Genomic DNA, 56,796 nt, shown 5'->3' on the forward strand with positions numbered 1-56,796 from the left:
AGGCCGAGGGCCTCGGTGCGCAGGGACCGGTGGCGCGGGGCCAGTGCCGCCGCCACGAAGGTGCGCAGGACGGGGATGCGTGCGGTCCCGCGGATCCAGCGGAAGGCCAGGTGGTGGGCCCGCTCGGGGTCCATCCGCTTGAAGACCAGTTGGAAGAAGAGCTTGTACATCGGCATATCCCTCAAAAGAGTCCCGGTTCGGCGCATGACGAGGGGGACACCGTGATGCCCGCGGTGTCCCCCTCGTCGCGGACTGCTAGTCGCGAGCCGCGATCAGGTGCTCGGCGTGCTCCTGGAGCGAGCGGACGCCGATGTCTCCGCGTCCGAGCGCCTCGATGCCCTGCACCGCGGCGGCCAGTGCCTGGACCGTGGTCAGGCAGGGCACGCTGCGGGCCACGGCGGCCGTACGGATCTCATAGCCGTCGAGGCGCCCTCCGGTGCCGTAGGGAGTGTTGACGATCAGGTCGACCTGACCGTCGTGGATCAGCTGGACGATGGTCTTCTCGCCCCCGGGACCCTCACCCTCGGACTGCTTGCGCACCACGGTGGCGTTGATGCCGTTGCGCTTGAGCACCTCGGCCGTGCCGGAGGTGGCGAGCAGTTCGAAGCCATGGGCGACCAGTTCGCGGGCCGGGAAGATCATCGAACGCTTGTCCCGGTTGGCGACGGAGATGAAGGCCCGTCCCTTGGTGGGCAGCGGACCGTAGGCGCCCGCCTGGGACTTGGCGTAGGCCGTGCCGAAGACGCTGTCGATGCCCATGACCTCGCCGGTGGAGCGCATCTCCGGCCCGAGGACGGTGTCCACGCCGCGACCGTGGATGTCGCGGAAGCGCGACCACGGCATCACGGCCTCCTTGACGGAGATCGGCGCGTCCATCGGGAGGGTGCCGCCGTCACCGACGGCCGGCAACAGGCCCTCGGATCTCAGCTGCGCGATGGTGGCACCCAGCGAGATCCGGGCAGCCGCCTTGGCCAGCGGCACCGCAGTTGCCTTGGAGGTGAACGGAACGGTACGCGAGGCGCGCGGGTTGGCCTCCAGCACGTACAGGATGTCTCCTGCCATGGCGAACTGGATGTTGATCAGGCCGCGCACCCCGACACCCTTGGCGATGGCCTCGGTGGAAGCCCTCAGCCGTTTGATGTCGAAGCCGCCGAGAGTGATCGGGGGCAGCGCGCAGGCAGAGTCGCCGGAGTGGATACCGGCCTCCTCGATGTGCTCCATCACGCCGCCGAGGTAGAGCTCGCTACCGTCGTAGAGCGCGTCGACGTCGATCTCGATGGCGTCGTCCAGGAAGCGGTCGACGAGCACCGGGCGGGTCGGGGAGATCTCGGTGGATTCCGCGATGTACGCAGAGAGCCGGGCCTCGTCGTAGACGATCTCCATGCCGCGGCCACCGAGCACGTAGGACGGGCGGACCAGGACCGGGTAGCCGATCTCGTCCGCGATGGCCTTCGCCCCCGCGAAAGTGGTGGCGGTGCCGTGCTTGGGTGCCGGCAGGCCTGCCTCCGCCAGCACCCGACCGAAGGCGCCGCGGTCCTCGGCGGCGTGGATGGCCTCCGGGGAGGTACCCACGACCGGAACGCCGTTGTCCTTGAGCGCCTGGGCCAGACCCAGCGGGGTCTGGCCGCCGAGCTGGACGACGACACCGGCGATGGGGCCGGCCTTCGCCTCGGCGTGGACGATCTCCAGCACGTCTTCGAGGGTGAGGGGCTCGAAGTAGAGGCGGTCAGAGGTGTCGTAGTCGGTGGAGACGGTCTCCGGGTTGCAGTTGACCATCACCGTCTCGTAGCCGGCCTCGCTGAGCGCGAAGGAGGCGTGGACGCAGGAGTAGTCGAACTCGATGCCCTGGCCGATACGGTTCGGCCCGGAGCCGAGGATGATCACCGCCGGCTTGGTGCGCGGCGCGACCTCGCTCTCCTCGTCGTAGGAGGAGTAGAAGTACGGGGTCCTGGCGGCGAACTCGGCGGCGCAGGTGTCCACGGTCTTGTAGACGGGTCGGATACCCAGGGCGTGACGGACCTCGCGGACCACGTCCTCGCGCAGGCTGCGGACCTCGGCGATCTGGGCGTCCGAGAAGCCGTGCCGCTTGGCTTCGGCGAGCAGCTCGGGGTGGAGCTTGTCGGCCGCGGCCAGTTCGTCGGCGATCTCCTTGATCAGGAACAGCTGGTCGACGAACCAGGGGTCGATCTTCGTGGCGTCGAACACCTCCTCCTGAGTGGCGCCGGCGCGGATGGCCTGCATGACGGTGTTGATGCGGCCGTCGGTGGGGCGCACCGCGAGCGCCAGCAGCTCCTCCTTGTCACCGGGCTCCCCCACGAAGGTGAACTGCGAGCCCTTCTTCTCCAGGGAGCGCAGTGCCTTTTGGAGCGCCTCGGTGAAGTTCCGGCCGATGGCCATGGCCTCGCCCACCGACTTCATCGTGGTGGTGAGCGTGGCGTCGGCGGCCGGGAACTTCTCGAAGGCGAAGCGCGGGGCCTTGACGACCACGTAGTCGAGAGTGGGCTCGAACGAGGCCGGGGTCTTCTCGGTGATGTCGTTGGGGACCTCGTCCAGCGTGTAGCCGATGGCGAGCTTCGCCGCGATCTTGGCGATCGGGAAGCCGGTGGCCTTGGACGCGAGCGCCGAGGACCGGGAAACCCGCGGATTCATCTCGATGACGATGATCCGGCCGTCCTCGGGGTTGACGGCGAACTGGATGTTGCAGCCACCGGTGTCCACACCGACCTCGCGGATGATCGCGATGCCGATGTCCCGCAGCCGCTGGTACTCGCGGTCAGTCAGGGTCATGGCCGGGGCGACGGTGATCGAGTCCCCGGTGTGCACGCCCATCGGGTCGAAGTTCTCGATGGAGCACACCACGACGACGTTGTCGGCCTTGTCGCGCATCAGCTCCAGCTCGTACTCCTTCCAGCCCAGGATGGACTCCTCCAGGAGCACCTCGGTGGTCGGGGAGAGCGTGAGGCCCTGACCGGCGATACGGCGCAGTTCGCCCTCGTCGTGGGCGAAGCCGGAGCCGGCGCCGCCCATGGTGAAGGAGGGGCGGACCACGACGGGGTAGCCACCGAGGGCCTCCACGCCCGCGAGGACGTCGTCCATGGAGTGACAGATGACCGAGCGGGCCGACTCGCCATGGCCGATCTTGGCGCGCACGGCCTCGACCACGCCTTTGAACAGGTCGCGGTCCTCGCCCTTGTTGATGGCTTCGACGTTGGCGCCGATCAGCTCCACGCCGTACTTCTCCAACACGCCCTGCTCGTGCATGGAGATCGCGGTGTTAAGCGCGGTCTGGCCGCCGAGGGTCGGCAGTAGGGCGTCGGGACGCTCCTTGGCGATGATCTTCTCGACGAACTCGGGGGTGATCGGCTCGACGTACGTGGCGTCGGCGATCTCCGGGTCGGTCATGATCGTCGCAGGGTTGGAGTTGACCAGGATCACCCGCAGGCCCTCGGCCTTGAGGATGCGGCAGGCCTGGGTGCCGGAGTAGTCGAACTCGGCGGCCTGGCCGATGACGATCGGGCCGGAGCCGATGACCAGGACGGACTGGATATCGGAGCGCTTAGGCACGCGCGGCCTCCATCAGGGAAACGAAGCGGTCGAACAGGTATGCGGCATCGTGCGGGCCCGCCGCCGCCTCGGGGTGGTACTGGACGCTGAACGCCGGCCGGTCCAGCAGCCGAAGGCCTTCGACCACGTCGTCGTTGAGACAGACGTGGGAGACCTCGGCACGGCCGTAGGGGGTGTCGGAGACCCGGTCGAGCGGGGCGTCGACGGCGAACCCGTGGTTGTGCGCGGTGACCTCGACCTTGCCGGTCGTGCGGTCCTGCACCGGCTGGTTGATCCCCCGGTGGCCGTACTTCAGCTTGTAGGTGCCAAAGCCCAGGGCGCGCCCGAGGATCTGGTTGCCGAAGCAGATGCCGAACAGTGGGGTCCCACGGTCCAGGACGGAACGCATGACCGAGACCGGGTGGTCGGCGGTGGCCGGGTCGCCGGGGCCGTTGGAGAAGAACACGCCGTCGGGACCGACCGCGTAGACGTCCTCAGCGGTGGCGGTGGCCGGCAGGACGTGGACCTCGATGCCGCGTTCGGCCATCCGGTGCGGGGTCATGCCCTTGATGCCGAGGTCGACGGCGGCGACGGTGAACTTCTTCTCGCCGATCGCCGGAACCACGTACGGCTCCTTGGTGGCCACCTCGGCTGAGAGGTCCGCGCCCTTCATCTGCGGGGATTCCTGCACCTTGGCGAGCAGCTCGCCCTCGTCGCCCACGGCCGGCCCCGAGAAGATCCCCACCCGCATGGCGCCGCGCTCGCGCAGGTGGCGGGTGAGCGCCCGGGTGTCCACGCCCGAGATGCCGACCACGCCCTGGCGCTGGAGCTCCTCGTCCAGGGAGCGGGTGGCGCGCCAGTTGGAGGGGACCCGGGCCGGGTCGCGGACCACGTAGCCGGAAACCCAGATGCGGCCCGACTCGGGGTCCTCGTCGTTGACTCCGGTGTTTCCCACGTGCGGGGCGGTCATGACGACGACCTGGCGGTGGTACGACGGGTCGGTGAGGGTCTCCTGGTAACCGGTCATGCCGGTGGAGAACACGGCCTCACCGAAGGTCTCGCCCACCGCCCCGTAGGCACGGCCGCGGAAGATCCGGCCGTCCTCCAGGACGAGTACGGCGGGAGCCGCCCGGTGCCTCGGTGAGGCGGTCCCCTTGCTGGAGGTCGTCATCGTTCGGCGCCTTCCGTCGTGTTGGTCTGGTTCATGGAATTGAGGGCTTCGACCCAGGCGGCGTGTTCGGCCGCACGGTCGGAGCGGAATCCCGAGTCGATCAGCTTGTCGCCGTGTGCCCAGGTGACGACGAGCAGTCCGCCCTCGGTGAGCACCTTGCCCGCGATGCCCTTGTCGAGCCGCGCGCCACGCAACTGCCCGGCCGGTACGAAGAAGTCGTTGGCCCCGGGGCGAACGACGTCCAGGCCCACGTCGGTGAGGGTCAGCTCCACCCGGCTGCGGGCACCGAGGCCGTGCGCGACGATCCGGTCCAACCACTGGCCGGCCGTCGTCGAGCCGTGGTACCGGCCGGTCATGGCCAGTCTGTGAGCGGGCAGGCCATCGGGCGCGGTGGGCAGGTCCGGCAGGTCACCCTGAAGGGTGCCGCGCCACTTCCAGCCCTGGCGCATCAGCCAGTAGACGAGTGCGACGAAGAGGATCAGGCCGGCCACCCACCCGAGGCGGGCGGCCCAGTCCGTCACTTCCGCCGACTTGCGTCCGTCAGCCTCGGCAGCCAGTAGGAACAATGCAGGTGTCACGCGAGCTTCCCGTCCACGACCGTAGTACGGCCCCGCAGGAAGGTGTAGGTGACGCGTCCGGGCAGCTCGCGGCCCTCGTAGGGCGTGTTGCGGCTGCGGGAGGCGAAGGTCGCGGGGTCCACGGTCCCACGGTATGCGGTATCGACGAGCACCAGGTTGGCGGGTTCACCTGCCGAGACGGGACGTCCGTGTCCCGAGAGGCCGCCGATCCGGGCGGGGCGCAAGCTCATGCGGTCGGCCACACCCGCCCAGTCGAGCATTCCGGTCTCGACCATCGTCTGCTGGACCACAGACAGTGCGGTCTCCAGCCCCACCATGCCCATGGCGGCGGCGGCCCACTCGCAGTCCTTGTCCTCGTGCGGGTGCGGGGCGTGGTCGGTGGCGACGATGTCGATCGTGCCGTCGGCGAGGGCCTCGCGCAGCGCGAGCACGTCGCGTTCGGTGCGCAGCGGCGGGTTGACCTTGTAGACCGGGTTGTAGCTGCGCACCAGTTCGTCGGTGAGCAGCAGGTGGTGCGGGGTGACCTCCGCGGTGACGTCGATGCCCCGGGACTTGGCCCAGCGGACGATCTCCACGGACCCGGCCGTGGACAGGTGACAGACGTGCACGCGGGAGCCGACGTGCTCGGCGAGCAGCACGTCTCGGGCGATGATCGACTCCTCGGCCACGGCCGGCCACCCGCCGAGCCCGAGCTCCGCGGAGACCACGCCCTCGTTCATCTGGGCGCCTTCGGTCAGGCGGGGTTCCTGCGCGTGCTGGGCGACGACCCCGCCGAAGGCCTTCACGTACTCCAGGGCCCGGCGCATGATCACCGCGTCGTCCACGCACTTGCCGTCGTCGGAGAAGACGGTGACGCCGGCGGCCGAATCGTGCATGGCTCCGAGTTCGGCGAGCTTCTTGCCCTCCAGGCCGACGGTGACGGCGCCGATCGGCTGCACGTCGCAGTAGCCGGATTCCTTACCGAGCCGGTAGACCTGCTCGACCACGCCGGCGGTGTCGGCGACGGGGAAGGTGTTGGCCATGGCGAAGACGGCCGTGTAGCCGCCGCTGGCGGCGGCGCGGGTGCCGGTCAGGACCGTCTCGGAGTCCTCGCGGCCGGGCTCGCGCAGGTGGGTGTGCAGGTCGACGAGGCCGGGCAGGAGGGTCTGCCCCGCCGCCTCGATGACGAGGGCGTCACCGGCGTCGAGGTCGGTGCCGACCGCGGCGATGGTCTCACCGTCGATCAGGACGTCCTGCGCCTCGCCGCCGAGGACCTTCGCGCCACGGATCAGGGTCTTGCTCATGCTGGGTTGCTCTCCTCAGGACGGGCGGCGGGGCTGGACGGGATGGTGACGGCGGGCTCGGACCCGCCGAGCAGCAGGTACAGGACGGCCATCCGGGTGGAGACGCCGTTGGCGACCTGCTCCACCGCGGTGCAGCGCTCGGAGTCGGCGACCTCGGCGGTGATCTCCATGCCGCGGTTCATCGGGCCCGGGTGCATGACGATGGCGTGCTCGGGCATCCGAGCCATCCGGTCGCCGTCGAGCCCGTAGCGACGCGCGTACTCGCGCTCGGTCGGGAAGAAGGCTGCGTTCATCCGTTCGCGCTGCACACGCAGCATCATCACCGCGTCCGACTTCGGCAGCACCTCGTCGAGGTCGTAGGAGACCTCGCAGGGCCAGGCTTCCACGCCGACCGGGACCAGGGTGGGCGGGGCCACCAGGGTGACCTGGGCACCCAACGTGTGCAGCAGGTGGACGTTGGAACGGGCCACCCGGCTGTGCAGGACGTCGCCGACGACGGTGATGCGGCGGCCGTCGAGGTCCCGGCCGAGGCCGGCGTCGCGGCCGGTGAGGCGTCGGCGCATGGTGAAGGCGTCGAGAAGCGCCTGGGTGGGGTGCTCGTGGGTGCCATCGCCGGCGTTGACCACCGCTCCGTCGATCCAGCCGGAGTTCGCCAGGCGGTACGGGGCGCCCGAGGCGTGGTGGCGGATGACCACGGCGTCGGCGCCCATGGCCTCCAGGGTCAGAGCGGTGTCCTTGAGGGATTCCCCCTTGGAGACCGAGGAGCCCTTGGCCGAGAAGTTGATCACATCGGCGGACAGTCGCTTGGCGGCGGCTTCGAAGGAGATGCGGGTCCGGGTCGAGTCTTCGAAGAAGAGGTTGACCACGGTCCGGCCGCGCAGGGTGGGCAGTTTCTTGATCGGCCGGTCGGCGAGGCGGGCCATCTCCTCGGCGGTGTCGAGGATGAGGACGGCGTCATCGCGCGTGAGGTCGGCGGCCGAGATGAGGTGACGCTTCATCTGGGTGCTCCGTGGGTCGAGGAGGGTATGCGGGTTCGCGGGGAGACCGGGGGACTCCCGGGCGGACGGCGGCGGGCAGGCCTGCACACCCGTACCGCCCCGGGCGGGCCGGTGCGCGTACGGGGCGGTAGGCGCTATCGCCCGGCGACGGGGGCGGTCCGCTGCGAGCCGAGCAGCACGGCGTCGCGGCCGTCCTCCTCTTCGAGCTGGACCTTGACGGTCTCCCGCAACGAGGTGGGGAGGTTCTTGCCTACGTAGTCGGCCCGGATGGGCAGCTCGCGGTGGCCCCGGTCGACCAGGACGGCGAGTTGAACGGCGCGCGGGCGACCCAGGTCTCCCAGGGCGTCGAGGGCGGCGCGGATGGTGCGGCCGGAGAAGAGGACGTCGTCGACGAGGACGACCAGACGCCCGTCGAGGCCGTCGCCGGGGATCTCGGTGCGGGCCAGCGCGCGGGCCGGCCGCATCCGCAGGTCGTCGCGGTACATGGTGATGTCGAGGGACCCGACTGGGATCTTGGTTCCGGTGATCTCTTCGAGCTTGCCGGCGATCCGGCGGGCCAGGTACACACCGCGCGTCGGGATGCCGAGCAGCACCACGTCGTCGGCACCCTTGGCGCGTTCCACGATCTCGTGGGCGATGCGGGTCAGCACGCGAGCGATGTCGGGCGCCTCAAGAACGGGGCGGGCGGCATCGGCTGCCTGGGGATCAAGCTGGGCGTCCATGAAAAGGACCTCCTTCTCCGCCTCACGGGACGGACCTTAAAGGACGTCTGCTGTACGTCTCCCACCCTACCAGCAGGTTTCCGGCCGCCCGCCGCCAGGGCGGGCTCCCGGCCCCCGCAGGAACCCTTCCCGCCCCTCGTCCTCTCCCTCGTCAACGGGGAGGCGGGACCATTCGGCTTGACGCAGCCAAGTAACGCTGCGTAACCTCACAGTGAGTTACCAGCCGCGCGGCGGAGCCGCATGTTGTCACAGCGTCCGGGAGCGTTATGTCCAGCGAATACGCCAAACAGCTCGGGGCCAAGCTCCGCGCGATCCGCACCCAGCAGGGCCTCTCCCTCCATGGTGTCGAGGAGAAGTCCCAGGGCCGCTGGAAGGCGGTCGTCGTCGGTTCGTACGAGCGCGGGGACCGTGCCGTCACCGTGCAGCGCCTCGCGGAGCTCGCGGACTTCTACGGGGTTCCAGTGCAGGAGCTGCTGCCGGGTACCACGCCCGGAGGGGCCGCCGAGCCGCCGCCGAAGCTGCGCCTGGACCTGGAGCGCCTCGCGCACGTGCCCGCCGAGAAGGCCGGCCCGCTCCAGCGTTACGCCGCCACCATCCAGAGCCAGCGCGGGGACTACAACGGCAAGGTGCTCTCGATCCGCCAGGACGACCTGCGCACCCTCGCCGTGATCTACGACCAGTCGCCCTCGGTCCTGACCGAGCAGCTGATCAGCTGGGGCGTGCTGGACGCAGACGCACGCCGTGCGGTCGCCCACGAAGACGCCTGAGCCAGCGCTCCGCTGACGCGGGGAACACTCAGCAGAAACGTGCCGCCGGGGCCGGTGGAACCATCGAGGTTCCACCGGCCCCGGCGCCTTTCAAGGAACCCGGAGTAGGACATGGGCTCCACCCGGGCCCCGCCATCGAGCACATCGAGCACATACGGAAGGGCCCGCCGCACCGAGGTGCTGCGGGCCCTTCCGTATCGGTTCGCCCCGAAGGGCTACTGTGCCCGGCGAAGGCTCGGCTTGAGCTCCTTGAAGCGGCCCAGCAGACCGTTGACGAAGGTCGGGGACTCGTCGGTGGAGAACTCCTTGGCGAGCTGAACCGCCTCGTCGATCGCCACCGCATCCGGGGTCCCGTCCTCCCAGATGAGCTCGTACGCGCCCAGCCGCACGATGTTCCGGTCCGCCACGGGCATCCGGTCCAGGTCCCAGTCCAGCGCGTAGGTCGCGATCAGCTCGTCGATCCGGTCGACGTGCTCGGCGTACCCCTCCACCAACTGCATCGTGAACTCGGTGACCGGCGGCTGGCGTTCGTCCGAACGCGAGAGACGGATCCAGTCCGCGAGGACGTTCTGCACGGACGTGCCGCGCTGGTCGGCCTCGAAGAGGATCTGGAAGGCACGCTTGCGGGCGTTGCTCCGGGCAGCCACGGTTAGCTGTTCACCCGGCCGAGGTAGTCGCTGGTACGGGTGTCGACCTTGACCTTCTCACCAGTGGTGATGAAGAGCGGAACCTGGATCTCGTAGCCGGTCTCCAGGGTCGCCGGCTTGGTGCCGCCCGTGGAACGGTCGCCCTGGACGCCCGGGTCGGTGTGCTGGATCTGCAGCTCGACGGCGGCCGGGAGCTCCACGTAGAGCACCTCGCCCTCGTGCTGGGCGACGGAGGCGGTGAAGCCCTCGATCAGGAAGTTGGCGGCGTCGCCAACGGACTTGCGGTCGACCATCAGCTGGTCGTAGGTGTCCATGTCCATGAAGACGAAGTACTCGCCATCCATGTACGAGAACTGCATGTCGCGACGGTCGATGGTGGCCGTGTCGACCTTCACACCGGCGTTGAACGTCTTGTCGACGACCTTGCCGGAGAGCACGTTCTTGAGCTTGGTGCGCACGAAGGCCGGGCCCTTGCCAGGCTTGACGTGCTGGAACTCGACGACGGACCAGAGCTGGCCCCCGTCGAGCTTGAGCACCATGCCGTTCTTGAGGTCGTTCGTGGAAGCCACGGTTGCGGAATCTCCTGGACTGAAGACCGAGGCGCACACGGCACAGCTTCGACGAAGCTAGAGCGCGAGCAGTTCCTTGGTCGTAATGGTGAGTAGCTCGGGTCCGCCGTCCGCCTCGGGGCGTACGACGAGCGTGTCATCGATCCGGACTCCGCCCCGGCCCGGGAGGTGGACCCCCGGTTCGACGGTGACCGGCACGCAAGCGTCCAGTTTACCCATGGCGGCAGGTGCCAGCTGCGGGTCCTCGTCGATTTCCAGGCCGACCCCGTGTCCGGTCCATGGCGGAAGTGCCTCGCCGTGCCCCGCCGAGTCCAGAACCTGACGCGCCGCACGGTCCACGTCCCGGTAGGCCGCGCCGGGCAGCAGCGCCTGCCGACCGGCCCTCTGGGCGGCGAATACCAGGTCGTAGAGTTCGATCTGCCAGTCCGCCGGCGTGGTGCCGATGACGAAGGTCCGCCCGATCTCACAGCGGTAGCCGCGGTAGTTCGCGCCCAGGCAGACGGAGAGGAAGTCCCCCTCCTCCACTCGGCGGTCCGAGGGCCGGTGACCGGGGCGACCGGAGTGCGGGCCGGTGGCGACGGAGGTGGGGAAGGCCGGGCCGTCGGCCCCGTGGTCGACCAGTCGTCGCTCCAGCTCCAGAGCCAGGTGGCGCTCGGTCCGCCCGACGAGGATGGACTCCAGCAACTCTCCGAGGGCTTGATCGGCGATCTCCGCGGCGATCCGCAGACAGGCGATCTCCTCCTCGTCCTTGACCAGGCGCTGCGATTCCACCGCGTGGCCGAGGTCGGTCAGGCGCAACCGCGGCGCAGCCGAGCGCAGGGCGCTGTGACGGGCGACCGTGAGGTCGTGCTCCTCGACGGCGAGCGAATCGGAGCGCGCCGCTTGGGCGAGGTCCGCCGCGGCCACTGCGGCATCCGCACCCGAGGCGGGTAGCACCGACACCCGCAGCAGCTCGTCGAGCCGGCCCTCCCCGGGTTCCCCCGTGGGGGGCTGCGCGCAGAACAGCACGTCCTCGCCGGGGCCGAGCAGCAGGGCGGCGCCCAAGGGGGCAGCACCCGCGAGGTAGCGAACGTTGGCGGGGCGCGAGATCAGGGCGGCCGAGCTGCCCGCGGCGGCGCAGCAGTCGCGCAGCAGGGCGCGGCGCGCCGCGTACACCTGTGACATGTTTCGAGCGTACGAGCCTGGCCGCTTCCCGGCCCCTTGAGCGCGTCCGCTCGGGGACGACCCCGCCGTACCAGCCCGCTACCAGCGTGGCGGCGAGGCGAGGGCACGCGCCAGGGCCTCGTCAAGTGCCCGCGCGGTGGTCTCGACGTCGTAGGAGCTGTTGTCGATGATCGGCAGCCCCGATCCGTACCAGCCGGCCATGCGGCCGTGGATGCGGGCAACCTCCTCGTCGCACAACCGGCGGTTGCCCGACCGCGCCGCATTGCGCTCCAGCACCGCCTCCAGCCCGGGGAGGAGCACCACGGGCAGCAGGTGCGGGCCCACATGGCGCTTCCAGCCACCGAGCCCCACCACGGGCCGGTCCGGAAAGACCGCGTCGTCGAGGATGCAGGAGATGCCGTTGGCCAGGAAGTTACGGGCGGCGAAGCCGCAGGTGCGGCGGGCCAGACGGTACTGGGCCTCGGAGTGTTCGTTCCACCCTGACTGGGGGTCGGCGAAACCCGAGCGGACCCATTCGCGCACGTCGTCCAAGCTGATGTGGGCGGTGGCCACCGATCGGCGACTCGCCCAGTACCGGGCCACCGTCGTCTTGCCCGCGCCGGCCGGACCGATCAGCAGGACGGCGAGGGTGGTGGCGGTGCCCCGGTGCGCTGCCGCCGCGGGCAGTGGAACGTGCCCGGTGGGTTCCGTCGGCAGCGGGGGAACGGGAGGGATGGGCAAGGTCGGCGGGTCAGTGGCCAGGCCCCAGGCACCGCTGTCCGCAGGGCTGGGCTGGGCGCCCGAGTGGGGCGACTCCGTGGACCAGCCACCTTGTATCTGGCGTGGCGGCGGAGCCCCTGTTCCATGCTGCATCCGGTGCCACTCCGTCCCGTACGGCCTATCGGTGCTCGGCGAAACGGAACGCTACAGCCCCCGACCGCCGTTCTGTGAACGGCCGGGGGCCGTGGGGAGTTTCAGGCGCGGGCCCCGGATCAGCCGGTTTCCTCGGCGAGAGCCCGCAGGGCCAGCCGGTAGGAGCCGATCCCGAAGCCGGCGACCGTGCCACTGGCGACGGCCGCAATGACCGAGTTGTGCCGGAACTCCTCGCGCGCGTAGGGGTTGGAGATGTGGACCTCGATCAGCGGAGCGGTCCGCTGGGCCGCGGCGTCCCGCATGGCGTACGAGTAGTGGGTGAAGGCCCCGGGGTTGATGACCACCGGAACGGCGCCATCCGCCGCCTCGTGCAGCCAGCGGACCAGTTCGCCCTCGTCGTTGGTCTCGCGGACCTCCACGTCGAAACCGAGTTCAGCGCCAAGCTTCTGGCAGGCCGCCACCAGCCCGGCGTAGGAAGTCGCGCCGTACACGTCGGGCTCGCGGGAGCCGAGCCGGCCCAGGTTGGGGCCGTTGAGGACGAACACCTTGCGGCTCATCCGGACACCTCGCCGTAGGCCGCGAACAACAGGGCGGGGTCCGGGCCTTCGAGGACGGTGGGCTTGGCCAGGCCGTCGAGGACGATGAAGCGCAGCAGGTCCCCCCGGGACTTCTTGTCCACCTTCATGGTCTCCAGCAGCTTGGGCCACTGGTCGCCGCGGTAGGTCAGTGGCAGCCCGACCGAGGCGAGCACCTGACGGTGCCGATCGGCGGTGGCATCGTCCAACCGACCGGCCAGGCGGCCGAGTTCAGCGGCGAAGACCATGCCCACGGACACCGCGGCGCCGTGCCGCCACTTGTACCGCTCGTTCTTCTCGATGGCATGGGCCAGCGTGTGACCGTAGTTGAGGATCTCCCGCAGGCCGGATTCCTTGAGGTCGCTGGAGACCACGTCCGCCTTGACCTGGATGGAGCGCACGATCAGCTCCGCCGTGTGCGGGCCGGCGGGAGTCCGCGCCGCCTCGGGGTCCGCCTCCACCAAGTCCAAGATCACCGGGTCGGAGATGAATCCGGCCTTGATGACCTCGGCCAGCCCGGAGACATAGTCATGGACGGGCAACGAGTCCAGTGCGGCCAGGTCACAGAGCACCCCGGCGGGCGGGTGGAAGGCACCGACCAGATTCTTGCCCTCTGCGGTGTTGATGCCGGTCTTACCACCGACCGCGGCGTCCACCATGGCGAGGACGGTGGTGGGAACGGCGATCCAGCGCACGCCGCGCAGCCAGCTGGCGGCGACGAACCCGGCCAGGTCCGTGGTAGCACCGCCGCCCACGCCAACGATCACGTCGCTGCGGGTGAAGCCGGTCTGACCGAGCGCCTTCCAGCAGTACGCGGCGACCTCGACGGTCTTGGCCTCTTCCGCGTTGGGCACCTGGATGGCGACCGCCTCGTAACCCTGGGAAGCGAGGTCCGATCGGAGCGCCTCGCCGGTTTCGGCCAGCGCCTCCGGGTGGATCACGGCGACGCGCTTGGCCCGGTTGCCGATCAGGTTGCCGAGCTCACCCAGCAACTGCCTACCGACCAGCACCTCGTAGGGATCGGTTCCGGCGCTGCCAGCTACCTGGATCCGGGTGACTGCCTGCTCCGTCATGCCTTCTTCAGCTCCAATGCGTCGAGGACCGCCGCGGCGACCTCTTCGGGGGTGCGTTCGTCGGTGGCCACGACCACCCGGGCGACCTCGGTGTAGAGGTGGCGCCGGGCCTCCATCAGCTCGCGCCACTGGCGCCGTGGGTTGACCGCGAGGAGCGGCCGGGCCGCGCCCAGGCCTACCCGGCGGACCGCTTCCTCGACGTCCATCGACAGATAGGCCACCGGAAGGCCGCGCAGGAGGGCACGGGTGCCCTCGTCGAGGATGGCGCCACCGCCGAGCGAGAGGACGCCGGTGTGCTCGTCGAGAGCCGTGGCGACCGCCGCGCGCTCCAGGGCGCGGAAGTGCGCCTCACCCTCTTCTACGAAGAGGTCGGAGATCTCGCGTCCCTCAGCGGCGACGATGTCCGCGTCGGTGTCCCGGTAGGGCACACCGAGCAACTGGGCGAGCAGCTCGCCCACGGTCGACTTGCCCGAACCCATCGGCCCGACCAGGACCACCACCGGCCCACCGACCGCCGGGCGCTGTCCGCCCGGCGTCGGCTGTACGGGACGTGCCGTCACCGGATGTGCAGGTTGTCGAGGTACGACTGGACGTTGCGACGGGTCTCGGGGACCGAGTCACCGCCGAACTTCTCGACCACCGCATCGGCGAGGACCAGCGCGACCATGGCCTCGGCGACGATGCCGGCGGCCGGCACCGCACAGACATCCGAGCGCTGGTGGTGCGCGGCGGCGGTCTCCCCGGTGGCGACGTCGACGGTGGACAGGGCGCGGGGCACGGTCGCGATGGGCTTCATGGCGGCACGCACTCGCAGCAGTTCGCCCGTGGTCAGGCCGCCCTCGGTACCGCCGGAGCGTCCGGAGGTGCGCTTGATTCCCTCGGGGGTGGAGACGATCTCATCGTGAGCCTTGGAGCCGGGGACCCGGGCCAACTCGAAGCCGTCCCCGACCTCGACACCCTTGATCGCCTGAATTCCCATCAGGGCCGCTGCCAGGCGGGCATCGAGGCGTCGGTCCCAGTGGACGTGCGAGCCGAGGCCGACCGGCACGCCGTAGGCCAGGACCTCCACCACTCCGCCGAGGGTGTCGCCGTCCTTGTGGGCCTGGTCGATCTCCGCCACCATCGCCTTGCTGGCGTCGGCGTCCAGACAACGAACCGGGTCGGCGTCGAGGCGCTCCACGTCACCGGGGGTCGGGTAGACCCCGTAGGGCGCCTTGGCGGCGGCGAGTTCGATCACGTGGGAGACGATCTCGATGCCCGCGGCCTCCTTGAGGAAGGAGCGTGCGATCGCGCCGAGAGCGACGCGGGCGGCGGTCTCCCGGGCGCTGGCGCGCTCCAGGATCGGCCGGGCCTCGTCGAAACCGTACTTCTGCATACCCGCGAGGTCGGCATGACCGGGGCGGGGGCGGGTCAGTGGGGCGTTGCGCCCCGTCTCCTTCAGTTCCGCGGGGTCCACCGGGTCGGCGGACATGACCTTCTCCCATTTGGGCCACTCGGTGTTGCCGACCATCACGGCCACCGGAGAGCCGAGGGAGAGACCGTGGCGGACCCCGCCGAGGAAAGTGATCTCGTCCTGCTCGAACTTCATGCGGGCGCCGCGTCCGTACCCCAATCGCCGGCGCGCGAGATGGTCGGCCACCAGCTCAGTGGTGACCGGTACGCCGGCGGGAAGCCCCTCCAGCGTCGCGACCAGCGCGGGTCCGTGCGACTCCCCAGCGGTCAGCCAACGCAACCTGCTCAACGATGCTCCTCATGCTCGCGCCTGGACCTGCGGCGGTGCGGCCGGGTGCGCGGCCCTGGCCCGCCATCCCCGATCCTCCCATGCCCGGCTCCCTGACCTGGCCTCCGGTCCAACTATCGGACGTCGATCATCTCTGTGGACGATCTCGGCGGGGTCAGGGAGCGGTCAGGGACGGGCAACGTGACCCGCTGGCCGCTGAGGGAGCGACCAGGGGGGCCTTCAACCGGTCACACCGCGGCCACCGGCCAGGGCCCGCTCCCCCGCCGCCCGCATGGCGGCCAGCGGCGCCGGCACGCGGCCGGTCATCTGTTCGACCTGGAGCGCCGCCTGGTGGACCAGAAGGTCCAAGCCCCCGAGCAGGGGCGCCCCGGTCGCCAGCCACGCCGCCGCCAGGGGGGTCGGCCAGGGCTCGTAGAGCACGTCGAAGAGCGTTCCCGGACGCTCGGGAACCTCCGCGGCGAGCGGGTCGGTGGTCCCGGCAGGGGTGGTGGCGATGACCAACGGAGCACCGAAGGACTCGGCCGCGGTCGACCACGGGGCGGTGCGCAGGGGAACGCCCAGGCGCTCACCGAGCCGCTGCATCTCGGCCGCGCGGACGGGGCTCCGCACATAGGCGGTGACCTCCCCCGTGCAGATCCGTGCGAGCGCCGCCACCGCAGAGGCGGCGGTGGCTCCGGCACCGAGGACGGCAGCCGATTCCACCTGGCGCACCCCGCGTTCGGCGAGGGCGGCGAGGAGACCAGGAATATCCGTGTTGTCCCCGACTGCACGGCCGTCCTCGGTGAAGACGACCGTGTTCACCGCCTCCACGGCGCGCGCCGTCGGGCTCACCTGGTCGAGGAACGGGATCACGGCCCGCTTCAGGGGCATCGTGAGGGAGAGACCGGCCCAGCGTTCGTCCAGCCCGGCCAGGAATCCCGGGAGGTGGGCCTCGTCTATTTCGAACCGGTCGTAGGACCAGTCGTCGAGGCCCAACTCCTCGTAGGCGGCACGGTGCAGCACGGGCGAGAGCGAGTGCGCGATGGGAGACCCCAGGACCGCGGCCTTGTTTCTTGAGTTGCGCTGACTATCCACGCCCCCGACTATCCACCATTGCGCCTCCGGTTGAACTCGGCGACCAGTTCCTGGTGCTCGGCGAAGGTCTTGGTGAAGGTGGTCGTCTTGCCGTCGACCGACACGAAGAACATCCAGCCACCCTGGTCCGGCGAGAGCGCGGCGTTGAGGGCGTCGCTGCCCGGGTTGCCGATCGGGCCGGGGGTGAGGCCCTCATGGAAGTAGGTGTTGTAGGGGTCGTCGAGCGTCTTGGCCTCGGTGCGCGAGATGTCGATGTTGCTCTCGTTCTTGAGGTAGTTGATCGCGGAGTCGAATTCCAGCTTCCGGTTGGTGACGTCGTTCGTCGGCTTCAGACGGTTGTAGATGACGTCCGACATCTTCCGGAAGTCGTCGTGGTTCATGCCCTCGGCCTGGACCAGGCTGGCGACGGTCACAAGTTGCAGAGGGGTCTTGAGGCCCAGGGACTTCGCCTTGGACTCGATGCCAAGCTCGCCGTACTTCTCGTTGGCCCGGGCCACCATCTGCTTGAGGATCCGCTCGGGCGTGCTGGTCTTGCCCAGCTCGTAGCGAGAGGGGAAGAGGAAGCCTTCCAGCGGGTCCTTGATCTTGGGGTTGTCGTTCGCCCAGGCGGGCAGGCCCAACGTCTTGAACTGCTTCTTCGCGACCTCCGAGGTGGTGCCTTCCTCAAGGCCGAGCTTCTTGTCGATGGACTCGTAGACCTGGATGTTGCGCTGGCCCTCGCGAATGATCAGGGTGTTCAGGTTTGCGGGATTGGTCATCAGTTCGACGGCTGACGCGGCGGACATCTGCTTGCGCATGGGGTAGAGACCCGGCTGGATCGCCTTGCCCTTGGGGTGTTCCTGAGCCGCCGCGACGAAGGCGTCGGCACTCTTGACCACCCCGGCCTGTTTCAGGATCAACCCCATGGACCCCAGGGTCGTGCCCTTGGGGATCTCCACCTCGACCGCTCCGGTTCCGTCGCCGACGAAGTCCTCGGGGGCCCCGAACTTCTCCTGCAGGAAGCTGTAGCCGTAGTAGCCGACCCCCGTGACACCGCCGACGAGCACAAGGGAAACGATCAGGCACGCGGCGCCGTTACGTCGCCTCTCCTTGCCCTTGTTCCGCCCCTTGCCCTTCCCACCACGTCGCTCGCGGCCGCCCCGGCTGCGACGCGATCCGTCCGCCTCGTCCTCGGCGTCGTCCTCGCCTCCGGCGAAGAAGGGGTGGTCCTCGCGTTCCGCTTCGGCCTCGCCCTCGGTTCCGGCGTCGACGGGACCCTGCGACTGCGGTGGCCCGGACTCGGTGCGCTGCCCTGGCGGCTGCGGCGGCGGAAAGGCCTCCGCCGTGCCGTAGAGGTCCGGGGTGTCGCCCGGATATCCGGGCTGCTGCGGACCATACGGGTCCGCAGGGGCACCACCGAAGGGAATGGCCTGCCCCTGACCGGTATCCCAGCCTCCGACCTGGCCGGTTTCATACTGTTGCTGCTGGGTCTGCGTGCCGTATTGGTACGACTGCCCGTCGTACTGCGGCTGAGGCTGAACCTGTTGCTGCGGGTACGCAGGGGGATACTCTTGGTAGTGCTGCGGGTACTGTTGCTGCTGAGGCTGGGCATGCGCCTGTTGAGCATGCGACTGCTGGGGGTAAGTCTCCTGATGGAACTGCTGCGACTGCGGCACCTGCTGTTGCTGCGGGTACTGCTGCGGCGCACTTCCGTACGGCACCTGGACCTGTGGGTCCTGGTGGCCGTTCCACCCCTGGTCCCCGTACAGCGGGTCCTCTGGGTGCCACGGTTCAGGGCCTGAGCCCCGGCCATACTCAGTCATCGGTCCCCTAGAGTCGCGAGACGCCGGCCGAAGCTCTGTCCTGCAACGGCTTCCGGTCCGCCTCTTTGGTGGGTGCGTGGCGGCATGTGTTCGAAAATGCCGCCACATCGCGCGGAACGTTACCGTATCGCGATCAGATGACCACTTCGACGCACTCACCGGGCGGATTACCTGATACCCGTTCGGACTCCAGGGCGTTCTGCAGGATCACCACGGCAGCGGCCTGGTCGATGACGGACCGCCCCTTCTTCGCGTTGCGACCCGAGGCCCTCAGCCCCTGCGCCGCCGTCACCGTGGACATCCGCTCGTCGACCAGCCGCACCGGCACCGGTTGAATGCCCCGAGCGAGCTCACCGGCGAACCTGCGCACCTTGGCAGCGGCCGGCCCCTCCCCACCGTTCAGCGAGCGGGGCAGGCCGACGACCACCTCGATGGGCTCATACTCCTCCACGATCTGGCGCAGTCGCCGGTGAGCTGCTGGTACGTCACGCCCCGGCACCGTCTCCACCGGCGTGGCGAGGACCCCGGAGGGGTCGCAGGAAGCGACCCCTATCCGGGCGTCCCCGACGTCGATCGCGACCCGGCGACCGATTCGCATCTCCGACACCTCAGGCCGTCTCACCGATGAGGCGCTCGACTGCCGCGATGGCCTCATCCACGGCCGCGGGGTTCTGACCGCCGCCCTGGGCCACGTCGGGCTTTCCACCGCCACCGCCACCGAGCGTCTTGGCGGCCGTACGGACCAGGTCGCCGGCCTTCAGGCCGCGCTCACGGGCGGCCTCGTTGGTGGCGATCACCGTCAGCGGGCGGTCATTGGCCGTGCTGAACAGGGCCACCACCACCGCGCGGTCACCGGGAATGCGACCTCGGACGTCGAGGACCAGCTTGCGCAGGTCGTCGGCACCCGTCCCGTCCGGGACCTGGCCGGTGACCACGGCCACGCCATGGATGTCCCGGGCACCGGCAGCCAGCCCCGCGGCGGCCTGCAGCACCTTCTCCGCGCGGAACTTCTCGATCTCCTTCTCGGCGTCCTTCAGCTTGCCGAGCATCGAGGCGACCTTCTCCGGGAGCTCCTCCGGGCGGCCCTTGACCAACTCCTGGAGCTGGGCCACGACCGTGTGCTCCTTGGCCAGGAAGTTGTAGGCGTCCACGCCCACCAGAGCCTCGACCCTGCGCACACCGGATCCGATGGAGGACTCGCCCAGGAGCTTCACCAGGCCGAGCTGCGCGGTGTTGCCGACGTGAGTGCCGCCGCACAGCTCCTTGGAGAAGTCGCCGATGGTCACGACCCGGACCCGCTCACCGTACTTCTCGCCGAACTCGGCGATGGCGCCCTGCTTCTTGGCCTCGTCGATACTCATGATCTCGGCGTGCACGTCGAGTTCCCGTGAGAGCACCTCGTTGATCTTCTGCTCGACATCCGTCAGCACGGTGCCGGGTACGGCGTTCGGCGAACCGAAGTCGAAGCGGAAGCGGCCGGGCGAGTTCTCCGAACCCGCCTGCGCGGCCGTGGGGCCGAGCGCGTCCCGCAACGCCTGGTGCGTGAGGTGGGTGGCGGAGTGCGCGCGGGCGATGGCCCGGCGTCGCTTGACGTCGATGGCGGCGTACCCCGAGGCACCGACCGTCACCTCGCCGACCTGGACCGAGCCCTTGTGCACCGACACACCAGGGACCGGCTGCTGGACGTCGCGGACCTCGATCACCGCACCGGAGTCCAGCTTGATGCGGCCCTGGTCGGCGAGTTGGCCACCTCCCTCGGCGTAGAAGGGGGTGCGGTCGAGGACGACCTCCACCTCGTCCCCCTCGGACGCGGCCGGCGAGGACAACCCGTTGACCAGCAGACCGACCACCGTGGACTCGCCCGAGTTCACGGCGTAGCCGGTGAACTCGGTGGCACCGGCCGCGTCGGCGATCTCCCGGTAGGCGCTGAGGTCCGCGTGACCCGTCTTCTTGGCCTTCGCGTCGGCCTTGGCCCGGTCGCGCTGCTCCTTCATCAGACGGCGGAAACCGTCCTCATCCACCTTCAGCCCCTGCTCAGCGGCCATTTCCAGGGTGAGATCGATCGGGAAGCCCCAGGTGTCGTGGAGCAGGAAGGCCTTTTCACCCGCGAGGACGGCGCCACCAGCGGCCTTCGTCTCACTCACCGCGGTATCGAGGATGTTGGTACCGCCCTTGAGGGCCTTCAGGAAGGCGGCCTCTTCGGCGAGGGCGACGGTCTCGATACGACCGCGGTCGGTGATGAGCTCGGGGTACTGCTGCCCCATGGTGTCGATCACGACGTCGATGAGGTCCTTGACCACCGGGCCGGTGGCTCCCATCAGTCGCATGTTGCGGATCGCGCGACGCATGATGCGGCGCAGGACGTAGCCCCGGCCCTCGTTGCCCGGGGTGACGCCGTCACCGATGAGCATCACGGAGGTGCGCATGTGGTCGGCCACGACGCGCATGGACACGTCGGTGCCCTGGGCGGCGCCATAGCGCACCCCGGTCAGCTCGGTGGCCTTGTCCATGACGACACGCAGGGTGTCGGTCTCGTACATGTTCTGTACGCCCTGCAGGATCATGGCGAGGCGTTCGAGGCCGAGACCGGTGTCGATGTTCTTGGAGGGGAGATCTCCCAGGATCGGGAAGTCCTCCTTGCCGTCCCCGGCACCGCGCTCGTACTGCATGAAGACCAGGTTCCAGATCTCCACGTAGCGCTCGTCGTTGACGGCCGGGCCGCCCTCGACACCGAACTCGGGGCCACGGTCGTAGTTGATCTCCGAGCACGGTCCGCAGGGGCCGGGGACACCCATCGACCAGAAGTTGTCCTTCTTGCCCAGGCGTTGGATCCGCTCGGCCGGCACGCCGACGACGTCCCGCCAGATCCGCTCGGCCTCGTCGTCGTCCAGGTAGACCGTGATCCAGAGCTTCTCCGGCTCCAGGCCGTAGCCACCTTCCGCCACGGAGCTGGTCAGTAGCTCCCAGGCGTACTTGATGGCGCCTTCCTTGAAGTAGTCACCGAAGGAGAAGTTGCCGCACATCTGGAAGAACGTGCCGTGGCGGGTGGTCTTCCCGACCTCTTCGATGTCAGGGGTGCGGACGCACTTCTGCACACTGGTGGCCCGCGGGGCCGGCGGCTTGGTCTCGCCGAGGAAGTACGGCTTGAAGGGCACCATGCCTGCGTTGACCAACAGCAGAGTCGGGTCGTCGGCGATGAGCGACGCCGAAGGGACGACGGTGTGACCGCGCTCCTCGAAGAAGCTCAGCCAGCGGCGGCGGATCTCAGCCGACTCCATCAGTGGTCCTCATTCCGGTTGTGCGAATAGGTGGGGTTGGTACGGTCGCTGGCGCTGCGGCGCCCGGGCCGCTTCACATTGTCGGTCAGGGCCGGGCGGCGCGGCGCGGGCAGCCCCCGCCCGGCGGCGGGATCCTCGTGCAGACCCAGCGCATCGTTCAGCTCGTCCTCACGCTGGGCCATTCCCGCACGGACGTCGAGGGCGAAGTCCTTGAGCCGGTGCCCCGCCTCCACGGCCTTGTCGGCGGCCTGGGCGGCGAGGCTCTCCGGGGTCAGCTGCTTGAGCTTGCGGTTGACCTTGGTGGTGGCCCACACCCCGGCGGCGGCGCCGGCGGTGAACCAGAAAGTGCGGCGGAACATCGCCTGCATCAGCCCTTCTGCTTGCGGCGCCGCGCAGACGGTACGGTCCGGCCGACGATGACGGTGCGAGGAGAAGGCCGCTCCGGCCCGTCCGGGCGCCGAAGCGCGCGACGCACCCCGTATCCGAAGGCCGCGACCTTGACGAGCGGGCCCCCGAACGCCGAGGCCACGGTGGTGGAGAGCGCGGAGGCGTTCGAGGTGACTTCCTGGACGTCGGTGGCGATGGCATCGACGCGATCGAGCTGGGTCCGTGCCGAGCGCACGGTCGCCGAGGCGTCGGCCAGCAGGGGCACAGCCTGTTCGGTCACGTCCGCCACCATCTTGGTGGCCGCCTTGAGTGTGTGGGCCAGTCTCGCCAGCACCACGGCCAGGAACGAGACGAGGATGGCCCAGAAGACGGCCACGAGGATGCCGGCCACCTCTCCACCGGACACGATTCACCGCTCTCTGCGCATAGAAGTTCTCCCCCCGACCCTATCGCGCCGGGGATCAGCCTCCGTACCGGATTGCGCACGGCAGGCAGGGCTCCGGACGGGCCGCCCCGGCCCCCAAGGCCGTAAAGCCACAGACGCGGGACGGGCGAACACGGCGGAGGCCCGCCGGTCACCCACCGCGCGGGGCGGTGGGGGCCGACGGGCCTTTTCGAAGAAGCAGTCCGAGGAGGGCTGCGCCTGCGTCAGCGGGCGTAGTACTCGACGACGAGCTGCTCGTCGCAGATCACGGGGATCTCCTTGCGCTGCGGGTCACGGTCCAGGCGGAACGCCAGGGCCTTCAGGTTGACCTGCAGGTAGCGAGGGGTCTCGCCCTCACCCGCGTAGCCACCCTCGCGGGCGACCTGGAAGGGGTGCTTCTCACGGCTGCGCTCGCGGACCGTGATGACGTCGTCGGGACGCACGCGGAACGACGGCTTGTCGACCTTGCCACCGTTGACCTCGATGTGACCGTGGACGACCATCTGGCGAGCCTGGTAGATGGTCCGGGCGATGCCCGAACGCAGCACCAGGGCGTCAAGGCGACGCTCGAGCTCGACGACCAGCGCCTCGCCCGTCTTGCCCTCGGCCTTCTTCGCGCGGTCGTACGCGCGGGCCATCTGGCGCTCAGAGATGTCGTACTGGGCGCGCAGACGCTGCTTCTCCAGCAGACGGACCTTGTAGTCCGAGTTCTGCTTGCGGCCACGGCCGTGCTCACCCGGCGGGTAGGGGCGAGCCTCGAAGTACTTGACGGCCTTCGGCGTCAGGGCGATGCCGAGTGCACGCGACTTCTTGACCTTGGGTCGCGACTGGTTCACGGGGAACCTACCTCCATGTAATTTAGGTGGGCCTTACCTGTTTCGAGGAGTCGTAATGTTCTCGACCACATGGGATCCCCCTGCCCAGTGCGCATCGCAGTACGGACGAGTTTGAAGCCACGTCCGCTGACGACGACGGTAAGCAGGGTCAGCCGCGTCCCAGGGAAGGCGCTCGACAGCCCACCGGAGCCGAGCGCGTACGAACCCTCGTAGAGTCCAACGCCTCAGTATCCCTCACTCTCCCCGGTGCTCGTGACGCGCACGGACCGGAGGACTTCGGGACGAGGAGTGTCGGCCACCAGGACCGCCACCCCGGACGGGGACGTGATTCCCCTGGTACCAGGGGAGAGCGCCGCTGCCGGAGCAACGGACCACGCCCAGGACGGCATGCTCGGTTCCGTGATCGAGATCACCGAGGGGCATCCGTTTCCGCCCCCATCGTATCCGTGCCCGCCGGCGGCCCACCAAAGGGCTCCAAGAACCCAGGGGCAGCCGCCGAGATTCCCGCTGGATCGGCGCACGGGTGGCCGGTCCGCCGCAGGAAGACCGGGGCACACCACCGCCCGGGGAGGCCCTCAGCCCACCTGAGGACGGGTTGGGCCCTCCCGCCCGGGAGCGGCTCTATCCCGGCCGTCGGTGGACCGCAGTCGCTCCCGGACCTTCTCCACCACGTCCGCGTAGCGAGCCTCCGCCCCGTAGCGCGTCGGCTCGTAGTACCGCTTGCCCTGCACCGCGTCCGGAGCGTACTGCTGGGCCGCGATGGCGCCCGGCACATCGTGCGGGTAGACGTATCCACGGGCATGACCGAGCTTGGCGGCGCCCTGGTAGTGGCCGTCTCGCAAATGCGGCGGGACGGGGCCGGCCAGACCGGCCCGCACATCGGCGAGCGCGGCGCCGATGGCGGTGGTCGCGGTGTTGGACTTCGGGGCCAGGGCCAGCGCGATGGTGGCGTGGCTCAAGGTCAGCGCGGCCTCCGGAAAGCCGATCAGCGCCACCGCCTGGGCCGCGGCGACAGCGGTCGGCAGCGCAGTGGGATCGGCCAGACCGATGTCCTCGCTGGCGGAGATCATCAGCCGCCGGGCGATGAACCGTGGGTCCTCACCCGCCTCGATCATGCGGGCCAGGTAGTGCAGGGCGGCGTCCACGTCCGAGCCCCGGATGGACTTGATCAGAGCACTGGCCACGTCGTAGTGCTGATCCCCGTCCCGGTCGTACTTGACCGCGGCGCGGTCCACCGCCTCTTCGACGGTCTCCAGGGTGATCTCGCCTTCGCCCTTGGCGAGGGCCCCACCAGCACCCGCTTCCAGGGCGGTCAGAGCTCGCCGGGCATCGCCACCGGCGATCCGCAGCAGATGCGCCTCAGCTGCCTCGGACAAGGTGACGGCGCCGGCCAGTCCGCGTTCCTCCGTCAGGGCCCGACGCATCAGGGCACGCAGATCATCGTCGGTCAGCGGTTCGAGAGTGAGGAGCAGGGAGCGGGAGAGCAGCGGGGAGATCACCGAGAAGTACGGGTTCTCGGTGGTCGCGGCGATCAGCGTGACCCAGCGGTTCTCGACCGCTGGCAGCAGGGAGTCCTGTTGGGCCTTGCTGAAGCGGTGGATCTCGTCGAGGAAGAGGACGGTCTCCTTGCCGAACCCACCGGTGGCTCGCCGAGCACCATCGATGACGGCCCTGACCTCTTTGACCCCGGCGGTGATCGCGGAGAGTTCCACGAACCGCTTCCGCGTCGCCTGGCTCACGACGTAGGCCAAGGTGGTCTTGCCGATCCCGGGCGGCCCCCACAGGATCACCGAGGAGGGACCGGCGGGACCGCCGCCCCCCTCCCCCACCAGCCGCCGCAGCGGTGCACCGGGCTTGAGCAGGTGCTGCTGACCGACCACCTCGTCCAAGGTGCGCGGTCGCATCCGGACGGCGAGCGGGGAGCTCGCCGGGTCCTTCTCCTGGCGGGCCTCGGCGGCGGCGGTGAACAGATCGGGTTCCACGCGTGCAGCCTATGCGAGTCCACTGACAGGGCGGCTCGGGCCGTGTTCACCGAGGACGCTCAGGAGGTCCAGAAGTCCCACCAGCGGGTCAGGACGAGCATGCCGATGATGCCGATGTGCACGGCCGGCAGGACCCAGGTGAACTCGTCGAAGAATCCCTTGAGCCAAGTCGGCGCGGGCAGGAACCCGTTTCGCACGTTGTACGAGGTGACGTACCAGAACATGATGATGGTGGCGACCCAGGCAAGGCAGCACCACAGGCACAGCGCGTTGATGCTGTAGAGGGACTGGTACTGGAGCCAGGTGCAGAATCCGACACCGAAGAGCGTGCCCGCGTTGAAGGTGAGCCAGTACCAACGCCGGAAGGCTCCACCGGCGATCAGGCTCATGCCCACGCAGATCACGACGCCGTAGGCGACCAGACCGATCATCGGGTTGGGGAACCCGAAGGCGGAGGCCTGTTCGCTCTTCATGATGTTGCCGCAGGCCACCACCGGGTTCAGGCTGCACCCCGGAACGAAGGAGGGGTCTTCCAGCAGCTTGAACTTGTCGATCGTGATCACCCACGAAGCGAGCAGCCCGGCTGCTCCCGTGATCACCAGCAACCAGGCGAAGGCCCGGCTCGCGCCGGCGGTTCGCGCAGTGTCCGCACCCGTTGTCGTCATGGGCGGCATTCTGCCGCACGGGCCCGCGGGCTCCCGAGCCGGTACGGGCCGCAGGGCCGGGCACCGTCGGGCCCCCCGGGGGGCGGAACTCACCCCTCCCCCCGGGGAGACGATCAGGAAAGCCGGCTCGTCAGGGTTTCGACGACGCTGTCCAGGGCGATCGGCTCCTGCTCACCGCTCTCCATGTCCTTCAACTGCAAGAGGCCCTCGGCCAGGTCACGCTCCCCGGCGACCAGCGCGAAGCGCGCCTGCGAGCGGTTGGCCGCCTTCATCGCCGCCTTCAGCCCCTTGGAGCCGTAGCTCAGATCGGCGGCCACGCCCGAGCGGCGAAGCCGGGTGACCACGGCGAACAGCACCCGCTTGGCTTCCTCGCCGAGGGGCACCGCGAAGACCGCGGTGGTGGAGGGGATGTCGAGGGTGATGCCCTCGGCCTCCAGCGCCAGGACCGTACGGTCCACGCCCAGGGCCCACCCCACGGAGGGAAGCGCCGGGCCACCGATCATCTCCGAGAGGCCGTCGTACCGGCCGCCGCCACCCACGGCGGATTGGGATCCCAGACCGTCGTGGACGAACTCGAAGGTGGTACGGGTGTAGTAGTCGAGCCCGCGGACCAGCTTCTCGTCGTCCTCGTAGGCCACCGCGGCGGTGGTCAACAGCGCGCGGACCTCCTCGTGGTAGGCCTTGCAGGCATCGCACAGGTAGTCCCGCAGCAGCGGTGCGCCGACCAGTTGCTTCTGCACTTCGGCGCGCTTGTCGTCCAGGACCCGCAACGGGTTGATCTCGATCCGACGGGCGGTCTCCTCGTCGAGGTCGAGTCCGCGCAGAAAGGCCTGGAGGGCGTCCCGGTAGAGCGGGCGGCACTCCTTGTCGCCGAGCGAGTTCAGCAGGATCCGGAACTGGCGCAGGCCAAGGGCCCGGTAGGCCTGGTCGGCCAGAATGATCAGTTCGGCGTCCAGCGCCGGGTCCTCGGTGCCGATGGCTTCGGCACCCACCTGCGAGAAGTGCCGGTAGCGACCCTTCTGGGGGCGCTCGTAGCGGTAGTACGAGCCGGAGTACCAGAGCTTGACCGGCAGGTTGCCGGCCTTGTGGAGGTTGGCCTCCAGGGCCGCGCGGAGCACCGAGGCGGTGCCCTCGGGGCGCAGCGCGAGGTGGTCGCCGCCCTTGGTGGTGAGGGTGTACATCTCCTTGGTCACGATGTCGGTGGACTCGCCCACGCCGCGGGAGAAGAGTTCCACGTTCTCGAAGCCCGGGGTCTCGATGTAGCCGTAACCGGAGTTCTTCAGGGGTGCCGCGATGGCTTCCCGTACCGCCAGGTACTTGGCGGAGTCCGGGGGCGTCAGGTCGTAGGTGCCCTTGGGGGCCTTGAAGGTGCTCACTGGAAGTCTCTCGTCACATTCCTCGTCGCGGAGCGGCGGTGCCCTCGCCGGGCTGGAGGCGGCTTTCGGCCACCTCCCGCAGGTAGGGGTTGGTCGCGCGCTCCCGGCCGATGCTGGTCTGGGGGCCATGGCCGGACAGCACCACGGTCGAGTCGTCGAGCGGCAGGCACACGCGGGCCAGCGATTCGAGCATCTCGGTGTGATCGCCACCGGGCAGGTCAGTGCGGCCGATGGAGCCGGCGAAGAGCAGGTCGCCCGAGAAGAGGACCGGCGGGATGTCCGCCGCCTCCGGCATCCTGAACGTCACCGACCCCTTGGTATGGCCGGGGGCGTGCGCGACGTTGAGTTCCAGGCCCGCGAGGTGGAGCTTGCTGCCGTCGGTGAGCTCACGGAGGTCGTCCGGTTCACCCACGGTGAGCTCACCCATCAACGGCATGCCGATGGAGCGGCCGAGCGCCTTCTCGGGGTCGCTGAGCATGTACCGGTCACGGGGGTGGATCCAGGCGGGGACGTCGAGGGCTCCGCAGACCGGGACGACCGAGGCCACGTGGTCGATGTGGCCGTGGGTGAGGACGACCGCCACGGGCTTGAGCCGATGCTTCTTCAGCGTTTCCTCGACGCCCTGCGCGGCCTGGTGGCCCGGGTCGAAGATCACGCACTCCTCGCCGGCGGCGGGGGCGACCAAGTAACAGTTGGTCCCCCAGGCCCCGGCGGGGAACCCGGCAATCAGCACGTTCGTCCTTAATGTCGTGAATTGTCGTCCGGCTGGAGAATGCAGTGGATCAGAGCCTACCGGCGGTGCTCTTCACACAGCGAACCCGTATACGGTACGAGGATCCCTCAGCCGGACAGCGGTACGAGACACATACAAGGAGACGACCCGGTGGTCACCAGCGAGGAACGGCGGCGGGAGGTCGCCAGGAAGAAGTACCTGCGCCAACAGCAGCGCAGGGCTGAGGCCAAGAAGAAGGCGCGCATGCGGGCAGCCGTGATCGGCACCGTGATCGCTGTGGTCGGCGCGGCACTCGTGGGAGCACTGGCAGCCGGCGTCTTCGACAGCAAGGACGACACCCCGGCCACCCAGAGCACCCCCAGCCCCGCCCCCACCCCGTCGCAGGCGAGCCAGGAACCGGCGATGGCGATCGACCAGAAGGCGAAGTACGACTTCACCCTGGACACCGACCAGGGCAAGGTCGTGATCGCGATGGACGCCGCGAAGACCCCGCACACGGTCAACTCGTTCAAGTCCCTGGCGGACAAGGGCTACTTCGACAAGACCAAGTGCCACCGCCTGACCACTTCGGGCATCTACGTCCTGCAGTGTGGCGACCCGGAGGGCACCGGCAGCGGCGGTCCGGGCTACAACATCCCGGACGAGAACCTCGACGGCCTGGGCAAGGCCGGGGCGGACGGCACCGTCACCTACCCCGCCGGGACGGTCGCCATGGCCAACACGAATCAGCCCGGCAGCGGGGGCAGCCAGTTCTTCCTGGTCTACAAGGACAGCAAACTGCCTCCGACCTACACCCCCTTCGGCACGATGGACGCCGCGGGACTCAAGGCCGTGGAGAGCGTCGCCAAGGCGGGAGTGAGCGGCGGTGCCACCGACGGGGCGCCCGCGAAGCCGGTCACCATCGAGAAGGCGACGGTCACCCTGGGCTGACCACGTTCCGACCGGGAGCCGGCTCCCGCACCCGGCGGCGGGTTTTCGTCGCGCTGGATGCGGACAGCCGGCCCGACGGTCGCCTATGTTGGCGTTGTGCAGGGCGGGCGACGCCCGCCCCAGGAAACTGTGGACGATGTCCGGGGGGCCAACCCCCTCGCAGGCATCATGTGGAGGAGGCGCTGTGAGCAGCGACCCGTGGGGCCGCGTCGACGAGACGGGCACTGTGTACGTGCGGACTGCCGACGGCGAGAAGGTCGTCGGTTCGTGGCAGGCGGGCAGCCCCGAGGAGGCCCTGGCCTACTTCGAGCGCAAGTACGAGGGCCTGGTTGTCGAGATCGGCCTCCTCGAACGGCGGGTGCGGACCACCGACCTGTCCGCCAAGGACGCCATGACGGCCGTGGACCATCTGCGTCAGCAGATCGAGGAGCACCACGCGGTGGGCGACCTCGACGCGCTCAGGGCACGTTTGGACAAGCTCGCCGCCTCGGTGGAGTCCCGCCGTGAGGAGCGCAAGGCCCAGAAGGCCAAGCAGACGGACGAGGCCAGGCACGCCAAGGAAGCTCTGGTCGTAGAGGCCGAGGAACTGGCACAGAGCGAGCAGTGGCGTTCCGCCGGAGAGCGGCTTCGGGCACTGGTCGACACGTGGAAGGGTCTGCCGCGCCTGGACCGTAAGTCGGACGACGAGCTGTGGCACCGCTTCTCGCACGCCCGCTCGGCTTTCTCCAAGCGCCGCAAGGCCCACTTCGCCGCGCTGGACGCGCAGCGAGAGGACGCCCGCAAGGTCAAGGAGAAACTCGTCGCCGAGGCCGAGTCGCTGTCCGGCTCGACCGACTGGGGCCCGACGGCCGCGCGCTACCGCGACCTGATGGCCGACTGGAAGGCGGCGGGGCGGGCCCAGCGGGAGGCGGAGGACGAGCTGTGGAACCGCTTCCGCGGAGCCCAGGACGTCTTCTTCGCCGCCCGTGGCGAGGTCTTCGCCGAACGTGACGCCGAGCAGGCCGAGAACCTCAAGCTGAAGGAAGAACTGGCCGAAGAGGCCGAGAAGCTCGTCCCCGTACGGGAGCTGAAGGCCGCGCGCGCCGCGTTCCGCTCGATCAACGAGCGGTGGGAGGCCATCGGCCATGTGCCGCGTGACGCCCGTCCCAAGGTCGAGGGCCGGATGCACGCCGTGGAACGCGCCCTGCAGGAGTCCGAGGAAGCCGAGTGGCGCCGTACCAACCCTGAGGCGCGGGCTCGCGCCGCGGGGCTGACCGGCCAGCTCCAGGCGGCCGTCGACAAACTGCGGGAGCAGGTGGACTCGGCGCGTGCGGCGGGCAACAACGCCAAGGCCGACAAGCTGGCGCGTGAACTCGAAGGTCGCCAGGCCCTGCTGGACCAGGCCCTGAAGGGCCTTGAGGAGTTCGGCGGCTGAGCGAGAGACGCCGGCACCTCTGACGACGCGAGGGGGGCGCGTACCACGTGGTACGCGCCCCCCTCGCGTCGTCGGTTGACGCCGGCACCTCCGCGGGTGCCGCACCGCCACCTCTCAGGGACGGCGGGCCGAGGTCACCCGGTAGACGTCGTACACGCCCTCCACACCCCGCACGGCCTTCAGTACATGACCCAGATGCTTCGGGTCGCCCATCTCGAAGGTGAAGCGCGAGGTGGCCACCCGGTCCCGAGAGGTCTGCACCGCCGCGGACAGGATGTTGACGTGCTGGTCAGACAGGACGCGGGTGACGTCCGACAGGAGCCGGGACCGGTCCAGCGCTTCGACCTGTATGGCGACGAGGAAGACCGAGGACTGGGTCGGGGCCCACTCGACCTCCAGGATCCGTTCGGGCTGTTGGGAGAGCGAGTCCACGTTGACGCAGTCGGCGCGGTGCACCGACACCCCGCTGCCACGGGTCACGAAGCCGATGATCGGATCGCCCGGCACGGGGGTGCAGCAGCGGGCCAGCTTCACCCACACGTCGTCGACGCCCTTGACCACGACGCCCGGATCGGCGTTCGCCCGCCGCTTGCGGGTGCTGCGCGAGTGCGGCACCGTCTCGGCGATGTCCTCGTTGGCGGCCTCTTCGCCACCGAGCGCCTGTACCAGTTTCTGGACCACGCCCTGCGCCGAGACGTGCCCCTCACCGATCGCCGCGTACAGCGAGGAGATGTCGGGGTAGCGCATCTCGTGGGCGAGGGTGACCAGTGAGTCTCCAGTCAGGATCCGCTGGATCGGCAGGTTCTGCTTGCGCATGGCCCGCGCGATGGCGTCCTTGCCCTGCTCGATGGCCTCGTCCCGGCGCTCCTTGGAGAACCAGGCGCGGATCTTGTTGCGGGCCCGGGGCGACTTGACGAACCCCAGCCAGTCCCGGGAGGGGCCGGCTCCCGCCGCCTTGGAGGTGAAGACCTCCACCAGGTCCCCGTTGTCGAGAGTGGATTCAAGCGGCACCAGTCGCCCGTTGACCCGCGCCCCTATCGTGCGGTGACCGACGTCAGTGTGCACGGCGTAGGCGAAGTCCACGGCGGTGGCACCAGCCGGGAGCGCTATCACGTCGCCCTTGGGGGTGAAGACGAAGACCTCGTTGCGGGAGAGGTCGAAGCGCAGGGATTCGAGGAAGTCGCCCGGGTCCTCGGTCTCCTTCTGCCAGTCGAGGAGCTGACGCAGCCAGGCCATGTCGTTGACGGTGTCGTGGCCGGCGCTGCCCTTGGCCGCCTTGGGAACGTCGGTACGGATCTTGGAAGTACCGGCGACGGTCTCCTGCTTGTACTTCCAGTGCGCGGCGATGCCGTACTCCGCACGGCGGTGCATGTCGAAGGTGCGGATCTGGAGTTCGACCGGCTTGCCGCTGGGCCCGATGACCGTCGTGTGCAACGACTGGTACATGTTGAACTTGGGCATGGCGATGTAGTCCTTGAAGCGCCCCGGAACCGGGTTCCAGCGGGCGTGCACGGTGCCCAGCGCCGCGTAGCAGTCGCGGACCGTGTCCACGAGGACCCGGATGCCCACCAGATCGTAGATCTCCGCGAAGTCCCGGCCCCGGACGATCATCTTCTGGTAGACGCTGTAGTAGTGCTTGGGGCGTCCGGTAACGGTGGCTTTGATCCGCGCGGCCCGCAGGTCGGCCTGCACTTCGTCGGTGACCACGGCGAGGTACTCGTCCCGCTTGGGCGCCCGCTCGGCGACCAGCCGGACGATCTCGTCGTACATCTTCGGGTAGAGGATCGCGAAGGCGAGGTCCTCCAGCTCCCACTTAATCGTGTTCATGCCCAGCCGGTGGGCGAGTGGTGCGTAGATCTCCAGGGTTTCGCGGGCCTTCTTCTCCTGCTTCTCCCTCTTGAGGTAGCGCATGGTGCGCATGTTGTGCAGGCGGTCGGCCAGCTTGATGACCAACACCCGAGGGTCCTTGGCCATGGCCACGACCATCTTGCGCACGGTCTCCGCCTGGGCGGCCTCACCGAACTTGACCTTGTCCAGCTTGGTGACCCCGTCGACGAGCAGCGCCACCGAGTCACCGAAGTCCCGGCGTAGCTGCTCCAGCCCGTACTCGGTGTCCTCCACGGTGTCGTGGAGGAGACCGGCCATCAAGGTGGCCGGATCCATGCCGAGTTCGGCGAGAATCGTGGTTACCGCGAGCGGGTGGGTGATGTAGGGGTCGCCGCTCTTGCGCTTTTGGCCACGGTGCCAGCGCTCGGCGACCTGATAGGCGTTCTCGATCTGCCGCAGCGTCGCCGTCTCGATCTTCGGGTCGTTGCCGCGGACGATCCGAAGGAGTGGTTCGAGGACCGGGTTGTAAGGATTGGACCGCTGTACGCCCAAACGAGCGAGGCGGGCCCGAACGCGATTCGACGAACCGGACGACCTCGACGCAGGCTGGGAGGCCTGCTTGACCGGGGGAACGGCGGACGGCGGGGGGCCGGGCTTGGCCGGGGCGGGAGCGGGCGCCGGCGGAGGCGTGCTGGTGCTCGCCGTGGCCGGATCGGCCTTCTTCTCGGGCTGCGCGGCGGAGAGTGGCTGGACCTCGTCTGGCAAGAGCGCTCCTCGTGCGGATCCGGGTCCCCCGATCAGGTCCGGAAAGCCCATGGTATCCAGCCTGGGCCGGGGCCGTTCGCCGTGGGCCGGCACCGACTGGTTTCGGCCATTGCCATAACGCCGGCGGGCACCCCGGTTCATCCCGAGGTGCCCGCCGTTTCATGCTGGGTGTTCTTCCGGGCGCTGGTGCGCACGGGGTTGCGGTAGCCGACTAGACCAGCAGCAGGGCCTCCAACGGAGCCCCGGCCAGGACAGGGGTCAGACGCGACCGGCCGCCGAGGAATCCGAGCTCCATCAGCACCGCCACTCCGGCGACGTCGGCGCCGGCCCGCCTGATCAGCTCCAGCGAGGCCCCGGCGGTGCCCCCGGTCGCCAGCACGTCGTCGATGACCATGACCCGGTCGCCAGCCACCAGGTCCTCGGCGTGCACCTCGATCTCAGCGGTGCCGTACTCCAGCTCGTAGGCCTGCTTCAGCGTGGCTCCAGGCAGCTTGCCCGCCTTGCGGACCGGGACGAAACCGATCCCCGACCGAACGGCCACCGGCGCGGCCAGGATGAAGCCGCGGGCCTCAAGCCCGACGATCTTGGTGGCCCCATGGCGCACGCACAGTTCCGCGAGAGCTTCGGTGAGGACACCGAAGGCCTCAGGGTCGGCCAGCAGGGGAGTGATGTCCTTGAACATCACTCCCGGCTTCGGGTAGTCCGCCACCTCACGGATGCGGCTGAGCAGCAGCTCACGCACTGCCTCGGTCATCGGCCGCGGCCACTTGGGCGGGCACCACGGGTCGGACCGGGCTGGCCGACGACCGCGGCGGCGGGACCCGTCACACGGGCGGCACCGCCGTTCCCGTCACCCACCTCCTCGTCCTTCTCCCCCTTGGCCGCAGCGGCGGACCGCTTGGCGAGCACCCGCTTCTTCAGGGCGATCATCTTCGGGTCGCGCTCCTTCAGGTCGGCGACCAGCGGAGTGGCGATGAAGATCGAGGAGTAGGCGCCGGCCGCGAGACCGACGAAGAGCGACAGCGAGATGTCGTTGAGCATGCCCGCGCCGAGGAAGCCTCCGCCGATGAACAGCAGGCCGGCGACCGGGAGCAGGGCCACCACGGTGGTGTTGATCGAGCGCACGAGCGTGCCGTTGAGGCTGCGGTTGGCCATCTCGCTGTAGGTGTAGCGGGTCTGCTTGGTGATGTCCTTGGAGGCTTCCTTGAGACCGTCGAAGACGACGACGGTGTCGTAGAGCGAGTAACCGAGGATCGTCAGCAGGCCGATCACCGTACCCGGGGTGACCTCGAAGCCGACGAGCGCGTAGACACCCACGGTGATCGTCAGGTCGTGGATGAGGGCGATCAGTGCGGCGACCGCCATCCGCCATTCGAAGGCGATCGCGAGGTAGATCACCACGAGGACCATGAAGACGCCCAGGCCGGTCCAGGCCTTGTTGGCGATCTGGGAGCCCCAGCTGGGGCCGACCAGGTCGGCGTTGACGTCCTGCTCCTTGAAGCCGAGATCCTTGGCCAGCTGCGCCTTGACGCCGTTGGCCGAGTCGGTGTCCAGCTCGCTGATCTGAATGCGCAGCGTGTCATTGCCGAGCTTCTGCACGATCGCGGCGTGGCCGGAGGCCTCCTCCGCCTGGTGCTGGGCTTCGGAGACCGAGACGTTCGTCTTGGGGGTGGTGAAGACGGCACCGCCCTTGAACTCGATGCCCATGTTCAGCCCCTGGACGGCCAGGGCCACGATCGCCGTGATGGTGATCAGGATCGAGACGGCGTACCAGACCATGCGCTTGCCGACGAAGTCGTAGCCGACCTCGCCTCGGTACAGGCGGGCGCCGAGAGTTCCGAGCTTGGACACCTCACGCCTCCTTCGGGTCGACGAGAGAGGGGGCACGACGGGAGCGACGCAGCGGCGGCTTGGCGCCGAGGCGCTTGGGGTCCAGTCCGGACCACGGGTGACCGTCGGCGAAGAACTTCGTCCGGGCGAGCAGCGTCATCACCGGCTTGGTGAACAAGAACACCACCACCACGTCCAGCAGGGTGGTCAGGCCGAGCGTGAACGCGAAGCCCTGCACCTTGCCGACGGTCACGATGAACAGCACCGCGGCGGCCAGGAAGGACACGAAGTCGGACACCAGGATGGTGCGACGGGCACGCGGCCAGGCCCGCTCCACGGCCGGGCGCAGGGTGCGGCCCTCGCGGACCTCGTCGCGGATGCGCTCGAAGTACACGATGAAGGAGTCCGCCGTGATACCGATCGCCACGATCGCACCGCAGACCGCGGGCAGGTTGAGTGCGAAGCCGATGGCCGCACCCAGTAGCGCCATGATCGTGTAGGTGAGCACCGCCGAGACCAGGAGGCTGACGATCGCGATCAGGGACAGGCCCCGGTAGTAGGCCACCAGGTAGATGATCACCAGTGCGAGCCCGATGGCACCGGCGATCAGGCCGGCACGCAGCTGCTCGCCGCCAAGCGCGGCGGTGACCGTGGTGACGCTGTCCTCCTGGAAGGACAGCGGCAGCGCGCCGTAGGAGAGCATGTTGCCGAGGTCCTGGGCGGACTGCTGGTTGAAGCTGCCGGAGATCTCGGCGTTGCCACCGGTGATCGCCGTGCGCACGGACGGGTCGGAGACGACCTCGCCGTCGAGGACGATGGCGAACTGGTTCTGCGGGGAGGGCTTGCTCGCCAGCTTGCCGGTGACGTCGGCGAACTTCTTCGCGCCCTTGTCGTTGAAGTCCATCGTCACGAGCCAGATGCCGCGCTGCGGGTCGAGGACGCCCTTGGCGTCCTTGACGTCCACACCCTCGACCTCGGCCGGACCGAGCAGCCACTTGGACCAGACGTCGCCCTGCTTGCCGCAGGCCACGGTGGGCTCCGTCGGCTTGGCGGACTTGCCGGCAGTGGCGCGCTGCGCCTCCTTGGTGCAGTCCAGAGCCGCGAACTGCTTCTCCAGGTCACTGCCGCCGGCCGTACCCGCGGTCGGCTCGTTGAAGGCCTCGGGAGTCAGGGAGGGCTTGGGCGAGGGGGCCTTGAGGCCCTCGGTGACGGCCCGTCCCTGAGTGGTCGCGCTGGCGGACGGAGTGGCGGTGGACTTGTCGTCCTTGGCGCCGTCTTCGCCATCCTTCTTGCCGTCCTCGGCCGCGGGCTTACCGGTGGTGCTCGCCGACGGCGTCGGCTCGGGCGCCTCGGGACCGCCGGGGGCGTAGGCGAGGACGGGACGGAAGTACAGCTGCGCGGTCGTGCCGACCTGCTGGCGGGCCTGCTTCTCGTCCGTCCCCTTGGGGATGTTCACGATGATGTGGTCGCGACCCTGGGTCTGGACCTCGGCTTCCGAGACGCCCAGACCGTTGACACGGCGCTCGATGATGCCGACCGCGGTGTTCATGTTGGTCTCGTTGATCGCGTTCGGCTTGCCGGGCTCGTTCTTCGCCTTCAGCGTGATGCTCGTACCGCCGGCGAGGTCAATGCCGAGTCGCGGTGTCGTCTGCTTGGAGATGAACATCCCCGCGGTGAGCGCCACCATCGCGATCAGGATCATTACCAGGGACCGCCCCGGCCTACCCTGAGCCCCCGTGGGCCTCCGGCCCTTCTTCGGTGCTGCCACCTTGTCGATTCTCCCTGTCCAACCGCCCGCGCCGGGTGTGCGCTGGGCGGCCACGATGTGTTATGGGGGCCTTCCCCCGCAGAAGTAGCGCGGACCGGGGCCGCACGCGCCGGTGGGCACGGCACGGTCCCCGACTGCTGGCCTACTTCTCGCCGGCCTCACCCTCGGTCCTGCCGTCCGTGCTCTCGCCGCCCGCGTCCGGCTCCGCGGCCTCCGACTTCTTGCCGAGGTCGAGCTTCTTCTCGGCGTCGGCGTCGGTGGCGACCGGGTCACCGGTCAGCGAGGAGGCGTCATCGGGCACGACGGGGGTGTCGATCGCCCGGTCGCCGCCGCTGACGATGCGCTGGTACTCCTCGTCGTCGAGGACGGCGCCCACGGCGTTCTTGGCGTACACCGCGTGAACGCCGTCGGCCACCTCAAGGAGCACGGTGTCCTCGTGCACCTCCTTGACGATGGCGTACATGCCGCCGATCGTGCGGATGCCGGTACCGGGCTGAACCTGGTCGCGCATCTGGGCGGCCTGCTGCTGCTTCTTCTTGGCAGAGCGGGTCAACAGGAACATGGCCCCGACGAGCACGATGATCGGGAGGAGAGTCACAGGGTCCACGGGATGGAGTTTCCTTCACACGACCGCGCCGTAGGGCGGCCGATCTTGGGGGTGGGCACACCGACCTTGACAAGGTCGGCATCGGCGGAGTCTAGGCGAGTCCACACCGATGGAACAACGCCCAGCATCTCACTTAGGTTCCTGACCGGGCCAGACTCCGCGCCGTCACGCCGGGAAGAGGCCTCGTTGTCCGCTTGTTCCCGGACCCTGCTGAGGTGGGGTGAGGCCGAGATGCGCCCACGCCGCGGGGGTCGCGATCCGGCCCCTCGGGGTTCGGGCCAACAGCCCCTCCCTGACCAGGAACGGCTCGGCGACCTCCTCGACGGTCTCCCGTTCCTCGCCGACCGCGACGGCCAGGGTGGACAGCCCCACCGGGCCGCCGCCGAAGAGCTTGAGCAGAGCTTCCAGCACGGCCCGGTCCAAGCGGTCCAGACCACGTGCGTCAACTTCGTAGACGGCGAGTGCCGCGGCAGCGATCTCACGGGTGATTCGGCCGTCCGCCTTGACCTGGGCGTAGTCGCGCACCCGGCGCAGCAGGCGGTTGGCGATACGCGGGGTGCCCCGAGACCGGCCAGCGATCTCCGCGGCACCAGCCGGTTCGATCTCGACGTCGAGAAGGCGTGCGGAACGGTGTAGGACCCGCTCCAGCTCGGCCGGGACGTAGAACTCCATGTGCCCGGTGAACCCGAAGCGATCGCGCAACGGCGGGGGCAGCAGGCCGGCCCGGGTGGTGGCACCGACCAGGGTGAAGGGCGGTAGCTCCAAAGGAATCGCGGTGGCGCCCGGGCCCTTGCCGACGATCACGTCCACCCGGAAGTCCTCCATGGCCATGTACAGCATCTCCTCGGCGGGCCGGGACATCCGGTGGATCTCGTCGAGGAAGAGGACCTCGCCCTCCTGGAGGGAGGAGAGGATCGCCGCGAGATCGCCGGCGTGCTGGATGGCCGGCCCCGAAGTGATCCGGATCGGGGCGCCCATCTCGGCGGCGATGATCATGGAGAGGGTGGTCTTGCCGAGCCCGGGGGCACCGGAGAGAAGGACGTGGTCAGCGGTGGCTCCACGGGCCAGGGCGGCCTTGAGCACGAGGTCGAGCTGTTGACGAACCTTTTCCTGCCCGACGAACTCCTCCAGGTCCTTGGGGCGCAGGGCGGCCTCGACCGCCTGGTCCTCCCCGTCCGCGGCGGAGCCCACGATGCGCTCGTCAAGGCTCGCGCCGGCCTCGGTGACCTCGGGGGGAGTCTCGTCCCAGTTCACGGGGTTCTGCCTTTGCAGTCAGGGGTGGGAGGGGGCGGGAGCGGCGTGGCCCGGTCAGCGGGCCCGGTTCAGGGTCTGCAGGGCGGCCCGGAGCAGCTGCGGAACGGGGGCGGCTCCGCCCTGTGCGAGGGCGGCCTCGGCCTGCGGGGTCACGGCGGTCACGGCTTCCTCGGCCTCCCGGCTGGCGTATCCCAGCCCGATCAGCGCTGCCTGGAGTTGTTCGGTCCACGGCGCGGGGCCGCTCGCCACCGCTCGCTGGGCGACCACCGCCGTACCTGTGCCCAGCGGCTGACCCAGACGGTCGCGGAGCTCCAACAGGAGCTTCTGGGCGCCCTTCTTTCCAATTCCCGGAACCGCGGTCAGGGCCTTCTCGTCGCCCGTGGAAACGGCCAGACGCAGGGCATCGGGGCTGTGCACGGCCAGCATGGCCTGGGCGAGCCGGGGACCCACCCCGCTGGCGGTCTGTAGCAGCTCGAAGACCTGCCGCTCGTCCTCGTCGGCGAAGCCGTACAGGGTGAGCGCGTCCTCACGCACCACCAGGGAGGTGGCGAGCCGGGCCTCGACACCGATCCGCAAGCCGGAGAGGGTGTTGGGCGCGCACTGGACGAGGAGGCCCACCCCGCCGACCTCGATCACTGCGGTCGTGGGGGCCAGCGCGGCCACTGGGCCGCTGACGAAGGCGATCATGCGGTACGACCTTTCGTGGTGCCCGCGCGCGCCCGGGTGAGGGCGGCCTGCGCGGCGACGGCCTGTTGGAGGCGGTTCTGGGCGGGCGCCCGCCAGATGTGGCAGATGGCGAGGGCGAGCGCATCCGCGGCGTCGGCCGGCTTGGGCGGGGTGTCCAGGCGCAATAGGCGGGTGACCATGGCCCCGACCTGCGCCTTGTCAGCCCGGCCGGTACCGGTGACGGCGGCCTTGACCTCGCTCGGAGTGTGCAGGGCGACCGGGATCCCGCGGCGGGACGCACAGAGCATGGCAACGGCGCTGGCCTGCGCGGTGCCCATGACGGTCCGCACATTGTGCTGGCTGAACACCCGCTCCACCGCGACCAGTTCGGGGCTGTGTGCGTCCAACCACGACTCGATGCCGCGCTCGATCTCGACCAGTCGCTCACCGATGTCGGCATCCGCCGGGGTCCGTACCACCCCGACCCCCAGCATTGTCAGGGGGCGGCCGGCCACCCCCTCGACCACGCCGACCCCACACCGGGTCAGCCCCGGGTCCACGCCGAGCACGCGCACCCCGCACCTCCTTCGTTCATCTGTTTGTGCAGGCTATCGGGTACCACCGACAGTGACCGACCAGGCGGCGCCGGAGCGTCATATGCCGTGCGGCGCAAGGCTCCACGAACGCCGACGGGCCGACGGGATGCCCCGTCGGCCCGTGGGTACTGAAGCGGATCAGGCGTCGACCTTCTCCATGACCTCGTCGCTGACGTCGAAGTTCGCGAAGACGTTCTGGACGTCGTCGCTGTCCTCCAGCACGTCGATCAGCTTGAAGATCTTCCGCGCGCCTTCCTCGTCGAGCTCGACCTGCATGGTCGGGACGAAGTTGGCCTCGGCGGAGTCGTAGTCGATGCCGGCTTCCTGGAGCGAGGTGCGGACCGCGACCAGGTCGGTGGCCTCACTGATGATCTCGAAGCTCTCGCCGAGGTCGTTGACCTCCTCGGCACCCGCGTCGAGCACGGCACCGAGGACATCGTCCTCAGTGAGCTCGCCTTTGGGCAGGACCACGACGCCCTTGCGGTTGAAGAGGTACGAAACCGACCCCGGGTCGGCCATCGAACCGCCATTGCGGGTCATGGCGACCCGGACGTCGGAGGCGGCACGGTTGCGGTTGTCGGTCAGGCACTCGATGAGTACCGCCACACCGTTGGGACCGTAGCCCTCGTACATGATCGTCTCGTAGTCGGCGCCGCCCGCCTCAAGTCCCGCACCGCGCTTGAGCGCGGAGTCGATGTTCTTGTTGGGGACGGACTGCTTCTTGGCCTTCTGGACGGCGTCGAAGAGCGTCGGGTTGCCGTCCAGGTCAGCGCCGCCGGTACGGGCCGCGACCTCGATGTTCTTGATCAGCTTCGCGAAGAGCTTGCCGCGCTTGGCATCGATCACGGCCTTCTTGTGCTTCGTCGTAGCCCATTTAGAGTGGCCGGACATCCGCCTGTCTCCTTCGCGTAACCAACAGTGTTCGTCTCAGATCCTACCGGGGTCCGGTCGGGACCCCGAGTCAGGACCCGGCCTCCCGACCGCAGATGCGGCACCGGAACCGGTGACGGAGCTCAGCGGGCGGCGCGCACCATGTCGACGAAGTAGGCGTGCACCCGGTCGTCGCCGGTCAACTCGGGATGGAAGGACGTGGCCAGGACCTGGCCCTGCCGGACGGCAACGGTGTGTCCGTCGTAGCTGGCCAGTACCTGCGCGCTGGCTCCCACCGACTCCACCCAGGGGGCCCGAATGAAGACGCCCTCGACCGGGCCGCCGTCAATTCCCGCGAACTCCACGGCCGCCTCGAAGGACTCGTTCTGTCGTCCGAAGGCGTTGCGGCGCACGATCATGTCGATGCCGCCGAGCGTCTCCTGGTCCTCGCGGCCGTCCAGGAGCTTGTCCGCCAGCATGATCATGCCCGCGCAGGTTCCGTAGACGGGCATGCCGGTGCGGACCCGCTCGCGCAGCGGCTCCAACATGCCGAACAGCACGGCGAGCTTCGACATCGTCGTGGACTCACCACCGGGGATCACCAGGGCGTCGACCTCGGCGAGCTCCTCGGGGCGCCGGACCGGCCTGGCCACGGCGTCCGCCGCGGCCAGGGCGATCAGGTGCTCCCGTACGTCGCCCTGGAGGGCCAGGACACCGATGACGGGGGGTTTGTTCATCGTCGCTGCGCCTTACCAGCCACGGTTGGCGTAGCGCTCGGTCTCGGGCAGGGTGTCGCAGTTGATGCCGACCATGGCCTCGCCCAGGTTGCGGGAGGCATCCGCGATGATCTTCGGGTCGTCGTAGAAGGTGGTGGCCTTCACGATGGCGGCGGCGCGCTTGGCCGGGTCACCGGACTTGAAGATGCCCGAGCCGACGAAGACGCCCTCGGCACCCAGCTGGCGCATCAACGCGGCGTCCGCCGGGGTGGCGACGCCACCGGCGGAGAACAGCACCACGGGGAGCTTGCCGAGCTCGGAGACTTCCTTGACCAGCTCGTAGGGGGCGCGCAGCTCCTTCGCGGCGGCGTAGAGCTCGTTGTTGTCGAAGCCGCGCAGCTTGGCGATCTCGTTCTTGATCTGGCGCAGGTGGCGGACCGCCTCGACGACGTTGCCGGTGCCGGCCTCGCCCTTGGAGCGGATCATGGCCGCGCCCTCGGCGATACGACGCAGCGCCTCGCCCAGGTTGGTGGCCCCGCACACGAACGGGGTGGTGAAGGCCCACTTGTCGGAGTGGTTGACCTCGTCAGCCGGGGTGAGCACCTCGGACTCGTCGATGTAGTCCACGCCGAGCGACTGCAGGACCTGGGCCTCGACGAAGTGACCGATGCGGGACTTGGCCATCACGGGGATGGAAACCGCGCCGATGATCTCCTCGATCATGTTCGGGTCGGACATCCGGGCCACTCCGCCGTCCTTGCGGATGTCCGCCGGAACCCGCTCCAGGGCCATGACGGCCACGGCGCCGGCGTCCTCGGCGATCTTCGCCTGCTCGGCGTTGACGACGTCCATGATCACGCCGCCCTTGAGCTGCTCGGCCATGCCGCGCTTGACGCGCGCGGTGCCGGTCGCCGGGGCGTCGGACTGCGGGGTGGTGGGAAGCGTGCTCACGGATTGACCTCACTCGACGAAGACGGGTACTGCTGCGAGGAGCAAACCTCCGGCAAGCAGTCCACTGCAAGGGCCAATAGTAAGCCAGTGGCCCCTTTCAACTGCCGGGGCGATCTGCCAGCGCCACCGGCGGTTCGTCGTCCATCTCGAACGCGAGCGGGAACGGCGCATGGCCGGCCAGCCGAAACCACCGCACCTTGCGGTGCGTGCGCAGGGCCCTCGCGGCCCGTACCGCATCGTTGTGGAACCTACGGGCCATCGGCACCCGCCGTACCGCGGCGGCCAGCTCGCCTGCCGCTTCCTCACCTCCAGGAGCGGCCTTGACGGCCCCGACCTGGTCGGCGTCGCCGAAGACTGCGCGCAGCGCCTGGCTCAGCTCGCTCTCGGCGACCTCCCGCTGGTCCTCCGGTGCCAGCCGGGCCGCGTGCGCGGCCTCGTAGAGCACGATCGAGGCAGCGGGATCAAGCACCCCGGATGTCGCCAGTTCCAGCGCCACCGAGGCTCGCCGGACCAGTTGGGCGTCCAGGGCCGCACGGGCGGCGTCGATCCGGGTGTGCAGCCGGTCCAGCCGCCCGGCGGTCCAGCTGAGGTAGAGGGCGACGGCGAGGAGTCCGACCGCGATCCAGACGAGGGTTTCGATCACGGGCCGCGACTCTACCGAAACCCGTACCGCCGGCGGCACGGACCTGGGGAGTCCGCTCCCTGCGCCCCACTGCCGTGCGGCTCACAGACGCCGCCGACTCAGTCGCGGGACAGCCCCAGCCGGGCCCGCAGTCCCACCCGCTCGTCCGCGGCCACCGATGCCGCACCGTCCGTCACGGTCTCGTACACGGCGAGGATGTCCGCACCGACCGTGGACCAGTCGAAGCGCCGTACATGGGTGCTGCCCCGGGCGCTCAGCTCGGCTCGACGGGAAGGGTCGCCCAGCAGCCGGACGGCCGCCTCGGCGAGCGCGTCGGCGTCCTCGTTGGCGAACAGTTCGCCGGCCGCACCACGGTCCAGGACCTGGACGAAGGCATCGAGGTCCGCTGCCAGAACAGGGGCGCCCGCGGACATCGCCTCCACCAGGATGATCCCGAAGCTCTCACCGCCGGTGTTGGGCGCAACGTACACGTCCACGCTGCGCAGCAGCCTTGCCTTGTCCTCGCCGCTGACCATGCCGAGGAACTCGACGCGCTCGCGCATCGTGGCGGGCAGCGAGGCGACGGCTTCCTGCTCGTCGCCCCGCCCGGCAACCAGCAGACGTACCTCCGGGAAGGCGGCCACGATCTTCGGGAAGGCCGCCATGAGGACCGGTAGGCCCTTGCGGGGTTCGTCGATCCGGCCGATGAAGCCGAGCGTCGGCCCGGACTCCCCAGGTCCGCCGCGCCCGCCCTGCCATTCGGCCTTGGGGTCGGCCTTGGCGAAGAAGTCCACGTCGACCCCGTTGGGGATCACCACCGCATCGCCACCGAGGTGTTCGACCAGGGTCCGCCGGGCGTACTCGCTCACCGCGATCCGGGCGCTGATCTTCTCCAGCGCGGGTTGGAGGATCGGATAGGCGGCGATCATGGCCCGGGACCGCGGGTTGGAGGTGTGGAAGGTGGCCACGATCGGCCCCTGCGCGGCCCAGCAGGACAACAGTCCGAGCGAGGGCGAGGCCGGCTCGTGGATGTGGATCACGTCGAAGGTGCCCTCGTGGAGCCAACGCCGGACTCTGGCCGCGGAGAGGAAGCCGAAGTTCAGCCGGGCCACGGAACCGTTGTAGGGAACCGGCACCGCCCGCCCGGCGGACACCACGTAGGGCGGCAGCGGGGTGTCCTCGTCCGCCGGCGCGAGGACCGAGACCCGGTGCCCGAGCGCGATCAGGTGCTCGGCGAGGTCCCGGATGTGGAACTGCACTCCTCCCGGCACGTCCCAGGAGTAAGGGCACACGATGCCGATCTTCATGCCGCACGCTCCTCGGGGCGCGGGTCGCGCGGTTCCAGATCATCCAGCCACAGCCGCTGGAGCATGTGCCAGTCGGTGGGGTGTTCGGCGATGCCCGCGGCGAAGACGTCCGCGAGGTCCTGGGTCATCCGTGTGGCCTTCTCCTTGCGGGTGCCCTCGGCCGGTACCGGCACGGGCGGGTGGACCTCACCCTTCATGACGGGCCCCTCGTACCAGAGCGTGACCGGCAGCAACTGCGCCCCGGTCTGCTGCGCGAGCAGCGCCGGGCCGGCCGGCATCCGGGCCGCGGCGCCGAAGAAGTCCACCTTGACACCAGAAGCCGACAGGTCACGGTCGGCGACCAGGCAGATCAGCCCGCCCGACCGTAGCCGCCGGGCCAGAACGCCGAAGGCGGCGCCTCCGTTGTGCGGCAGCACCTCCATGCCCAGGCTCTCGCGGTACGCCACGAAGCGATCGAAGAGGGACTCCGGCTTCAACCGTTCGGCGACGGTGGCGAAGGGCACCTGGAGGTAGGAGGTGACCCAGGCGCCCGCCAGGTCCCAGTTGGCGAGGTGCGGCAGCGCGACGATCACCCCGCGCCCCTGAGCCAGACCGTCGTGCAGGTGGTGCTCACCCTTGATCTCGATGCCTTCGCGGATGCGGTCCGGTGTCCAGGTGGGCAGCCGGAAGGACTCCATCCAGTAGCGCATATATGAGCGCATCCCGGCCTTGGACAGCTCCCGCAGCTGTGCGGGGCCGGCCTCGGGGACCACCCGGGCCAGGTTCGCCTCCAGGCGCTGCACGCTGGCGCCGCGCCGTTTCCACGCGGTGTCCGCGATCCTCCGCCCCAGGCGGGCGACCACAGGCTCCGGGAGCTTCTTCACGGCGCTCCAACCCAGCCCGTACAGGGCGTCAGCCACCCGCTCGCGCATCAGCAGGCCCCGGTCCCGGTGTCAGCGGCCTCGGCCGCCGCGTCCGCCTCGGCGGACTCACGACGCACCGTGACCACCCGTTGGACGAGCGTGACCAGCGACCCGACGGCCACCACCCACAGGGCGACGGGCAGCAGCACCCCGATCCAGCCGGGCACACCGAACGCCTCCAGGCCCGACAGGCCGGCCGCGACCAGGGTGATGACCAGCCGCTCGGCCCGCTCGATCAGCCCGTTGACGGCGACGGGTAGGCCGATCGACTCGCCGCGGGCCTTGGTGTAGGAGACGACCTGCCCGCTGGCCAGGCAGAAAATCGCCACGGCGCACAGCATCTCGTTGTCGCCCAGGCCCGCGTACCAGAGCGCCAGTCCGCCGAAGATGGCGGCGTCGGCGACCCGGTCCAACGTCGAGTCGAGGAACGCGCCCCACCGGCTTGAGGAGCCGGCCTGGCGGGCCATGTTCCCGTCCACCAGGTCGGAGAAGACGAAGAGGGTGATCGTGATCGTGCCCCAGAAGAACTCACCCCGGGGGAAGAAGACCAGAGCACCCGCCACCACACCGGCCGTGCCGACCAGCGTGACAGCGTCCGGGCTCACCCCCCGCCGGAGGAGAAACGCGGCGAACGGCGTGAGAACACGCGTGAAGAATGCACGCGCGTACTTGTTCAGCATGGCCTTCCCGGGGGGTAGCTGGGCCGCACGGCCACAGCGGCCACCGGCTGGCCCATGGTAGCCAGCGCCCGTCCGCTCCATCGTCGGGTACCCACCGGTTCGCGACACGTACGACGTATGGACGCAACGTGACCTCGGTGCCAAGCTCGAATGACCGCGGGCGCCGCCGGGGCCTTCGCCTCTCCACACGGCAGCTCCCCCGGGGTCCGCGCCCCCTCCTCACCGTGCAAGGAACAGGGAGGCCACACAGACATGGGCGACAAGGCAAGCACACACCCCGGAGCCGCCGGCAGGGCACTGTCGGCCGACCGCCCCGCTTCCATCCGCAACGTGGTGCTGGTTGGCCATACCGGATCCGGCAAGACGACGCTGGTCGAGGCCCTCGCCTTGACGGCGGGCGCCATCACCCGCGCCGGCCGGGTCGAGGACGGCGCCACCGTCTCGGACTACGACGAGATCGAACACCGCCAGCAACGTTCCGTACAGCTCTCGCTGGTCCCGGTGGAATGGGCCGGCATCAAGGTCAACATCCTGGACACACCCGGGTACGCCGACTTCGTGGGTGAACTGCGCGCGGGTCTGCGCGCGGCGGACGCGGCCCTGTTCGTGGTCTCGGCGGGTGACGGGGCCGAGGGACTCGGCGGTGCCACCCGCGTCCTGTGGGACGAGTGTGCTGCCGTTGGCATGCCACGAGCGATCGTCGTCACCCATTTGGAGGCGTCCCGGGCCGACTACGCACAGATGGCCGCTGTCTGCGGAACCACCTTCGCCGCCGACGACCCGGACGCCGTACTGCCGCTCTACCTCCCGCTCTACGGCACGCCCGGCGCCGACGGCCACTCCCCGGTCCTCGGGCTGCTGGGGTTGCTGTCACGGAAGGTGTTCGACTATTCCTCGGGCGAGCGGGTCGAACGCGACCCGGAAGGCGGAGAACTCGACCTGATCGATGACGCCCGCAACCGGCTGATCGAGGGGATCATCGCCGAGGGCGAGGACGAATCCCTCATGGACCGCTACTTGGCCGGCGAGGAAATCGACGTCAAGACCCTCGTCGAGGACCTGGAGCAGGCTGTCGCCCGAGGGACTTTCCACCCGGTGCTGATGGCGGCGCCCGCCGCGGAAGGCTCCCGTCAGGGACTGGGCACCGTCGAACTCCTCGAACTGATCACCCGCGGCTTCCCCACTCCTTTGGAGCACGGCACCTTCGCCGTCACCACGCCCCAGGGCGCCAGCCGGCCGGACGTCGTCTGCGACCCCGACGGGCCCCTGGTCGCGGAGGTCGTCAAGACCTCCTCCGACCCGTACGTCGGGCGGGTCTCGCTGGTGCGCGTCTTCTCCGGGACCCTGCGCCCCGAGGAGACCGTTCACGTGTGCGGGCACGGCTCGACCGACCACGCCCCCGACGACGAGGACCTGCACGAGTCCGACGAACGCATCGGGGCGCTCTCGGCCCCCTTCGGCAAACAGCAGCGCATCCTGGGCAAATGCATCGCCGGCGACCTCGCCAGCGTGGCCAAGCTCGGCCGCGCCGAGACCGGTGACACCCTCTCCGCCAAGGACGCACCCCTGCTCATGGAGCCCTGGGTGATGCCCGACCCCCTGCTCCCGTTGGCCATCGAGGCACACAGCAAGGCCGACGAGGACAAACTCTCCCACGGCCTGGCCAGGCTGGTCGCCGAGGACCCCACGATGCGCCTGGAGCAGAATCCCGACACCCACCAGGTCGTCCTGTGGTGCCTGGGCGAAGCCCACCGCGAGGTGGCCCTGGATCGGTTGCGCAGCCGCTACGGGGTCCAGGTGGACGTCGTACCCCACAAGGTGCCGCTGCGGGAGACCTTCGGCAGCCGGTCCACCGGGCGCGGCCGGCACGTCAAACAGTCCGGGGGCCACGGGCAGTTCGCCATCTGCGAGATCGAGGTCGAGCCACTGCCCCCGGGCAGCGGCATCGAGTTCGTCGACAAGGTGGTCGGCGGCGCGGTGCCCAGACAGTTCATCCCGTCCGTGGAGAAGGGCATCAGGGCCCAGGCCGCGCGCGGGGTGGCCGCCGGGTACCCGTTGGTGGACGTGCGCGTCACCCTGCTGGACGGAAAGGCCCACTCGGTGGACTCCTCCGACGCCGCCTTCCAGACCGCGGGAGCCCTCGCCCTGCGCGAGGCCGCCGGGGACGCCGAGATCAACCTGCTGGAGCCGGTCGCCGAACTCTCCGTACTGGTGCCCGACGAGTACGTGGGGCCGGTCATGAGCGACCTCTCCTCCCGTCGTGGCCGTGTGGTCGGCACCGAACAGGCCAACGGGGGAAGGACTTTGGTGCGGGCCGAGATCCCCGAGATCGAAATCGGCCGTTACGCCGTGGAACTGAGGTCGGTCTCCCACGGCACGGGCCGCTTCGAGCGCCACTATGCCCGCCACGAGCCGATGCCTGCGAACGTGGCCGACCGCGTGCGCGCGCAGGACGGCAAGGCCGCCTGACCCGCCGGCTGACCACTCGCGCACATTCGAGCCGCCCGCCCCAACCCTGTTGCGGCGGGCGGCTTTTGCCGGTCATATCTCCCAGGGGGCCGCAGCACGGCTACGCTGGGCACAGGTGTGCCGAGAGGGCGCCACAGGTGTGCCGTGTGGGGCAGCGGGGAACAGCGCAGACAGGGTCGGGCGCGGCGATGGGGGCAGCGGTGGCGGACGACGTATTCGACTTCAGGCCTGGAGCACAGATCCCGCTCCAGGGCTCTTCGGGACAGACCGCGGCAACCAATGCACTGGCCTCGGCGGCCTACCGTGACTCCGAGCTCAAGAAGATCCTCGAAGCCAACAACGAGTGGCAGGAATCCTCGATCAAGAAGGGCCGCCTGTCCCTCTTCGAACCCAATCTGGGTGAGGCGTTCGCCCGGGCCGTCCAGAACCGGATGCTCGCCCCGGGGCGAGCGCCGGTGATCCAGTCCTTCGGCCTGGAGCCGCAGGTGGTCGTCGAGCACTGCCTCGCCGCCAGCCGCATCCGCAAGGAGCGCGACACCAAGCTCACCGCCTTGATGGTGACCTGCGGACTCCTCTTCCTGCCGGGGCTACTGCTCTGGCTCGCCGCCTTCCAGCTGCGCCGCACGCTCGCCGGGTCCCAACGCAAACGGGCGGGGGCGTTCGGCAGCGCCCTGCTGATCGGCCTCGGCCTGATCGCGGTGGTCGCCCTGGTGAAACTCCCGCTCACGGGCTTTTGGGGCTACTACCTTCGCGGCATGATCGTCGCTCCCGTGGCCGGCTGGTACTTGGCCATGCGGGTGTGTGAGTCCACTGCCGTCGACCTGCGCGCCCGCTGGGACGGACTGCTCTCCGGTGGCGCGGTGGCCGCCAAGATCCCCGAGGCGGTTCCGCACGACCCCGGCGAGACCGCGGCCGAGGCACTGCGCCAGCAACTGATCAAGCTCACCGCCGAAGACCAGAGCAACAGCGTCTTCTACGCCGGCCCCAAGGGCATACTCGGCATGGGTTCCCGTTGGGGAAGCTGGCAACTCGCCGAGGAACTCCTCCCCCGCACTCCCGGCACCGAGATCCATCCCTTCCGTAGCTGGGACGTCATCAAGGTCATCCACGACCAGCTCCGCATGATCGAGCGCGGGCCGCTGCACACCGGTGGGTTCCCCAAGCCCTCGATCAAGCACTGGATCGTCACTCCGGTGGGCGAGGGCGCCAAGGAGGTCTCCCGGCCCAGCGGTGAGGACGTCGAGGCCTTCCAGATCAAGGGGCACGAGATAGCGCGGATCTGCAACGAGCAGCAGTTCAGCGCCGGCAACCGCCACTACCTCGGAATCCAGTTCGCGTTGTGGGACGGGCAGCTCGTCCTGACCATGATGGTCACCGTGACGGTCCTCTACCAGACCTTGCGCATCGAGGTCACCGCGCATGCCCTGGGCCCGGTCCACGGCCTGTTCACCACGAAGTCCTCGCCCAAGACCGTGTCGGTGGCCAAGGCGGTCAAGTTCTGGGAGTCCAGGGAGCGCACCCTGCCGCTGGTGGACGCCAAAGAGGTCGTCCGGCTGGCCGCCCGGGCTCCACTGACCTGGTTCCCGCCCATCTTGGACTTCCTCGGCGGCAAGTTGGTGCTGCCCGAGCCGTTCGGGCTGCGGCACGTGTGGGCGGGGCCGCCCTGGCGCCACCGCTTCATGGCCGACGACGCGCTGCGCGCCGTCACTCCGGTGCTTCGGGTGGTGCACGAGGCCGCGATGAAGGTACTGGAGGAGAACGGCGTGGACACCGACCGCTTCACCAACCGTTCGCTGATCGTCAGCGGCGCAGTCCAGGACCCGGCTCCTCGGCGGGCCGACGCGTACGACGCCTGACGGCGGTCCGGTTGGGGTAGCGGACCTGCCCGAGGTGGCCGGATCCCGGCCGGATCCGTTGTCGTGCTCCGACGCCCGACCGATGGCCCTGGGCTGCGCGGGCACCGCGCGGGTGGGCCGGGCCCTCAGTTGCTGGGCCAGACCTCCGCGAGCATCTGCCGTGTGTCGGCGAGCAGTTGCGGCAGTACCCGGGTGTGCCCGATCACCGGCATGAAGTTCGTGTCCCCGCCCCAACGCGGCACGATGTGCTGGTGCAGGTGTGCCGCGATCCCGGCGCCGGCCGCCGCCCCCTGGTTCATGCCGATGTTGAACCCGTGCGCACCGGAGGCCTTGCGCAGCGCGGTCATGCCGCGCTTGGTGAGCTCCGCGAGCTCCAGCGTCTCGGCCGCGTCGAGGTCCGTGTAGTCGGCCACGTGTCGGTAGGGGACGACCATGAGGTGTCCGCCGTTGTACGGATAGAGGTTGAGCACCGCGTACACGTGACGTCCGCGGGCCACGATCAGCCCGTCCTCATCGGTCATCTCCGGAATGCCGCAGAAGGGACAGCCGTCCCCGGCGTCCGGGCCGGTCGGCTTGTTCTCCCCTTGGATGTACGCCATCCGGTGGGGCGTCCAAAGGCGCTGGAACGCATCCTGCGTCCCCACGCCGGTCTGCTGCTCCGGCTCAATCGTCATGTGATGCAGCATATGGCTTCGCCCTCATGGCGTGTCGGCGGGGCGAGGAGACGGCCACGAGCGGCGATCCTGGTCGGATGCACGAGAACGCGAACACCCGGGAGACGCGCTGGGAGCAGCGGACCGAGCTCCCTCTCTTCTTCGCCTCACTGGTCTTCCTGGCTGCCTATGCGGTACTCGTGCTCGTCCCTCGATCCGCCGAGAGCCTACGGAACGTCGCAACGGTGCTGCTGGTGTCGATCTGGACGGCCTTCGTGATCGACTACCTGGGACGGCTCCTCGTCAGTGGAGCCCGCCCATTGCGTTTCGTACGTACCCACTGGCTCGACACCCTGGTCCTGGTGCTCCCGCTATTGCGCCCACTGCGGCTGGTAGAGGTCTACCTGATCATCCAGCGCCATGCCGACCAGCCCAGACTGAGTCTGCACGCGCGAGTGATCACGTACGCGGGACTGTCGGCGGCTCTGCTCGGCTTCGCCGGCGCCCTGACCCTCTACCGGCACGAGCGCGGTGCGCCCGACACGACGATCCATACCTTCGGGGACGCCCTCTGGTGCGTGGCTGCGACACTGACAACCGTGGGCTACGGCGATGTCACACCGGTGACTCCGGAGGGCCGGATCATCGCCGTGGGGCTGATGATCTGTGGTGTGGCACTGCTCGGCGCCATCACCGGATCGTTCTCCTCCTGGCTGTTGCAGATCTTCCGGCGGGAGGACGAGGAGGGGCCCCCGGGGATGTGAAACTCCCCGGGGGCCCCTCCTCGTACGGCGCGGGCCCGGTTCAGACCTGGACGCGGTCCTGAACCACCTGGGCCAGCTTGGCGAGGGCATCGGCCTTGGGAATGCCGTTCTCCTGCGAGCCGTCCCGGTAGCGGAAGGAGACCGTGCCGGCGGCCATGTCCTCATCGCCAACGATGATCATGAACGGAACCTTGAGTTTCTGATGGTTCCTGATCTTCTTCTGCATTCGGTCGGAGGAAGCGTCCACCTCTACCCGCAGGCCCTGCTTCTTCGCCTCGGCGGCGAACTCCTGCAGGTAGTCGACGTGGGAGTCGCCGATCGGGATGCCGACGGCCTGGACCGGGGCCAGCCACGGCGGCATGGCACCCGCGTAGTGCTCCAGGAGCACCGCGAAGAACCGCTCGATGGAGCCGAAGAGAGCCCGGTGGATCATGACGGGACGCTGACGTGAGCCGTCCGGGGCCGTGTACTCCAGGTTGAACCGCTCGGGCAGGTTGAAGTCGAGCTGCACGGTGGACATCTGCCACGTGCGGCCGATGGCGTCCCGTGCCTGCACCGAGATCTTGGGACCGTAGAAGGCCGCACCACCCGGGTCGGGGGTCAACGGCAGACCCTGCTTCTCGGCCACCGACTGAAGGACCGCGGTCGCCTCCTCCCACGCTTCGTCGGTGCCGACGTACTTCTCCGGGTCCTTGGTGGACAGCTCCAGGTAGAAGTCGTTGAGGCCGTAGTCGCGCAGGAGGTTCAGGACGAAGGTGAGCGTGCGGTCGAGTTCCTCGGCCATCTGCTCCCGGGTGCAGTAGATGTGCGCGTCGTCCTGGGTGAAGCCTCGGGCCCGGGTCAAACCGTGCACCACACCGGACTTCTCGTACCGGTAGACGGTGCCGAACTCGAACAGACGCAGCGGCAGTTCGCGGTAGGAACGGCCCCGCGCGTCGAAGATCAGGTTGTGCATCGGGCAGTTCATGGGCTTGAGGTAGTAGTCGGTACCGCCGTCAAGCTGCATGGGGGGGTACATGCCCTCCGCGTACCAGTCCAGGTGACCGCTCTTCTCGAAGAGCGCGCCCTTGGTGGCGTGCGGGGAGTAGACGAACTCGTACCCCTCCTCCTCGTGCCGCCGGCGCGAGTAGTCCTCCATGGTGCGGCGGATGACGCCGCCGCGCGGGTGGAAGACGGCGAGGCCGGAACCGATCTCGTCGGGGACGGAGAAGAGGTCCAGCTCGCTGCCCAGGCGGCGGTGGTCACGCTTCTCCGCCTCGGCCAGGAAGTCGAGGTGGGCCTTCAGCTCGTCCTTGGACGGCCAGGCGGTGCCGTAGATGCGCTGCAGCATCGGGTTCTTCTCGCTGCCACGCCAGTAGGCCGCGGCGTTGCGCATCAACTTGAACGCGGGGATGTTGCGGGTGGTGGGCAGGTGGGGACCTCGGCAGAGGTCCTTCCAGCACAGTTCGCCGGTCTTGGCGTCCAGGTTGTCGTAGATGGTCAGTTCCCCGCCACCGACCTCGACGTTCGCCCCGTCGTCGGTGGAGGCGGCGCCCTTGATGCCGATGAGTTCGAGCTTGTACGGCTCGTCGGCCAGTTCCTCGCGCGCGGCCTCGTCGGTGACCACGCGGCGGGCGAACCGCTGACCGCGCTTCTGGATCTCCTGCATCTTCTTCTCGATGGCCTTGAGGTCATCGGGGGTGAAGGGCTTGGAGACGTCGAAGTCGTAGTAGAAGCCGTCCCGGACCGGCGGGCCGATGCCCAGCTTCGCCTCGGGGAACAGCTCCTGCACCGCCTGCGCCAGGACGTGGGCGGTGGAGTGCCGCAGGATGTTCAGGCCGTCCTCGGAGGAGATCTCCACCGGCTCGACGACCTCGCCCTCGCCGACCTGGTAAGAGAGGTCCTTCAGCTCGCCCGCGACCCGGGCCGCGACGATGGAGCGCTCACCGGTGAAGAGTTCGGCCGCCGTGGTGCCCGTGGTCACCACGCGCTCTTCCCGCTCGGAATCGCGTTGGATGATCACACGGACGTCTGACACCGGTCTCTCCTGACTCAGGGGGTGCGCGCAGTGGTCACTGCACGCGGGTGAATCGTACCGAGCGGAGGCGGCCGACCGCGAAACGGTTACGACCCGCCGCCGTCCGGACCCGGCTCGTCCTCACCGGTGCAGGCTTCTTCGAACGAGCCGAGGTCCTCTTGGAGGGATTTCATCAGACGCTCGCGCTCCGCGTCGTCCAAACGCACCGGCGTCACCTCGCCCGCACCCGTCAACCTGCGGAAGCCGCCACGCCGCTGGAGCCGCCCGCTGAGCCGGACCGGCAACCCCACCAGATGGGCGTGACCAGCGATGCGGTAGGCCCCCTCGTCCAGGGCCACGCTCACGTTGGGGACCTCGGCTCCCGCCAGGACGCGCAACCGCACGGTGCCGCCGCCACCGGGGGCCGAGCGCCGCATCCGGGTCACGGCCCCGGTCAAGGTGACCGCGACTGCCGGCTCCTGCCGCGTGTAGCGTGCCGCGGCCTCGCGCAGCGCGGGCAGGTCCCCCGCGGTGAACTCCACCGGTTCGGGCCGCGCGGCGCAACCGGGGGGCGGGCCTGCGGCAGGAGCCCACGCCAGGGCGATTCGAGCACCTTCGGCACCATGCACGAGGGCTATGAGGGCATCGGCGAGTTCCCGGCTGACCCCCGCCTCCACCGCGCTGTCGAAGACCTCCATCCCGCCGGTGGCCCGCTGGTAGTCGATCGCCTCCCGGGCGGCGTGCAGGGCGTGGTGCAGTCGGGCGACCAGCCCCCGGCCTTGACCGACCGGCAGGTAGGCGGTGAGGCGCCCGCCTACAGGGGGTGCGAGCAGGACCTCGTCCAGCGCCCGGCCGGCCCGGGCCCGGTGGCGGGCGCCGTGGTAGCCGGCTCGGGCCCGCTCGGCCATCGCCCCGGCCAGCAGCAGTTGGCGCGCAGCGGTGCGCAGTTGGTCCTCGACGGTCCAAGGCGACCTCAACCGCAGGTCCGGGTGGAGGTCGGAGCCGGCCTCCCGGACCAGGTGGACCTCGTCGCTCGGCACGGCCAGCCCCACCAGCACCTCCCGGGCGCAGGGAAGTTCACTGCGGGACAGCACCGCCAGGGCCTCGCTGAGGAGGTCCTCACTGTCCGGGTAGGACCGGGTCTCGGGGATGAGCAGGCTGATCCTGCCATGAGCGGGTCCGGGCGGGGTCCAACGGGCATAGCGGCCGGCTGCGCCGCCGCGTCGCTGCCAGCCGTGGCGGCGCAGCAGTGCGCCGAGGACGGCCGGGTCCACTGGCGGCGCAGAGTCCTCCGTCAGCGGTGTGTGGACGGGGTGCGCGGACTCCGGCCAGGGATGCATCAGGGTCTCCCTCCCGACCCGACGCGGGTCATGATCTCGCACAGCGCGCGGTCGTCGAAGATCCTGGCGGTCGGGATCCGCACGGTGGTCCGGGTACGGCCGGTGACCGGATGACCTGCCAGGTTGGTCCAGTAGCAGCAGTGCCTGAGGTCGAGCCGCTCGTGGGCGGCGCGCAGCCAGTCCTCAGGAGAACGGGGTACGAGCATCACGACCAGGATCTTGTGGACCGCGACGGGCGTCCGGGCCAGTTTGACCAAGTGCGCGTTGTCCAGGGTGAAGGCGAAGGTCGTGCCGGCGGGGCGGGGCGCGATCTGAAAGGTGCATTTGAGCTGCACCTTGATGGTCACCTCGTCGTCGACGCTGTGCCCGGGTGAGCCGTGGCTGACGTGCCAGTCGATGCCGTTGTCCGGGAAGGGCTGGGAAAGCGAACAGCCTGCGGCGGCAGCCACGGCGTGCAGGTATCCCACCTGGAGCGTTTCCATGCAGGCGGTGGTGGCGAGGCTGCCCCGCTGCGGTGTGGGCCGCTCGGGCCGTAGGCCCGCGCCGTGACCGCTTTCGGGCTGCGCGAGCGCCATGGCTCTCCCCTGTGCCTCTCGGGCCTTGGCGGCGGCCCGCTCGTGAAGTGTGCGCACTCGCAGCTCCGGTGGCGGCCAGCGGGTGCGATCGATGACTGACGATGCCTCATATGCGCAGGCCGTCATAGGTGTTGTCTCCTCACGGGGTGGGCTGCAAACGGCGTACGGGGCAAACAGCCCGGGTATCACGCAATCGGGCAGTTGCTGAGTGAGCGTCTTCTGTCTTTCGGAGACGAGGAGTTCGGACATGCGTTGGTATGAGGGACCTCTGGCCGCTTTTGACACCGAGACCACCGGGGTGGACGTCGAGCACGATCGGATCGTGTCCGCCGCGCTCGTCGTGCAGGAGTGCGCGGGCGGCCGGGTGCGGTCCACGCGCTGGCTGGTGAACCCGGGGATACCCGTCCCCGTGGAAGCGACGAACGTGCACGGACTGACCGACGAGCACCTCCAACACCACGGTCGCTGGCCGGCTCCGGTGATGGAGGAGGTGGCTCGGTCACTGGCGGAGCAGTCGATCGCGGGGCGCCCCCTGGTTGTGATGAACGCGCCCTTCGACCTCACCTTGCTGGACCGGGAGTTGCGTCGTCACCGGGCTACCTCGTTGGCCCGCTATCTGGACAACCACCCGCTGTCGGTGCTGGATCCGAGGGTGCTGGACAAGCATCTCGACCGGTACCGAAAGGGCCGTCGCACGTTGACCGACCTGTGTGCGCACTACGGCATAGCCCTGGAGGAAGCCCACGACGCGGCGGCGGACGCAACGGCCGCGCTGGAAGTGGTCCGGGCGGTGGGGCGGCGGTTCCAGACCCGGTTGGAACGCCTGAGCCCGGCGGAGCTGCACACTCTGCAAGCGGTGTGGCACGCGGCCCAGGCACGTGGCCTACAGGCCTGGTTCGCGCGGAACGGTTCGCCGGAGGCGGTCGATCCGCACTGGCCCCTGCGGCCCGACCTCGCGGAGGCGGCCTGACGCCTCCCACGTTCGGAAGGAAATGAGTTGAGGCCGGTTCCTCCGCATGTCTTGCGGAGGAACCGGCCTCTCCCGGTGGGCGATACTGGGTTCGAACCAGTGACCTCTTCGGTGTGAACGAAGCGCTCTCCCACTGAGCTAATCGCCCGGGAACGCACTGAACCATACAGGGCCCGGCGGGCAGGGTTCAAACCAAGACCGCGGGGTCCGGGGTGAGTAGTGGATCTG

General features: G+C 69.3%; 53 protein-coding genes and 1 tRNA gene (1 of these 54 running past the window's edge). 8 read left to right on the forward strand and 46 right to left on the reverse strand.

All coding sequences use genetic code 11. The features are described from left to right. The 7 genes from ACFYMC_RS06930 to pyrR all read right to left on the reverse strand — a co-directional run. Positions 1-170: the 5' end (the start) of a quinone-dependent dihydroorotate dehydrogenase gene (locus ACFYMC_RS06930; protein ID WP_388519962.1), read on the reverse strand. The gene continues 940 nt to the left of window position 1, outside the view; the window shows 170 of its 1,110 coding nt (coding positions 1-170); the start codon lies at positions 168-170; its stop codon lies beyond the left edge, outside the window. Between the two features lie 85 nt (positions 171-255). Continuing rightward, positions 256-3,564, reverse strand: a complete 3,309-nt coding sequence (gene carB / locus ACFYMC_RS06935) for a carbamoyl-phosphate synthase large subunit (RefSeq protein WP_388519965.1) — start codon at positions 3,562-3,564, stop codon at positions 256-258. Then, positions 3,557-4,714, reverse strand: coding sequence for a glutamine-hydrolyzing carbamoyl-phosphate synthase small subunit (gene carA / locus ACFYMC_RS06940; protein ID WP_388519968.1), 1,158 nt, complete (start codon positions 4,712-4,714; stop codon positions 3,557-3,559). The genes carB and carA overlap by 8 nt, the downstream gene beginning before the upstream one ends. Further along, positions 4,711-5,292, reverse strand: a complete 582-nt coding sequence (locus ACFYMC_RS06945) for a hypothetical protein (protein WP_388519971.1) — start codon at positions 5,290-5,292, stop codon at positions 4,711-4,713. Before ACFYMC_RS06945 ends, carA begins: the two co-directional genes overlap by 4 nt. Beyond that, the gene (locus ACFYMC_RS06950; protein ID WP_388519974.1) at positions 5,289-6,575 is read right to left on the reverse strand and encodes a dihydroorotase; all 1,287 of its coding nucleotides are present in this window, start codon (positions 6,573-6,575) and stop codon (positions 5,289-5,291) included. Before ACFYMC_RS06950 ends, ACFYMC_RS06945 begins: the two co-directional genes overlap by 4 nt. Then, positions 6,572-7,573: an aspartate carbamoyltransferase catalytic subunit gene (locus ACFYMC_RS06955; RefSeq protein WP_388519977.1), complete on the reverse strand. Its 1,002-nt coding sequence runs from the start codon at positions 7,571-7,573 to the stop codon at positions 6,572-6,574. The genes ACFYMC_RS06950 and ACFYMC_RS06955 overlap by 4 nt, the downstream gene beginning before the upstream one ends. Positions 7,574-7,707: 134 nt before the next feature. Further along, positions 7,708-8,295, reverse strand: a complete 588-nt coding sequence (gene pyrR, locus ACFYMC_RS06960) for a bifunctional pyr operon transcriptional regulator/uracil phosphoribosyltransferase PyrR (RefSeq protein WP_388519980.1) — start codon at positions 8,293-8,295, stop codon at positions 7,708-7,710. Positions 8,296-8,561: 266 nt separating this feature from the next. On the opposite strand from pyrR, the gene bldD reads away from it, so the two are divergent. After that, positions 8,562-9,062 carry a transcriptional regulator BldD gene (bldD, locus tag ACFYMC_RS06965; protein ID WP_093801867.1) on the forward strand — a complete coding sequence of 167 codons (501 nt, stop codon included), beginning with the start codon at positions 8,562-8,564 and terminating at the stop codon, positions 9,060-9,062. Between the two features lie 215 nt (positions 9,063-9,277). Here bldD and nusB read toward each other — a convergent pair whose 3' ends face one another. From nusB to mltG, 10 genes are all read right to left on the reverse strand, one after another. Beyond that, entirely contained in the window at positions 9,278-9,709 is a 432-nt protein-coding gene (nusB, locus tag ACFYMC_RS06970; protein WP_388519983.1) for a transcription antitermination factor NusB, read from the reverse strand. Between the two features lie 2 nt (positions 9,710-9,711). Then, positions 9,712-10,278, reverse strand: a complete 567-nt coding sequence (gene efp, locus ACFYMC_RS06975) for an elongation factor P (RefSeq protein WP_388519986.1) — start codon at positions 10,276-10,278, stop codon at positions 9,712-9,714. A 57-nt stretch (positions 10,279-10,335) separates the two neighbouring features. Next, positions 10,336-11,442: a M24 family metallopeptidase gene (locus ACFYMC_RS06980; protein WP_388519989.1), complete on the reverse strand. Its 1,107-nt coding sequence runs from the start codon at positions 11,440-11,442 to the stop codon at positions 10,336-10,338. 78 nt (positions 11,443-11,520) lie between these two features. Next, complete coding sequence (locus tag ACFYMC_RS06985) at positions 11,521-12,294, reverse strand: AAA family ATPase (RefSeq protein ID WP_388519992.1); 774 nt, start codon at positions 12,292-12,294, stop codon at positions 11,521-11,523. A 119-nt stretch (positions 12,295-12,413) separates the two neighbouring features. Continuing rightward, positions 12,414-12,851 (reverse strand): type II 3-dehydroquinate dehydratase, encoded by a 438-nt coding sequence (aroQ, locus tag ACFYMC_RS06990; RefSeq protein ID WP_388519995.1) that lies wholly within the window; start codon positions 12,849-12,851, stop codon positions 12,414-12,416. Continuing rightward, the gene (gene aroB, locus ACFYMC_RS06995) at positions 12,848-13,942 is read right to left on the reverse strand and encodes a 3-dehydroquinate synthase (protein ID WP_388519998.1); all 1,095 of its coding nucleotides are present in this window, start codon (positions 13,940-13,942) and stop codon (positions 12,848-12,850) included. Before aroB ends, aroQ begins: the two co-directional genes overlap by 4 nt. Further along, positions 13,939-14,421 carry a shikimate kinase gene (locus ACFYMC_RS07000; protein ID WP_388520367.1) on the reverse strand — a complete coding sequence of 161 codons (483 nt, stop codon included), beginning with the start codon at positions 14,419-14,421 and terminating at the stop codon, positions 13,939-13,941. Before ACFYMC_RS07000 ends, aroB begins: the two co-directional genes overlap by 4 nt. 77 nt (positions 14,422-14,498) lie before the next feature. Then, a complete protein-coding gene (gene aroC / locus ACFYMC_RS07005; RefSeq protein ID WP_388520001.1) occupies positions 14,499-15,683 on the reverse strand; it encodes a chorismate synthase in 1,185 nt (394 codons plus the stop codon). A 219-nt stretch (positions 15,684-15,902) separates the two neighbouring features. Continuing rightward, positions 15,903-16,757 (reverse strand): shikimate dehydrogenase, encoded by an 855-nt coding sequence (locus ACFYMC_RS07010; protein WP_388520004.1) that lies wholly within the window; start codon positions 16,755-16,757, stop codon positions 15,903-15,905. Positions 16,758-16,765: 8 nt separating this feature from the next. Further along, positions 16,766-17,803 carry an endolytic transglycosylase MltG gene (gene mltG / locus ACFYMC_RS07015; protein ID WP_388520007.1) on the reverse strand — a complete coding sequence of 346 codons (1,038 nt, stop codon included), beginning with the start codon at positions 17,801-17,803 and terminating at the stop codon, positions 16,766-16,768. Between the two features lie 156 nt (positions 17,804-17,959). Between mltG and ACFYMC_RS07020 the strand changes: the two genes are divergently transcribed. Further along, the gene (locus ACFYMC_RS07020) at positions 17,960-18,538 is read left to right on the forward strand and encodes a hypothetical protein (RefSeq protein ID WP_388520010.1); all 579 of its coding nucleotides are present in this window, start codon (positions 17,960-17,962) and stop codon (positions 18,536-18,538) included. A gap of 154 nt (positions 18,539-18,692) precedes the next feature. Here the strand turns inward: ACFYMC_RS07020 and ruvX are convergent, their stop codons facing one another. The 9 genes from ruvX to ACFYMC_RS07065 form a co-directional block, all read right to left on the reverse strand. Next, on the reverse strand, positions 18,693-19,157 hold the full coding sequence (gene ruvX / locus ACFYMC_RS07025) for a Holliday junction resolvase RuvX (RefSeq protein ID WP_388520013.1): 465 nt from the start codon (positions 19,155-19,157) through the stop codon (positions 18,693-18,695). A gap of 10 nt (positions 19,158-19,167) precedes the next feature. Further along, positions 19,168-21,837, reverse strand: a complete 2,670-nt coding sequence (alaS, locus tag ACFYMC_RS07030; protein ID WP_388520016.1) for an alanine--tRNA ligase — start codon at positions 21,835-21,837, stop codon at positions 19,168-19,170. Then, positions 21,837-22,196, reverse strand: coding sequence for a DUF6167 family protein (locus ACFYMC_RS07035; RefSeq protein ID WP_388520370.1), 360 nt, complete (start codon positions 22,194-22,196; stop codon positions 21,837-21,839). The genes alaS and ACFYMC_RS07035 overlap by 1 nt, the downstream gene beginning before the upstream one ends. Positions 22,197-22,204: 8 nt before the next feature. Then, the gene (locus ACFYMC_RS07040; protein WP_388520019.1) at positions 22,205-22,630 is read right to left on the reverse strand and encodes a DUF948 domain-containing protein; all 426 of its coding nucleotides are present in this window, start codon (positions 22,628-22,630) and stop codon (positions 22,205-22,207) included. A 242-nt stretch (positions 22,631-22,872) separates the two neighbouring features. Further along, complete coding sequence (rpsD, locus tag ACFYMC_RS07045) at positions 22,873-23,484, reverse strand: 30S ribosomal protein S4 (protein WP_388520022.1); 612 nt, start codon at positions 23,482-23,484, stop codon at positions 22,873-22,875. A gap of 575 nt (positions 23,485-24,059) precedes the next feature. After that, the gene (locus ACFYMC_RS07050) at positions 24,060-25,466 is read right to left on the reverse strand and encodes a replication-associated recombination protein A (RefSeq protein WP_388520025.1); all 1,407 of its coding nucleotides are present in this window, start codon (positions 25,464-25,466) and stop codon (positions 24,060-24,062) included. 59 nt (positions 25,467-25,525) lie between these two features. Next, positions 25,526-26,131, reverse strand: a complete 606-nt coding sequence (locus tag ACFYMC_RS07055) for a vitamin K epoxide reductase family protein (protein WP_388520028.1) — start codon at positions 26,129-26,131, stop codon at positions 25,526-25,528. 113 nt (positions 26,132-26,244) lie between these two features. Continuing rightward, on the reverse strand, positions 26,245-27,507 hold the full coding sequence (gene hisS / locus ACFYMC_RS07060; RefSeq protein ID WP_388520031.1) for a histidine--tRNA ligase: 1,263 nt from the start codon (positions 27,505-27,507) through the stop codon (positions 26,245-26,247). Positions 27,508-27,520: 13 nt separating this feature from the next. Next, the gene (locus ACFYMC_RS07065) at positions 27,521-28,240 is read right to left on the reverse strand and encodes an MBL fold metallo-hydrolase (RefSeq protein WP_388520034.1); all 720 of its coding nucleotides are present in this window, start codon (positions 28,238-28,240) and stop codon (positions 27,521-27,523) included. Between the two features lie 150 nt (positions 28,241-28,390). On the opposite strand from ACFYMC_RS07065, the gene ACFYMC_RS07070 reads away from it, so the two are divergent. Beyond that, complete coding sequence (locus ACFYMC_RS07070; RefSeq protein ID WP_388520037.1) at positions 28,391-29,170, forward strand: peptidylprolyl isomerase; 780 nt, start codon at positions 28,391-28,393, stop codon at positions 29,168-29,170. A 184-nt stretch (positions 29,171-29,354) separates the two neighbouring features. After that, positions 29,355-30,584 carry a DUF349 domain-containing protein gene (locus tag ACFYMC_RS07075; protein ID WP_388520040.1) on the forward strand — a complete coding sequence of 410 codons (1,230 nt, stop codon included), beginning with the start codon at positions 29,355-29,357 and terminating at the stop codon, positions 30,582-30,584. Between the two features lie 114 nt (positions 30,585-30,698). Here the strand turns inward: ACFYMC_RS07075 and ACFYMC_RS07080 are convergent, their stop codons facing one another. The 15 genes from ACFYMC_RS07080 to pgsA form a co-directional block, all read right to left on the reverse strand. Continuing rightward, complete coding sequence (locus tag ACFYMC_RS07080) at positions 30,699-33,176, reverse strand: RelA/SpoT family protein (protein ID WP_388520042.1); 2,478 nt, start codon at positions 33,174-33,176, stop codon at positions 30,699-30,701. Between the two features lie 211 nt (positions 33,177-33,387). Then, on the reverse strand, positions 33,388-33,930 hold the full coding sequence (locus ACFYMC_RS07085) for an adenine phosphoribosyltransferase (RefSeq protein ID WP_388520045.1): 543 nt from the start codon (positions 33,928-33,930) through the stop codon (positions 33,388-33,390). Next, positions 33,927-35,027 (reverse strand): protein translocase subunit SecF, encoded by a 1,101-nt coding sequence (secF, locus tag ACFYMC_RS07090; protein WP_388520047.1) that lies wholly within the window; start codon positions 35,025-35,027, stop codon positions 33,927-33,929. The genes ACFYMC_RS07085 and secF overlap by 4 nt, the downstream gene beginning before the upstream one ends. 1 nt (position 35,028) lies before the next feature. Next, the gene (secD, locus tag ACFYMC_RS07095) at positions 35,029-36,774 is read right to left on the reverse strand and encodes a protein translocase subunit SecD (RefSeq protein WP_388520050.1); all 1,746 of its coding nucleotides are present in this window, start codon (positions 36,772-36,774) and stop codon (positions 35,029-35,031) included. Positions 36,775-36,916: 142 nt separating this feature from the next. Then, a complete protein-coding gene (gene yajC, locus ACFYMC_RS07100) occupies positions 36,917-37,381 on the reverse strand; it encodes a preprotein translocase subunit YajC (RefSeq protein WP_388520053.1) in 465 nt (154 codons plus the stop codon). Between the two features lie 165 nt (positions 37,382-37,546). Beyond that, positions 37,547-38,635 carry a Holliday junction branch migration DNA helicase RuvB gene (gene ruvB, locus ACFYMC_RS07105; protein WP_388520056.1) on the reverse strand — a complete coding sequence of 363 codons (1,089 nt, stop codon included), beginning with the start codon at positions 38,633-38,635 and terminating at the stop codon, positions 37,547-37,549. 54 nt (positions 38,636-38,689) lie between these two features. Continuing rightward, positions 38,690-39,322, reverse strand: coding sequence for a Holliday junction branch migration protein RuvA (gene ruvA, locus ACFYMC_RS07110; RefSeq protein WP_388520059.1), 633 nt, complete (start codon positions 39,320-39,322; stop codon positions 38,690-38,692). Next, positions 39,319-39,876 (reverse strand): crossover junction endodeoxyribonuclease RuvC, encoded by a 558-nt coding sequence (ruvC, locus tag ACFYMC_RS07115; RefSeq protein ID WP_388520062.1) that lies wholly within the window; start codon positions 39,874-39,876, stop codon positions 39,319-39,321. The genes ruvA and ruvC overlap by 4 nt, the downstream gene beginning before the upstream one ends. Positions 39,877-40,035: 159 nt before the next feature. Continuing rightward, positions 40,036-40,788: a YebC/PmpR family DNA-binding transcriptional regulator gene (locus ACFYMC_RS07120; RefSeq protein ID WP_388520065.1), complete on the reverse strand. Its 753-nt coding sequence runs from the start codon at positions 40,786-40,788 to the stop codon at positions 40,036-40,038. 122 nt (positions 40,789-40,910) lie between these two features. Beyond that, a complete protein-coding gene (gene pdxT / locus ACFYMC_RS07125; RefSeq protein ID WP_388520067.1) occupies positions 40,911-41,504 on the reverse strand; it encodes a pyridoxal 5'-phosphate synthase glutaminase subunit PdxT in 594 nt (197 codons plus the stop codon). 12 nt (positions 41,505-41,516) lie between these two features. Then, positions 41,517-42,434: a pyridoxal 5'-phosphate synthase lyase subunit PdxS gene (gene pdxS / locus ACFYMC_RS07130; protein WP_388520071.1), complete on the reverse strand. Its 918-nt coding sequence runs from the start codon at positions 42,432-42,434 to the stop codon at positions 41,517-41,519. Between the two features lie 97 nt (positions 42,435-42,531). Next, positions 42,532-43,077 carry a hypothetical protein gene (locus ACFYMC_RS07135; protein WP_388520073.1) on the reverse strand — a complete coding sequence of 182 codons (546 nt, stop codon included), beginning with the start codon at positions 43,075-43,077 and terminating at the stop codon, positions 42,532-42,534. A gap of 98 nt (positions 43,078-43,175) precedes the next feature. Continuing rightward, positions 43,176-44,363 (reverse strand): glycosyltransferase family 4 protein, encoded by a 1,188-nt coding sequence (locus ACFYMC_RS07140; RefSeq protein WP_388520076.1) that lies wholly within the window; start codon positions 44,361-44,363, stop codon positions 43,176-43,178. After that, positions 44,360-45,274 (reverse strand): phosphatidylinositol mannoside acyltransferase, encoded by a 915-nt coding sequence (locus tag ACFYMC_RS07145; RefSeq protein ID WP_388520079.1) that lies wholly within the window; start codon positions 45,272-45,274, stop codon positions 44,360-44,362. The genes ACFYMC_RS07140 and ACFYMC_RS07145 overlap by 4 nt, the downstream gene beginning before the upstream one ends. Beyond that, positions 45,274-46,026, reverse strand: coding sequence for a phosphatidylinositol phosphate synthase (gene pgsA, locus ACFYMC_RS07150; protein WP_388520373.1), 753 nt, complete (start codon positions 46,024-46,026; stop codon positions 45,274-45,276). Before pgsA ends, ACFYMC_RS07145 begins: the two co-directional genes overlap by 1 nt. 171 nt (positions 46,027-46,197) lie before the next feature. Between pgsA and ACFYMC_RS07155 the strand changes: the two genes are divergently transcribed. Together ACFYMC_RS07155 and ACFYMC_RS07160 are read left to right on the forward strand one after the other, a co-directional pair. Beyond that, positions 46,198-48,414 (forward strand): elongation factor G-like protein EF-G2, encoded by a 2,217-nt coding sequence (locus ACFYMC_RS07155; RefSeq protein ID WP_388520082.1) that lies wholly within the window; start codon positions 46,198-46,200, stop codon positions 48,412-48,414. A 200-nt stretch (positions 48,415-48,614) separates the two neighbouring features. Continuing rightward, positions 48,615-50,270 carry a hypothetical protein gene (locus tag ACFYMC_RS07160; protein WP_388520085.1) on the forward strand — a complete coding sequence of 552 codons (1,656 nt, stop codon included), beginning with the start codon at positions 48,615-48,617 and terminating at the stop codon, positions 50,268-50,270. A 125-nt stretch (positions 50,271-50,395) separates the two neighbouring features. Here the strand turns inward: ACFYMC_RS07160 and ACFYMC_RS07165 are convergent, their stop codons facing one another. Next, positions 50,396-50,956, reverse strand: coding sequence for an HIT family protein (locus ACFYMC_RS07165; RefSeq protein ID WP_388520087.1), 561 nt, complete (start codon positions 50,954-50,956; stop codon positions 50,396-50,398). A gap of 65 nt (positions 50,957-51,021) precedes the next feature. Here ACFYMC_RS07165 and ACFYMC_RS07170 point away from each other — a divergent pair, with 65 nt between their 5' ends. Next, the gene (locus ACFYMC_RS07170) at positions 51,022-51,687 is read left to right on the forward strand and encodes a potassium channel family protein (protein ID WP_388520090.1); all 666 of its coding nucleotides are present in this window, start codon (positions 51,022-51,024) and stop codon (positions 51,685-51,687) included. 40 nt (positions 51,688-51,727) lie between these two features. Here ACFYMC_RS07170 and thrS read toward each other — a convergent pair whose 3' ends face one another. The 3 genes from thrS to ACFYMC_RS07185 form a co-directional block, all read right to left on the reverse strand. Next, positions 51,728-53,704 carry a threonine--tRNA ligase gene (gene thrS, locus ACFYMC_RS07175; RefSeq protein WP_388520093.1) on the reverse strand — a complete coding sequence of 659 codons (1,977 nt, stop codon included), beginning with the start codon at positions 53,702-53,704 and terminating at the stop codon, positions 51,728-51,730. 86 nt (positions 53,705-53,790) lie between these two features. Beyond that, positions 53,791-55,023, reverse strand: a complete 1,233-nt coding sequence (locus ACFYMC_RS07180; protein WP_388520095.1) for a hypothetical protein — start codon at positions 55,021-55,023, stop codon at positions 53,791-53,793. Beyond that, positions 55,023-55,598 carry a DUF4365 domain-containing protein gene (locus ACFYMC_RS07185; protein WP_388520376.1) on the reverse strand — a complete coding sequence of 192 codons (576 nt, stop codon included), beginning with the start codon at positions 55,596-55,598 and terminating at the stop codon, positions 55,023-55,025. The genes ACFYMC_RS07180 and ACFYMC_RS07185 overlap by 1 nt, the downstream gene beginning before the upstream one ends. Positions 55,599-55,845: 247 nt before the next feature. Here ACFYMC_RS07185 and ACFYMC_RS07190 point away from each other — a divergent pair, with 247 nt between their 5' ends. Then, complete coding sequence (locus tag ACFYMC_RS07190; RefSeq protein WP_388520098.1) at positions 55,846-56,568, forward strand: 3'-5' exonuclease; 723 nt, start codon at positions 55,846-55,848, stop codon at positions 56,566-56,568. A gap of 76 nt (positions 56,569-56,644) precedes the next feature. Here the strand turns inward: ACFYMC_RS07190 and ACFYMC_RS07195 are convergent. Continuing rightward, positions 56,645-56,716: transfer RNA gene (locus ACFYMC_RS07195), tRNA-Val, on the reverse strand. Positions 56,717-56,796 lie beyond the last annotated feature (80 nt).

The organism is Streptomyces sp. NPDC006879 (assembly GCF_042869595.1).
Taxonomy (GTDB): Bacteria; Actinomycetota; Actinomycetes; order Streptomycetales; family Streptomycetaceae; genus Streptomyces.

What these genes read in the sequence shown, in the direction of transcription:
- ACFYMC_RS06955 (WP_388519977.1), bottom strand. Translation starts at nt 7,573, where the DNA reads ATGAAGCGTCACCTCATCTCGGCCGCCGACCTCACGCGCGATGACGCC.
- ACFYMC_RS07120 (WP_388520065.1), bottom strand. Translation starts at nt 40,788, where the DNA reads ATGTCCGGCCACTCTAAATGGGCTACGACGAAGCACAAGAAGGCCGTG.
- ACFYMC_RS07180 (WP_388520095.1), bottom strand. Translation starts at nt 55,023, where the DNA reads ATGCATCCCTGGCCGGAGTCCGCGCACCCCGTCCACACACCGCTGACG.
- ACFYMC_RS07085 (WP_388520045.1), bottom strand. Translation starts at nt 33,930, where the DNA reads ATGACCGAGGCAGTGCGTGAGCTGCTGCTCAGCCGCATCCGTGAGGTG.
- carA (WP_388519968.1), bottom strand. Translation starts at nt 4,714, where the DNA reads ATGACGACCTCCAGCAAGGGGACCGCCTCACCGAGGCACCGGGCGGCT.
- ACFYMC_RS07035 (WP_388520370.1), bottom strand. Translation starts at nt 22,196, where the DNA reads ATGTTCCGCCGCACTTTCTGGTTCACCGCCGGCGCCGCCGCCGGGGTG.
- alaS (WP_388520016.1), bottom strand. Translation starts at nt 21,837, where the DNA reads ATGGAGTCGGCTGAGATCCGCCGCCGCTGGCTGAGCTTCTTCGAGGAG.
- ACFYMC_RS07185 (WP_388520376.1), bottom strand. Translation starts at nt 55,598, where the DNA reads ATGGCGCTCGCGCAGCCCGAAAGCGGTCACGGCGCGGGCCTACGGCCC.
- ACFYMC_RS06985 (WP_388519992.1), bottom strand. Translation starts at nt 12,294, where the DNA reads ATGCAGCATGGAACAGGGGCTCCGCCGCCACGCCAGATACAAGGTGGC.
- bldD (WP_093801867.1), top strand. Translation starts at nt 8,562, where the DNA reads ATGTCCAGCGAATACGCCAAACAGCTCGGGGCCAAGCTCCGCGCGATC.
- ACFYMC_RS07140 (WP_388520076.1), bottom strand. Translation starts at nt 44,363, where the DNA reads ATGAAGATCGGCATCGTGTGCCCTTACTCCTGGGACGTGCCGGGAGGA.
- ACFYMC_RS07155 (WP_388520082.1), top strand. Translation starts at nt 46,198, where the DNA reads ATGGGCGACAAGGCAAGCACACACCCCGGAGCCGCCGGCAGGGCACTG.
- ACFYMC_RS06950 (WP_388519974.1), bottom strand. Translation starts at nt 6,575, where the DNA reads ATGAGCAAGACCCTGATCCGTGGCGCGAAGGTCCTCGGCGGCGAGGCG.
- ruvA (WP_388520059.1), bottom strand. Translation starts at nt 39,322, where the DNA reads ATGATCGCCTTCGTCAGCGGCCCAGTGGCCGCGCTGGCCCCCACGACC.
- aroB (WP_388519998.1), bottom strand. Translation starts at nt 13,942, where the DNA reads ATGACGGAGCAGGCAGTCACCCGGATCCAGGTAGCTGGCAGCGCCGGA.
- ruvX (WP_388520013.1), bottom strand. Translation starts at nt 19,157, where the DNA reads ATGCGAATCGGTCGCCGGGTCGCGATCGACGTCGGGGACGCCCGGATA.
- ACFYMC_RS06980 (WP_388519989.1), bottom strand. Translation starts at nt 11,442, where the DNA reads ATGTCACAGGTGTACGCGGCGCGCCGCGCCCTGCTGCGCGACTGCTGC.
- ACFYMC_RS07000 (WP_388520367.1), bottom strand. Translation starts at nt 14,421, where the DNA reads ATGGGTTCGGGCAAGTCGACCGTGGGCGAGCTGCTCGCCCAGTTGCTC.
- ACFYMC_RS07170 (WP_388520090.1), top strand. Translation starts at nt 51,022, where the DNA reads ATGCACGAGAACGCGAACACCCGGGAGACGCGCTGGGAGCAGCGGACC.
- aroQ (WP_388519995.1), bottom strand. Translation starts at nt 12,851, where the DNA reads ATGAGCCGCAAGGTGTTCGTCCTCAACGGCCCCAACCTGGGCCGGCTC.
- ACFYMC_RS07055 (WP_388520028.1), bottom strand. Translation starts at nt 26,131, where the DNA reads ATGACGACAACGGGTGCGGACACTGCGCGAACCGCCGGCGCGAGCCGG.
- pdxT (WP_388520067.1), bottom strand. Translation starts at nt 41,504, where the DNA reads ATGAACAAACCCCCCGTCATCGGTGTCCTGGCCCTCCAGGGCGACGTA.
- pyrR (WP_388519980.1), bottom strand. Translation starts at nt 8,295, where the DNA reads ATGGACGCCCAGCTTGATCCCCAGGCAGCCGATGCCGCCCGCCCCGTT.
- ACFYMC_RS07165 (WP_388520087.1), bottom strand. Translation starts at nt 50,956, where the DNA reads ATGCTGCATCACATGACGATTGAGCCGGAGCAGCAGACCGGCGTGGGG.
- pgsA (WP_388520373.1), bottom strand. Translation starts at nt 46,026, where the DNA reads ATGGAGCGGACGGGCGCTGGCTACCATGGGCCAGCCGGTGGCCGCTGT.
- ACFYMC_RS07145 (WP_388520079.1), bottom strand. Translation starts at nt 45,274, where the DNA reads ATGCGCGAGCGGGTGGCTGACGCCCTGTACGGGCTGGGTTGGAGCGCC.
- ACFYMC_RS07190 (WP_388520098.1), top strand. Translation starts at nt 55,846, where the DNA reads ATGCGTTGGTATGAGGGACCTCTGGCCGCTTTTGACACCGAGACCACC.